Origin of the sequence: Nitrosomonas communis (genome assembly GCF_900114745.1) — a bacterium.
Lineage (GTDB): Bacteria > Pseudomonadota > Gammaproteobacteria > Burkholderiales > Nitrosomonadaceae > Nitrosomonas > Nitrosomonas communis_A.
In genome coordinates this window covers 1-57,671 of the sequence record NZ_FOUB01000013.1, presented here as the reverse complement: position 1 = coordinate 57,671, position 57,671 = coordinate 1, and the positions used below count along the sequence as shown (strand labels likewise).

The following is a 57,671-nucleotide window of genomic DNA, read 5'->3' as shown; positions in this document are numbered from 1 at the left end:
TGGCGTATGCCAGCACGATTTGCAATGCCACCTTGTACTTCTTCAACCAGTAAACCATTCTCTATACCCAATTGTTTTTTTTGTTTATCAGAGAGTTCACTCAGAGCCAATCCTAGAGGATTTGAAGTATCAGGGGCCTTACTTTGTTTGCGGCTGCGATCACTTTCATCTGATGGCATTTCCCCTATCAAAACAGTTAAATTCTTAGTGGCACCGTCCCGCCAGACTTGCACTGCTACTTTAGATTTAGGTTTAGTGTTTCCGACAAGACGCGGCAGATCACTGGAAACCGCAATATCTTTGCCGTCAAATTTCAAAATGACATCTCTAACTTCGATACCTCCTTTGTCTGCTGGACCATCTTTTTCTACAGAAACTACCAGTGCTCCACGTGCTTGAGATAAGCCAAAGGATTCAGCCAGCTCTTCAGTCATCTCCTGAATCATAACGCCTATTTTCCCGCGTGAGACTTTCCCATGTTCCTTAAGTTGAGTGGCTATCTCTGTTGCCACGTTAATGGGAATAGCGAAAGACAATCCCATAAAACCACCTGTTCGGCTATAAATCTGCGAGTTGATACCGACTACCTCGCCCTTCATATTAAAAAGGGGACCGCCAGAATTACCGGGATTGATCGCCACATCAGTTTGGAGAAAGGGGACATAACTTTCCTGCGCAAGCGAGCGGCCTTTCGCGCTTATTATCCCTGCAGTTACACTATTTTCGAAACCAAAAGGGGAGCCAATTGCAATAACCCACTCCCCTACCTTGAGTTTATCCGGATCACCCTGAGTTACCGCAGGCAAGTCTTTCGCATCGATCTTGATAAGTGCCACATCAGTTTTCCGATCTGTGCCAATAACCTGTGCATTAAATTCTCTTTTATCGGTTAGTCTGACAGTAATCTGATTGGCAGCTTCGACGACATGCGCATTTGTTAGAATATATCCATCCTTACTTATAATGAAACCAGACCCTAACGATTTGGATTCATACTTCTTAGGGCCTGAAAATGGGTGCATATACCTGCGAAAAAATTCGAAGAAAGGAGAATCTTCCGGAATATTAGGAATTTCAGGAAAAATCTGACTTCCTGCAATCTGTTGTGTTTGTACTGTACTAATATTTACTACCGCTTCTCCATACTGCTCAACCAGACCTGCGAAATCAGGTAGCTCCTTTGAATGTACAAAACTGATGGGGCAAATTATCAGGAAGCACAGTAAAATAATTTTTTGCATATTTTTTCTTGATAAAAGAAATGGGAAAAATACTGAAAACATAATGATCAATAGAGATGCAATTAAATCTTACAAATAACAAATAACAAATAACAAATAACAAATAACAAATAACAAATAACAAATAACAAATAACAAATAACAAACGAGACAGCTATTTGCTTGATCGAAATCAACAAAATCTTTCGATCAAGCAAATAGCCTGCGGGCATCTATAAAATTTCAATCCAGAAAACTTACCACATATACCTTATCTGGATTTTTCTTCCCTGCTTTCAACCTGATGTACGCCCGTTATAGGTGCTTGCATCTTTGTATGGGGTGAAAATTCTCTATGAATCAATGAGTAATCCCCCAGATGGTGAAGCGTAAATGGAAGCGTAAAGGCTGGGGAGGGTTGGAAAGCTACCGGATGATCAACTTGAACAACTGCATTATTATTCACTTTCTCGGTAACGAGCACTTCTTGCTGAACATCTGCTATTTGCATAACTAACCATCCACTTACTAAGGCAGCGCAGGAGGCAGCAGCTGAAAGTGTAATTAATTTGCGCTTGTGTGCTTGTGATACACGCGGCATAAACAAGGTCGGTTCGCTTACTAAGCGTTCACTTACTCGACTCGCCACATTGATGGGGAATGATACTGTTGGCTGTCGCAGTACTTCACCGATCACATGATAGGTTTCCCAATCATCCAATAAATCATTCTTTTTCTTTAACTCTGCAATTACTTCATCGGCATCCACCGAATCCAATTCACCGTCTATCAGCTCTGACATTTTATTTTTCATAAAACCACCCCTTCATTACCACCTCTTGTCTTTACTTGTTCCTAATAAAGGCCGCAGTTTTTCAGCTATGGCCTCACGTGCACGAAATATACGAGAGCGAACTGTTCCAATAGGACAATTCATAATACTCGCAATTTCTTCATAACTTAAACCTTCAATTTCCCTCAAAACAATTGCAGTCCTTAATTCCTCAGGTAATGAGTCTAATGATTGATTAACCGTTTGAGCGATTTGTTTAGTCATCAGTTCACTTTCTGGTGTACTGACTTCTCGTAATCTACCTGCTTCTTCAAAATTCTCTGCATCTTCATTATCAAATTCACTAACAGCCGTGGGCACTTTTCTTCCTTGGGATACAAGAAAGTTTTTGGCTGTATTGATACCAATACGATATAGCCAAGTATAAAAGGCACTTTCACCACGAAATGATGGTAAAGCACGATATGCCTTAATAAAAGTTTCTTGGGCGACATCTTCAACCTCAGCAGCATCACGAATAAACTGTGATAATAAACGTGCCAGCTTTCTCTGATATTTGATCACCAGTAAATCAAAAGCATGCTTATCGCCATGTTGCACGCGCTCAACCAATTGTTGATCGATTTCACGATCACCCATGCTGTTCTTTCCCCGAAATTAAAAATAGATAACAATTCACCACTCAATAAAGTATACATTGTTCGGGGATCTGCCGTGAACTATCCGAAGTCGGACTAAAGACAATAAAGTTTCTTGATTAGTTCACTACTTTTATTAATAAGCCTTTCAACGAAGCCAACGAAACTTTAGTTATTGAGTTATGATTAATAAAATAGCTTTAGTTCACAAATAAATTAAAATTAATCAATGCAACAATATTATTTTGATACGCTGATCATCGGCAGTGGCTTGGCTGGGCTTACACTCGCCCTCAATTTAGCACAAAGTCAGAAAGTAGCTATTGTCACTAAACGATCATTACAGGATAGCTCCAGTACTTGGGCACAAGGCGGGATTGCTGCGGTACTTTCAATGGAGGATTCTGCTGACGCTCACATTCGCGATACATTAATTGCTGGTGCCGGCTTATGTGATGAGGCAGTCACCCGCTATGTAGTTGAAAACGGACCACAAGTTATCAAATGGCTCATTTCTCAAGGAGTCAACTTTACACGTGATAGCAATAATGAAACCGGCTATCACCTCACACAAGAAGGTGGGCATAGTGTACGTCGAGTTATTCACATCAATGATGCCACCGGTAAAGCAGTACAATCTACACTTAGCAAAAAAATTCGCACCCACCCGAACATTGTCATACTCGAGCACCATATTGCAGTTGACCTGATCACAAGTTCTAAATTGGCTCCTCATTCTGATAAGCAGAATGCCCGCTGCTATGGCGCTTATGTATTAGATATCAAAACAGATAAAATTCACACCATTTCTGCCCACAACACGGTATTAGCAACAGGGGGAGCGGGTAAAGTCTATCTCTATACAACCAATCCCGATATCGCCACGGGTGATGGCATCGCCATGGGATGGCGTGCAGGTTGCAGGATAGCCAATATGGAATTCATCCAATTTCACCCTACCTGCCTTTATCACCCGCATGCTAAATCCTTCCTAATTAGTGAAGCCGTTAGAGGAGAAGGCGGATTATTAAAACTTCCTAATGGCGAACGCTTTATGCCCTGGCATGATGAACGTGCGGAACTGGCACCACGCGATATTGTGGCACGTGCTATTGATTTTGAAATGAAAAAAAGAGGTCTTGACTGCGTATATCTGGATATTTCTCATAAATCACCAGATTTTCTCAAGCAGCATTTTCCTACTATTTATGCTCGATGCCACGAATTAGGAATTAATATTACACGCCAACCCATTCCAGTCGTTCCTGCTGCACATTACACATGTGGCGGTATCGTTATTGACCGGAAAGGCAAAACTGATCTAGACAACTTATATGCCATAGGTGAGACTGCTCATACTGGATTACATGGTGCTAACCGGTTAGCTAGTAATTCTTTGCTAGAATGTTTAGTATTTGGCCAAGCTGCAGCCGAGGATATTCTCAGGCAATCACCCGTACCTTTCATCTCACTCCCAAAATGGGATGAAAGCCGGGTAACAGATGCAGATGAGGAAATCGTCATTTCACATAACTGGGACGAGTTACGCCGATTCATGTGGAGTTACGTGGGAATCGTACGAACCAATAAACGCCTGCGCCGTGCTCAAAACCGCATAAACCTGCTACGGGAAGAAATCAATGAATATTATACTAATTTTCGCGTAACAGGTGATTTGTTAGAATTGCGTAACTTAGTTACAACCGCTGATTTGATTGTGCAAAGCGCCATGCTTCGCCATGAAAGCCGTGGCTTGCACTACAGCCTTGATTATCCAGATCTATTACCGCAAGCCCAAAATACAATCTTGAGACGAAAAGAATTTGAATTGGCTTCAGAAAATTCAGTACCAATATAGGCAACAGGCACGACAAATCTATGATTTGTCGTTTACTTCTGATACTTTCATCAGAAAGTTTACCCTTGCCGGTATAATGAGCTGTAGTTTAAGGCTCATATCTTCATTATTATGAAAAACACAGCCAGACTCTAGCAGGCTGTTAAAAAACATATTCGAGGCAGTCGATAATAGGTAAAAAAACAGACGAAAGCAGCCGAGTTTATACCTACTGAAGAGCATTTTGAGTCTGTTTTTAACACCGTAGCGGCAACGTTGATAGTTTTATAGCAACCTGCTGGATGAGATAGTATAAAGGATAGAAGTATTGAGAAACACGATAGATTCTGTTGCGTCAGAAACGGATGATAAACCGGAGATTACCCCTCAAGCAGAGCTACGTCACAATCCCACATCCTTTCTTAAATTGATCCTACTTGGGTTTTCGATAGTAGGATTACCATTAATCGCTGCGCTAATCTATAGCGCCATACGTATTGATCAGCTTGCAGACCAGAGCCGCCAAACAATCTACCAGGCCACAGAAATTACTCATGGCAGCAGTATCTTGATTGATGAAATTATCGTGATGGAACGAAGTGTACAGCACGCGCATATCTTAGAAGATATATCCTTACTGGAAGGTTATTTCCAGGCGCATACCAATTTTGAAAAAACGGCGATAAAGCTTATTGAAGCTTCTCCCTATCTGGAACAACAGCTTTTATTGGAAAAATTACAATTATTAGAGACAACAATTTTTCGTGAGATACTGACTTCATATAATACTCCTCAGAATCTTCGAGATTTACTCAACCAATTTGCTAATCTGCTTATCCTTGCGCAGAATTTTTCTACAGAAAATTATCGGATAATTGGACAGAAAGTAAATGAAATGAGTGAGATGGCTTTACGTACTCGCACTTTGGTTGAGTGGGAATTACTCATTCTGATTCCATTTGTTATTTTGCTCGCACTTGCTTTCTCAGTATTCATAGCACGCCCTCTTCGTCAGCTTGACGAAGCAATTTATAATATGGGACAAGGCAAATTATCTAGCGCAGTAAAAATTACTGGTCCTGAAAATTTAAAATACTTGGGCTCTCGCCTAGACTGGATGCGTCGCCGCTTGCTTAAATTGGAAGAACAGAAAATTCAATTTCTACGACAAGTCTCCCATGAGCTTAAAACACCCCTCTCTGCTATTCGTGAGGGAGCTAACCTCCTTGCAGAAGGAGTAACTGGCGATCTTAATAAAAAACAGCAACAAATTGTTGATATCCTCCAAACCAGCAGTATCCAATTGCAGAAGCGTATCGAAGATTTATTAAGTTTTAGTGCCCTTCAGGCAGACAAAGTGGCACTTATTAAACAGCGCACAAATCTTGCTCATATCATCACCACTGTCTTAAAAGATCAGAATCTGTCTATTATGAGTAGAAAAATAAAAATCGATTTGACATGCCCAGATCTCATGCTCGAATGCGACAAACAAAAAATCGGTATTATTATTGATAATCTTTTATCAAATGCCATAAAATTCTCTCCACAAGGAAGTTGCATCAAGATCTCTGCGATACAAATGGATCAAACTATCCAACTCGATGTTATCGACAATGGTAGCGGGATTGATATCACCGATGAGGATAAAATTTTTGAACCTTTTTATCGGGGGCGTAGCAAACCTAGTAGCCATATCAGAGGAACCGGGCTTGGCTTGTCGATTGCCAGAGAATATGCACTTGCACACGGTGGGAATATTGAACTCGTTAAACATGGCGGTCAGGGAGCGCATTTCTGTCTAACCCTGCCTATTCAAGATCCTGAGGTTCAGCCATGAATGTTGCTTCAAAGTCGTTATTATTTTTTATATTTTTTGTTGTATTAGTTGGGTGCACAACAGCGACTACCTATCCATCACCCGACCCTGGCGACAAACCAGTTTCCCAACAAGATAAGTTGGATCAATACAACACGTTAGATGAATTGATGTTGTATTATGGTCAGCTGCAAAAAAAGAATGCTACTCAACTAGCCGCGGAATACAACTATGCCAAGAAACACTTTAATAAAAAAAATTCCGATGCGAAAAGTCGTCTAAAATACATTTTACTTATCAGTTTACCCAAAACGTCTTTTACAAATATTCAGGCTGCGCTCGATTTACTGAATAATTGGCCACAAGATATTACAATGTCGACTAACGTAGCTAATTTCAGGAAATTACTCATATCGCTACTCAGAGAACAGCAAATTGCAAGAACTGATGCGAGAAATTTTTCTCAAAAATTAAAAGCTTCAGATGAACAAGTACAAGTATTGGAAGAACACGTTCAAACATTGCAAAATAGAATAGACGCTATAAAGAACATGGAAAAACATCCAATCCGTAGAATAACTCCCTGAATAAAAATATATGGTACCGACTAAAAAAATCTTAATTGTCGATGACGACTCAGATCTTCTAGAATTACTCTCGATACGTTTGACGGCTGCAGGATTTGAAACAATTGTAGCTACCAGTGCAGAAGCAGCATTAAACTGCCTCGATATCACACGGCCCCATCTCGTCATTAGTGATATGCAAATGAGTGGGATGGATGGTATGGCTTTGTTTGAACATATTCATCAAGCTAACCCAACGCTACCGGTCATTATTCTGACAGCATATGGCACGATCCCGGATGCTGTCGCCGCAGTTCAGCGTGGTATTTTTGGTTACCTCACCAAACCATATGATCCAAAAACCTTGCTCGACCAAATAGATCAGGCTCTTAGACTTACATGCAATAGCGGAAATAACGAACCCTGTGAGGAATCACGAGTTGCATGGCGTAAAAGCATTATTACCCAAAATGCTGAAATGGAAGATATTCTGACCAAAGTAGAACGCGTTGCGGAAGGAAATGCGAGCGTGCTACTTCTTGGAGAAAGTGGTGTTGGTAAAGAATTATTTGCACGTGCTATTCATCAAGCATCCAAGCGTTGTTGCCAACCTTTTGTCACCATCAATTGCGCAGCCATCCCTGAGCAATTACTGGAATCAGAGCTATTTGGGCATGTCAAAGGAGCTTTTACAGGCGCTATCCGGGAGCATAAAGGTCTGTTTCAATTAGCCGAGGGTGGCACATTGTTCCTGGATGAAATTGGTGATATGCCGCTGCTACTGCAAGTAAAGTTACTGCATGCACTGCAAGAAAGGATAATCAGACCCGTCGGGTCTACGCAGCCAATCCCAATTGATGTCCGGATTATTTCTGCCACTCACCGTGATCTCAAAACTGAGATCACGGCAGGAAATTTTCGTGAGGATCTGTATTACCGGCTCTATGTGGTTGGTTTAACGATTCCTTCGTTAGCTCAACGCCGTGAAGATATCCCCTTGCTGGCTAATCATTTTCTTCGTACCTTTGCTGAAAAATACGAGAAAGAAATCAATGGTTTTTCGCCGGAAGCGACCAACCTTTTGCTCAGCGCTTCATGGCCGGGTAATGTTCGACAATTAATGAATATCATAGAACAAAGCGTCGTCCTGAGCGCGAACCCTCTCATTTCATATCAACTGGTCTATGATGCGATGCATCAGGAGGAAGCGCAGCTCGTATCATTTGAAGAAGCACGCAAAAAGTTTGAAAGAAATTATCTGGTACGTTTACTAAAAATTACTGCAGGCAACGTAACACAAGCAGCCCGATTAGCCAAACGCAATCGAACAGAATTTTATAAACTTCTTCAGAGACATCAACTTGATTTTACTCTTTATAAACAAAAAGAAAAAAGCAAAGAATTTTGTTAAATATTCTCCAAGAAGAAATATCACAATTAAATTAGCAAAGAAATCGCGCCATCACCCAATCATACAGTACAAAAAATGTGTATATAGTGGGCGGTAAATGTTAACAGTAATGTACCCTATCCAAATATCAATGCCACAAAAAATGCTTGGCGGGACCAATTGCTACCAGTGATATTATAATTTACACAAAGTACCCCGGCGATCTTCTACTATGACTACAAAAGAGCTGATCCTCAACGGAATGCCGCAAAATTACCCCGCTCCGATATTGATAGCTTCTTTATTTCACTAGTGCAGGAAACTTGGCAACAATCTCAATCTCGCCATTCCCTCGCTTGACTTTGAGTGGCAACCATGTGCCAGGTGCCTGACGTTTGATCACAGCAATGAGATCTCCCACTTCCATCACCGATAATCCAGCGATCTCAGTGATGATATCGTTTTCCAGCATATTAGCCTCCTCGGCAATACTGCCTTTTTCAACCTCCAGAACACGCGCCCCGCCATCCTGTGAAGCAATCTCATAGCGAATACCCAGCCGCTGGCGCAAAGGTGTGGTTTCCGCACCAACCGGGCTAACGCCAAAAACGGCATCAGCATAATCTGCAACCAATTGTTGACATGGTTTGTTTGTATCCCATGGTAATAATGAAGTAATTTTTGTTACACCCAGATCCCTCAATTGATGAGGAACACCGAAACCATGCATAATATGACCCGATCCCATAATAGCAACAACTAGCGGACTTTTCCCTTGATCCTGCGTGCTAAGTACCCCATGAATTTCTTGAGCCATTGCCCGGTCCCATAATTGCTGACCAATAACGAATCGTAAGAAATCAGGATCATAACGACTATTTCTTTCCTTTTTCCTATCCTTACGATCATGTGACTCGTATATGGGTAACAAAAAATCAAGATATCCGGAGCTGGGAGGTGCTGGACGCGTTACTCCTTCACGTTCATTCTCGGGAATACTGTCAAAGCCTTTCTCAGCTACCTGCTTTCTTAATTTGGTATCAATATTAAGTGCTCGCATCGGGATACGATTCATGCGTGCAAAATGAAATAATGGCAGATAAAGACTGGCATCTGTTCTCCATACCGTATCCCATTCTGAAGCTTTCAAGAAAGCAGCTTCAGATAGCTCACCCGCCACCCATTGATCGAGTACTTTCTGGACCCGACGTGGGAACATTTCGAAACCAATCACTATATCGGGACGAGCAGCATATAAAGCTGCCAGTATTTGTAATTGCCAACGATGGTGCTCCCGATTAACATGTGTTTCACCTAGTAAAATTACCGATTGATTTGCTGCGCGCTTAATAATATCGGATAAGACAGCCTTGCCCTTCCCTGGAATAACCCAATGTGCTATTGGCACACATTCTCGCGCAGGATCACTGCCAAGAGATTTAGGTTTATGAGCAGGAATAATTTGTGCTGGCAAATTTTCGGAATGTACTGCCCACACTAACAACATTATGCTTACTAATCCGCTTCGGATGCTAACTTTCCACTTAGTCATTTTATAGATTATCTTAAAAATATTAATGATCTAGAGAGTGACGTACTAATACCCTCGGAAGATTAAAGACAGCGCATGATTGGTTGCAAACACTTACTCTACCCATTTACGCGCATTTCTGAACATCCTCATCCAAGGAGAATCTTCTGGCCAGGCATCTACATGCCATGAATGCTGAACGGTACGAAAAACCCGTTCAGGATGCGGCATCAGAATGGTAAATCGACCATCGGTCGAAGTCATCCCAGCAATCCCTTGCGGTGAACCATTAGGATTAAATGGATACCGCTCAGTTGCCGTACCGTAGTGATCAACAAAGCGTAATGGAACATAGGATGATGCTGACTCCAATTGCTGACCATTGTTGAAGGCTGCATATCCTTCTCCATGTGCTACTTGAATAGGCAAACGACTCCCTACCATGCCATCAAAGAAAAGTGAAGGATTCTTTGGTATCTCAACCATGACAAAGCGCGCTTCAAATTGCTCAGATAGATTACGTTCGAAATGCGGCCAATGATCGGTGCCTGGAATAATTTCATGTAAATTGCTCATCATCTGGCAGCCATTGCATACCCCCAGTGCGAAAGTGTCGCTACGCTCAAAAAAAGATTCAAATTCATTGCGCGCACGTACGTTAAACAAAATAGATTTGGCCCACCCCTCACCAGCCCCAAGCACATCTCCATAAGAAAATCCGCCACAGGCAACAAACCCTTTATAGTCGCCTAATGAAACGCGCCCTGTAATGATATCGCTCATATGCACATCAACAGCCTCAAATCCGGCACGATCAAAGGCAGCCGCCATTTCCACATGACCATTTACCCCTTGCTCACGCAGAATGGCCATCTTGGGTCGAATACCCGCTTGGATAAAGGGAGCTGCAATATCCTCTTCGATATCAAAAGTCAGTTCCGCGCTCAAGCCAGGGTCAGAAATATCAAGGATACGATCAAATTCTTGTTGTGCGCATACGGGATTGTCACGCAATTTCTGCATCTGGTAAGTCGTTTCTGACCAGGCACGCTGCAAATTAATCCGTTTCTCCTGAAAAATGATTTTATTGTTAAGCAAGAAATGGATCTCATCCTGTTCATTGGGGCTCCCCAAGACGAAGCTCTCATTACTTAAGCCAGCTTCTGACAGCATTTGTAGCACTGTTTCAACATATTGTTTTTTGATCTGAATCACTCCCCCCAATTCTTCATTGAATAATGCCGCCATCGCGCGTTCCAAAGATCTGCCAGGCAGCATCTCCGGCTTAATTTCATCACCGGCATCTTTAGCCAATGAATCACAACACAACTGGTCCAGGCTGATCGTCATGCCCACATGGCCAGCAAAAGCCATCTCGCACAAAGTCACAAACAATCCACCATCTGAACGGTCATGATAAGCTAGAATTTGATCCGCACAAATCAGTTCCTGTATGATCGAAAACAAACGTTTAAGTTTTTCTATTTCGGCAACAGTGGATATATCTGGGACAACATTCCCCAATTGCCCATAAACTTGTGTCAATGCCGAACCACCCAAGCGGTTTCTCCTGCTTCCTAGATCAATTAGAATAAGCTCGGTTTTACCACAATCAGTACGTAACTGCGGGGTAAGCGTTTTGCGCACATCACGCACTCTTGCAAAAGCAGAAATAATCAATGAGAGAGGCGCAATCACCTCTTTTTGTTTACTACCTTTATTTCCATTTAATTCTTGCCAAGCGGTTTTCATGGACATGGAATCTTTGCCAACCGGAATACTAATCCCTAGCTGAGGACATAATTCCATCGCCACAGCATGAACCGCGTCATAGAGCGCAGCATCCTCACCTGTGTGCCCGGCAGCAGCCATCCAGTTAGCAGACAGTTTGATCTCGCTCAGATCGTTTATCGCAGCAGCAGCCATATTAGTAATGGCTTCTCCTACTGCCATGCGCGCAGAGGCCGCTGGATCAATCAATGCCAGAGGTGCGCGCTCACCGAGCGCAAATGCCTCCCCAAGATAAGTCTGATAACCCATGGCCGTTACTGCGACATCTGCTACCGGTATTTGCCAAGGCCCCACCATCTGATCACGCGCAGTCATTCCACCCACACTACGGTCACCAATAGTGATCAAAAATGTTTTATCTGCGACAGCGGGCAACCTTAAAACCCGATAAGCAGCTTCTTGCAAGTGTATCCCAGTCAGATCAAATGGAGGTAACACATGACTAATATGCGAGACGACACGCGTCATTTTGGGCGGTTTACCTAATAATACCGAAAGAGGCATATTTATCGGCAGGGTGCTAGATTTCTCATCATTAACAATAAGTTGTTCCCGAATAACCGCTTCGCCTACCACGGCATAAGGGCATCGTTCTCGTTCACAAATTCCCTGGAACAAAGTCAATGATCCTCGTCTAATAGCAAGCACATAGCGCTCCTGTGCTTCATTACACCAAATCTGCATCGGTGACATGCCGGATTCTTCCAAAGGAATCGCACGTAAATTAAAATGTCCTCCGCAGCCAGCTCCATGAACAAGTTCGGGCAAAGCATTGGATAAACCGCCAGCACCGACATCGTGAATCGAAAGAATAGGATTAGGTTGCCCACTGCGCTCCAGCTGCCAGCAACGATCGATTACTTCCTGCGCACGACGTTGCATTTCGGCATTACCGCGTTGAACTGAATCAAAATCCAAGTCTTCCGTATTAGTGCCCGTATCCATACTGGAAGCAGCCCCTCCTCCAAGCCCAATCAGCATGCCCGGTCCGCCCAGTTGAATCAGTAAGGCATCTTTTGAGAAATCTTGCTTTGCGGTATGTCGTTCTGAAATCTGTCCAATTCCTCCAGCCAGCATGATAGGCTTGTGATAGCCCCGCATCTCACCGGCAACTTGCGCTTCGAATGTGCGAAAATAGCCTGCAAGATTAGGTCTGCCAAATTCATTATTAAACGCAGCACCACCGATAGGCCCAGTCAACATGATTTCCAGGGCTGAGACAATACGTACAGGCTTGCCATAGCCACTTTGCCCATGCAATGTTTCCCAAGGCTGAATAAAATTTGGAATACGCAAATTGGAAACAGAGAAACCGGTTAATCCAGCTTTGGGTTTAGCGCCGCGCCCGGTTGCCCCCTCATCCCGAATTTCTCCTCCTACCCCTGTTGCGGCTCCCGGGAAAGGACAAATTGCCGTCGGATGATTATGGGTTTCCACTTTAATGAGCAGATGAGTAGGCTCCAGTGCATAGCCATAAGCGTGATTCTTTCCGGGACAGAAGCGATGGATGGTTGCCCCTTCGATAATGGCAGCATTATCCGCATAGGCCAAAATTGTGCCTTGTGGATGCTGTTGATGGGTATGACGTATCATTGAAAACAGTGATTGTTCTTTTTGTTCGCCATCAATAATCCAGTCTGCATTAAAAATTTTATGCCGGCAATGTTCTGAATTTGCTTGGGCAAACATCATTAACTCTACATCGGTAGGATTACGCCTGACATTAAGAAAATAATCCATGAGATAATCAATTTCATCAGGAGATAAGGCTAACCCCATTGTTTGATTAGCCTTAACCAGAGCTGTCCTATCTTCTTCTAAAATATTGATTTCTTTTAGCGGTACCGGTTCAACATCATGAAACAAAACCACTGCTTCAGACAAAGAATGAAAAACCGCTTCAGTCATGCGATCATGTATGATTGCCTCGATTGCACGCCTGTTCTCTTTAGAAAACGCCATTTCATGCTGGATATAAAATGCAACACCTCGCTCTATCCTTTCAATCACCTCGATTCCACAATGATGAACAATGTCCGTTGCCTTAGAGGACCAGGGGGAGATGGTGCCTGGGCGCGGTAAAACTAACACAAACTCACCTTCCGGTACAGGCGGTTGTTGCGCGGGATCAATGCCAAGTAACTTCTGCAGAATGTTTAGTTCATTTTGCTTCAAATCGCGTTTTATTTTACAAAAATACCAGTACTCAGCGTCAATAACCGAAATTTGAGGTACGATGGATTTGATCAGATCAGATAATTTTTGTAATCGAAAGTGAGATAGCGCCTTATGGCCTCGAAATTGCAGCATCAATCAAAATTATAATGAGTTAAATTAAGAATAATTATTTTACACGAGAAGACACACAATCAGATGAATAACCCGATTCCTCTCTATTCCACCGCTGACATTCGTGAAATCGAACAGCTTGCTGTCGCTCGACCTAATCCTCCAAATCTCATGGAAAAAGCTGGATTAGCGGCCGCTCATATCACCAAAGATAAACTGCTCAGTGACGATAAAAATAAAATCCTGGTACTAGCTGGACCGGGCAATAATGGAGGAGATGCCTTTGTCACAGCACGCTATTTGCGCACATGGGGTTTTCAGGTCACCACCATTTTCACTGGTGAACCCTCCAAATTATCGCACGATGCCAAGCAGGCTTTACAAAACTGGCTGAGTATGGGCGGAGAGCTTTATCACGACATCCCCTCTTCCGGTTCATGGCATGTCATCATCGACGGATTATTCGGCATTGGCCTAAACCCTGCAAAATCTCCATTAGATGAAAATTATCAGCTTCTGATCGAAGCCGTTAACAATATGAATTTACCAGTACTTGCGCTCGATATTCCGAGTGGTCTCAATGCAGATAACGGAACCGCACCGAGTACTGCCATCAAAGCAACGATTACGGCTACTTTCATTGGCCTGAAGCCAGGCCTTGTGACCCATGATGGCTGCGAATATGCCGGAGAAATCATTTTATGCGATCTGGATCTCGACGCAATCTCTATGAAAAGCCCGCAATCATGGTTAATGGATGAAACCCTGATAAAAACATTATTGCCTGCTCCTCGCCCGGCTAACAGCCATAAAGGCGCCTTTGGCAGCGTGGGGATCATAGGAGGAGCATCAGGCATGATCGGGGCGGCACTATTAGCAGGCTCAGGCGCACTTAAATTAGGGGCCGGGAGAGTATATCTTGGTTTGCTAGCCAATCAACCGTCAACTGTCGACCCAGCACAGCCAGAACTCATGCTGCGTCCAGTGGACGAGCTATTCGAGCTCGATCACCTCACTTGTCTGGTCGTGGGCCCGGGACTCGGAAAGGAAATTTCGGCCTGTCTATGCCTGGAAAAGATTTTGCAGACTTCTTCTTTACCCCTGGTTTTGGATGCAGACGCCCTTAATCTGATTGCACACCATTCTGAGCTCGCGAGCGTATTACGTACCCGCCATGCGCCATCCCTTCTCACGCCACATGCTGCTGAAGCAGCACGGCTGCTCGGTACCGATATCGCCACTGTTCAGAACCATCGTATGAAAGCAGCAGAGGATCTAGCCAGGAATTTCAATTGTTCAGTTGTGCTGAAAGGGGCAGGAAGCATCTGTGCATTTCCAAACGGTCATTGTTATTTAAATGCCAGCGGCAACCCCGGCTTAAGCAGCGCGGGAACAGGTGATGTGCTTTCCGGCATGACAGGCGCGCTACTCGCTCAGGGGCTAACTTCAGAGAACGCATTGCTACTGGCTGTTTATCTGCATGGTGCAGCAGCGGATGCCTTGCTTGAAACCCTGGCTGGTCCGATAGGGATGACAGCATCGGAAATTATTGATTCAGCTCGCCATCTCTTGAATCAATGGGTATATGGTCATCATGCTCGCTTCAGATATTCTCATGCGCATAGCATTTATTGATCATTTAATTTCCGTGCGAATTGAAAAAAACAAAATCTCATATTTTCACGTAAAAGGTATTACTGACGACGCCAGGTTGTCCCCTGCACACTATCTTCCAGAATAATGCCTGCTGCTGCCAGTTGTTTACGGATATTGTCAGCTTGAACAAAATCTCGGTTCTTCCGCGCTTCCAAACGCTGCTGGATCATTTGTTCAATCGCCTGCTGAGAAAATAAATTTTTTTCTGCTGAAGGTAAATTTTGGAGATAAGCTTGCGGATTCTGTTGCAACAAACCTAAGGCGCCACCTAATGCTTTGAGCAAGATTGCGAGCTGAGAATTACTCGTTCTATTGATCTCGCCGGCAAGATCAAACAGAACAGCGATAGCTTCGGCTGTATTGAAATCGTCGTTCATCGCTGCCTTGAATCGTTCAGCATACGGCTCATCCCAGTTTATTTCGGTTGATGGCAAGTTATACTCTTTCAAAGCGATATAAAGCCGATCAAGCGCATTCTTGGCATCATTTAGATGCTCATCTGAATAATTGAGGGGGCTACGATAATGCGCACGTAAAATGAAGAAACGTACAACTTCCGGTTGATAGCGCGCGAGAACTTCCCGTACTGTAAAAAAGTTACCCAATGATTTGGACATCTTTTCGTTATCAACACGTACAAAGCCATTATGCATCCAATAGTTAACATAAGGATGATCGTGCGCACCTTCGCTTTGCGCTATTTCATTCTCATGATGCGGAAATTGTAGATCCTGGCCACCACCATGAATATCAAAGTGTTCACCCAGATAATGCTCACTCATCGCTGAACATTCAATATGCCAGCCCGGCCGTCCTTTCCCCCAAGGAGAGTCCCAGCAAGGTTCGCCAGTTTTTGCAGCTTTCCATAGCACGAAGTCCAATGGATCTTTTTTATTGAGATCAATTTCTACACGTTCACCCGCACGTAGATCTTCGAGTGATTTGCCAGAAAGTTTTCCATAATGAGGGAATTGATGAACTGAATAAAATACATCTCCATTCCCTGCAACATACGCAAACCCCTTCTGAACGAGGATAAGTATCATGCGAATCATGTCCTCGATACATTGAGTAGCACGAGGTTCGTGCGTAGGTTGAGCCACGCCCAACCTCGCTGCATCTTCATACATGGCATCGATAAAACATTTGGTCAAGGTATCGATAGATTCACCATTTTCTTGCGCACGTTTTATGATTTTATCGTCAATATCAGTGATATTACGCACATAGGTTACCTTGAAACCAGTTACTTCTAGCCAGCGCACAACCGTATCAAAAACTACCAAAACACGAGCATGACCCAAATGACAGTAATCATAAACTGTCATCCCGCACACATACATTCTGACTTCACTAGGTTTAATAGGGATAAATTTCTCTTTTTTACGAGTTAGGGTATTATAAATTTTAAGCATCGCAGTGAATAAATAAGCGAATGAATGATTGTGGGGGGAGCGATCTTCTTGGTAAAATTCGTCAATTATAGAATTTTATCCTTAATATAAAAGATAAAGCTCCATCTTACCTCATAGCAAAACCGTGGAATTGTAACACAAGGAAAGGATTTCTTTTTGAACCGGCGCATGCACTCATTGAATAGGAATTACATCATGACCCGATTTCTCACTGTTATGTTACTGATAATCAGTACAACACTTTTTGCTGCTCCGCCAAAAATCAGAATAAATACCAATCTCGGCCCAATCACCGTGGAACTCTATCCTGAGAAAGCGCCTAAAACGGTAGAGAATTTTTTAAATTACGTCAATGAAGATTTTTATAATGGCACGGTATTTCATCGTGTTATCGCAAACTTTATGATCCAAGGAGGAGGATTCGATCAATCGCTCATCCAGAAACCAACAAAACAACCTATTGAGAATGAGGCTACTAACGGATTAAAAAATGAAGTTGGCACAATCGCTATGGCAAGAACCAATAATCCGCACTCAGCAACCGCCCAATTCTTTATCAATGTTGCGAATAATTCATTTCTCAATCATACTGCCCCAACCATACAAGGATATGGCTATACGGTATTCGGCAAAGTGACTGAAGGTATGGAAGTCGTCAATAAAATAGCAACGACACCGACAGGACCAAAGGGAATTTTTGTAAGCGATGTTCCGAGAAATACTATCGTTATCGAATCTATCGAACGTCTCGCAGATTCCCCTGATCATTAACTCACTTAGGAATAAACATGATAAAGTTACATACGAATTATGGTGTCATTGGAATAGAGCTTGATAGCGACAAAGCACCCATTACCGCTCAAAATTTCCTGCATTATGTTAATAGTGGACACTATGACAATACATTATTTCATCGCGTCATAGATGGGTTTATGATCCAGGGTGGTGGCTATGAGCCAGGTATGAAACAAAAAAAGACACTTGCTCCTATCAAGAATGAAGCTGCTAATGGTCTTAAAAATGATGCCTATACTATTGCCATGGCAAGGACATCCGATGTGGATTCAGCCACCTCTCAGTTTTTTATTAACGTTAACGATAATAATTTCCTTAACTATACTGCCCCTACCACTCAGGCTTTTGGCTATTGTGTCTTTGGTAAAGTAGTCGAAGGAAAGGATATCGTTGATAAAATCAAGAAAGTAAAAACAGGTAATAATGCTGGGCACCAGAATGTGCCATTGGAAGATGTCATCATTACAAAAGCTGAAATCTGCTAAGTTCAGATCAAGATAATAACCCTCGCGCGAGATCTGCTTTGATATCTTGCGGGGATTCGAGACCTACAGCAATACGCAATAACCCACCAGTAATTCCTGCTGCATCACGCGCTTCCTGGCTGATTCGGCCATGTGTAGTTGTAGCAGGATGGGTCAATGTGCTCTTGGTATCACCAAGATTAGCCGTGATCGAAATTAATCTCGTACTATCTATGACGCGCCATGCAGCTTCTTTTCCGCCTTCTACTTCAAAGGTGACAATACCTCCTCCAGCTGTTTGCTGAAGCTTGGCCAGTTCATACTGTGGATGAGATGACAATCCCGGATAAAAAACACGCGATACGTTCTTTTGCTTTTCTAACCAGTGCGCAATTTCAATGGCATGCGCACAATGTGTATCCATTCTGATTTTGAGAGTCTCCAGTCCTTTCAGAATAACCCATGCATTAAATGCACTCAATGTGGGTCCGGCTGTACGTAGAAAACTAAAAATACCGCCGTCCATCAGTAAATCATGTTTACCCAGCACCGCTCCACCGAGCACTCTGCCCTGACCGTCCAGGTACTTAGTTGCAGAATGGATCACTAGATCAGCACCCAACTCCAAAGGTTTCTGCAATATAGGCGTACAAAAACAATTATCTACCACCAGCCATGCATTCGCTTGCTTGGCAACTGCTGACAATGCCGAGATATCTGAGATCTCAGTCAATGGATTGGAAGGCGTTTCCAGAAATAACAGCTTTGTATTCACCTTGACTGCCGAGCGCCATTCATCAATATCAGTAGCAGACACAAAAGTCGTTTGAATGTTGAAGCGATTGAGAATATTGGAAAAGAGACTAACCGTTGCACCGAATAAACTACGCGAGGCAATAATATGGTCTCCGGCTGACAGTAATCCCATCACACAAGCAAGTATGGCTGACATACCGGAAGATGTCGCTACGCATGCTTCAGCTCCTTCCAATGCAGCAAGTCGCTCTTGCATGGCCGTGACAGTAGGATTTGTAAAACGCGAGTAAATATTTCCTGATTCTTCGCCTGAGAAACGTGCAGCTGCCTGAGCAGCACTTTCAAAAACAAAGCTGGAAGTAAGATACATCGCCTCAGAGTGCTCATTGAATTGGCTGCGATGAATACCTGTATGAAGCGCTAACGTTTCTGGCTCTAAATCATCCAACATCCCGGTTTTTCTCCAAATTTAATCTGCTTGCTTGTTATCCGGAAGCAATGATCCTAGTGATCATGCTCAGTCAGTTTTTCTATTAATCCGTCAATACCAGCCCCAGATCAAGCTGAGTACTATATTTATTAGATCGTGATACTTTTAAACCAGAATTACGCTGCGACTCAATGCGGGCTAAATATTCTTGGGTAACATCCTTGGTTATATAATTTCCATCAAAGCAAGAAGTCTCAAAATTCTTTACGAGCGAATCTACCGATGATATCGCATTTTTGAGAGACTCAAGATCTTGGTAGACAAGACCATCAGCCCCAATCTCGCGACAAATCTCATCATTATCACGGCCGGTTGCAATTAATTCTTGCCGGGTCGGCATATCAATCCCATAAACATTCGGGAAGCGAACGGGAGGTGCTGCTGATGCGAAATAGACCTTGTGTGCCCCCGCTTCTTGCGCCATTTGTACGATCTCTCGGCTGGTCGTTCCTCTGACGATTGAATCATCTACCAACAATACATTCTTACCACGAAACTCAATACTGATTGCATTGAGCTTCTGGCGTACTGACCTACGTCGATGTTGCTGACCCGGCATAATAAAGGTTCTACCGATATAACGATTTTTAACAAACCCTTCACGAAAATTGATACCAAGACAATTAGCGAGTTGCAGGGCACTTGGGCGGCTTGATTCTGGGATGGGAATTACGACATCAATATCAAGGTGCTGCATCGTTTCTTTTATTTTATCCGCGAGACTGCTCCCCATATTGAGCCGACTTTCGTATACGGAAATACCATCCATGATTGAATCCGGGCGTGCCAGATAAACATACTCAAATATACATGGATTAAGATCAGGGTTAACTGCGCACTGTTTACTATAGAAATTACTTTTATCATCAATAAAAATTGCTTCCCCTGGTGCAACATCACGAATCAGTTTGAAGCCTAGTGTATCGAGGGCCACACTTTCGGATGCCACCATATACTCTATCCCATGATCTGTTTCTACTTTACCAAAAACCAAGGGGCGAATACCATAGGGGTCACGAAAAGCCAGTAAGCCAGAGCCAGCAATCATTGCGATCACTGCGTAGGCACCTTGACAACGGCGATGTACACCAGAAACTGCAGCAAAAATGGTAGCAGGATCTAACTGATAGCTCGATGCACATTCCTGTAATTCATGCGCCAACACATTCAGTAGCACTTCTGAATCAGAATGCGTATTGACATGACGTCGATCAGATTGAAATAATTGCTTATCAAGCTCTGCTGCATTAGTCAAATTACCGTTATGCCCCAATACAATCCCAAAGGGTGAATTGACATAAAATGGCTGTGCTTCAGCTGTCGATTCTGCAGAACCAGCGGTTGGATAGCGTACATGAGCAATCCCCATATTACCTGGTAGAGCACGCATGTTACGCGTGCGGAAAACATCTCTGACCATACCCAATCCCTTATGCATATGGAAAGTGTTTTCCTGCGCTGTCACAATACCAGCCGCATCCTGCCCACGGTGCTGTAACATTAACAAACCATCATAAAGTATTTGATTGACTGGCGATTGAGCAACTACACCGAGAATTCCACACATATTTAACCTCGGAATAAGCCTGTTGAACTACAAAAAAAAGAAAATAAGCTCTTCATAATGAATCTGAAAGGCTCCAAATAGATGTATTTCTCTGATCAATAGATTGATTTATTTCATCCCAGCAATCCGTACCGATCATTTATTAAAACTTATATACTCTTTGAGATTTTGTGGCAACCACTGAATCGCTTGTGTCGCTATCATTTCCAGTGGCTCTCTCAATAAAGCTTGTTGCCAGAAAGATTGTTGGGGCAAAGCGGTAAAACCTGCAGCGATTACTATAAATAAGACAATTAACATTCCACGCACAAAACCAAACACCGCTCCCAGAATTCTATCGATCAAACCAAGACCCACACTACTGACCAATTTGGATAACAGCAGTGAAATCACCATCACTACTATTAAAATCACAAAAAAGGTCATCACAAACACAATCAACATACGCAAAGAGCCATCTTCAATGGTCTGAGGTAAGAGTGGTTCAAAATTTGCCGCATAATGGCTTGCCATGAAAAAAGCAATGATCCAGCCAAGTAATGACAGCACTTCACGCACCACACCACGGGTCATACTAAGAAGGACAGAAATGGAAACTATACCTAAAACTATATAATCAAAAATGGTCATTTACTATCACTTTACGATAAGATGAATAAGTTCAAATTATCTACTGGTTACCACACCACTCAATCCCATTTTCTTTAATTTTTCATATCCCTCTTCTGCTGCCTTCCGTGTTGGGAAAGGGCCGACACGCACACGAACCATTTCATTTCCACCTACTTTTATTGTTTCAATATAAGCGTCAACGCCACTAGCCGCAAGTTTCTGTTGCTGCTGCTTCGCCTTAGTCGGATCAGCAAATGCGCCCAGCTGTATTACAAATTTTCCCTCAACCTTGGGAGACTCTGATTTTGCTGTTTGCATAGGTTCTAATTTTGCTGTTTGTACAGGTTCGGGTTTTGCAGCTTGAATAGATTCTGGTTTTGCAGCTTGAGTCTTGGGATATTCTGGTCTTGCAGCTTGAATTGAGGATTTATTAGTTTGAGTTGCAGGTTTATTTAATCGAGGTTTGGAAGAAGGTATCGGAATACGTGAAGCACTGTATACCTCCGTCGATTCATCATCTGATAGTGGAAATTCTGGCACGCTAAATGGCAAGAGTTCTCCCGATTTCGTACTTGCATTGCTATCATGTTCGATTGGTTCACCAGGCGTCATCCACGGAAAGGATTCACTTGCCACATCTTCTGACGGAATTAGAATATCAACTTCTTGCTGCTCTTGTTTAGGCTCACTGTCAAGAATCATAGGTAAAAATACCACAGATAGAATCACCAATGTGACCGCCCCTACTAAACGTCTGCGCGCACGTTTCCTTAGCAATGCTTCTTCTTCACTAATATTCTTGACCATCTGAAGTTACCTTTTGATCATTTATAACTTAGCTCTTCTGTAATACCCCTAATACAGCACTCACTGTATAAAACGAGCCAAAGACACATATTCTATCATTCTCGGCCGCATGCTCACGAGCAAAAATGTAGGCTGCTGACGCATTTGGAAAAACATGAATCTTATCCTCATCTGTTATTCCTACTTTTTTTAGCGCTTGAATGATTTCATCAGCTGAGGCACCACGGGAAGTATGCGTACTAGCTACCAGCCAAGTACTCACACACATTTTCAAAGCCAGCACAACGGAAGCGATATCCTTGTCCTTTAACATGCCAATAACGCCATAAGTATACTGATGAAAACCTAAAGCGCCAAGATTATCCGCTAGTACTCGTGCAGCCGCAGGATTATGCGCCACATCTAAAATTGTCATCGGTTTTCCTGGTAAAACCTGAAATCTACCCGGCAAAGTTACTTCTAACAATCCTCGTCGTACGTCATTTGCAGTAACCGGTAGTTTATCTCTGAGCATATCCAATGCAGTTAAACAGACACTGGCATTTTTTAGTTGATAACTTCCACGTAAAGCCGGATAAGGTAAGGAAGAATAGCTACCTCTTGGTCCCTTGAAATTCCATTGAATAATGTCGGCTTTATAATCAAAATCCTCACCAATGCAAATCAATTTTGCACCGATAGTATTTATCTGTTTACGTACACCTTCCGGAAGATTTGTCTCACCACAGATAGCAATTTTATCCTTTCTAAAAATCCCCACCTTTTCAATTCCGATTTCTTCCCGTGTGCTGCCAAGATAATCCATATGATCTAAATCAATATTAGTCAATATGGCGCAATCTGCATCGAACACGTTGACAGCATCCAAACGTCCGCCTAATCCTACTTCTAGAATCGCGACATCCACTTTTAACTGAGCAAACAAATACATTGCTGCTAGTGTCCCAAACTCAAAATAAGTCAGAGAAATATTACAGCGAGATCTGGCTGACTCTATGACATCAAAAGCACAACAAAGCTCCTTATCTGAAATTGCTATTTGCTCAATACGAATGCGCTCATTATATTTCAGCAAATGCGGAGAGGTATAACATCCCACGCGATATCCAGCACAACTCAGAATTGACTCGAGCATGGTACAGGTTGAACCTTTCCCATTGGTACCTCCGACCGTTATGAGCGGAAATGTCGGAATAAGGCTTGCAGTATCTTTCACTTGTCTCACTCGATCCAATCCCATATCGATAGCTTTGGGATGGAGATGTTCAAGATACAACAGCCAATCAATTAACGAGGTAGGCTTTGCGGTTTTTTCCGCCATCGAGATATTTCAACAAATGAAAAATAGTTGAATAACAGTAAGATGAGGCTATCAATTAATTAGATCGCATATTAATATAATTACTTATCCAACTTCTCTCTAATCATGAGAGGCAGTTACAGCTAACTGAGATACAGGAGCTGGTATGCGCATTAATAACGTGCATAAATTGACCAGCTTATCGCGCATTTCTCTACGATCGACAATAAGATCTATTGCACCATGCTCCAGTAAAAACTCGGCTCGTTGGAAACCATCGGGAAGCGTCTGGCGCACTGTTTGTTCAATCACTCGTGGTCCTGCAAAACCAATCAATGCTCCCGGCTCAGCAATAACGATATCTCCAATAAAAGCAAAACTTGCTGAAACACCGCCCATAGTTGGGTCAGTCAAAACTGAAATAAAAGGCAATCTTTCCTTACTGAGTTGCGTAAGCGCTGCCGATGTCTTTGCCATCTGCATCAGCGAAAACAATCCTTCCTGCATGCGTGCCCCCCCGCTCGCTGTAAAACATATAAAAGGCAAATGTTGCTCGATACAAGCTTGTACAGCACGGACAAAGCGTTCACCAACGACCGAGCCCATGGAGCCTCCCATAAAACCAAACTCGAAAGCGGCCACAACCACTGGCACGGCTTTGATGCTTCCCCGCATGACGACAAGCGCATCATCTTCATTCGTACTCTCATTAGCTTGGGTCAATCGATCAACATAACGCTTGCTATCTTTAAATTTGAGGGGGTCCTGTGGCGCTATTTCTGCTCCAATTTCACTACGTCCCTCTGGGTCCAGCAACATATCAATTCGTTTTCTAGCAGAAATACGATTGTGATAACTGCACTTAGGGCAAACGTCTAGATTTTTAACCAGATCGGTGTAATATAATACCGCCTCACAAGAAGCGCACTTACTCCATAATCCTTCCGGCACTGCTTTTTTTTCACCATTTTCTTTACGCTTGATTTTGGGCGGGATAATACGTTGGAACCAACTCATAGCCTGCTAGCATGCAAAATTTGAGATGAATTTGTGCTGTTGACTTCATCAAGCGCTGTACGTAAGGATTTTACTAAGTTATTGACATTATCCAGCAAAGCAGAACGAGTGGAATTTTCAATTTCTTCGATAATACGACTCCCTACCACTACTGCATCAGCTAGCTCAGCAACTGCCCTTGCTGCCACGCTATCTCGTATCCCAAATCCAACTCCAATAGGAATAGAAATGAGTGAGCGCACTTCTGCCAGCTTATTGCTTACATCGACTAAATTAAGATGTGAGGCCCCTGTGACGCCTTTTAGTGACACATAATAAACATAACCTTTTGCGAGCTTTGCTACTTTTTCCACCCGTCTTTTAGGTGTCGTCGGTGACAATAAAAAAATGGGATCGATCTTTTGATCTTGTAGTTGCTGCACCCATTCTTCACATTCCTCAGGCGGATAATCAACAATCAAGACACCATCCACTCCGGCCTTCTTGGCTGCCATCGCAAAATTGCCATGCCCCATAGCCTCGATTGGATTAGCATAACCCATTAATATTACGGGAGTAACTGAATTCGTTTTTCTAAATTCGGTCACCATGGTCAATACATCTGTTAAACCCACGTGATAGTGCAGCGCTCTTTCAGAGGAACGCTGAATGGTCGGACCATCTGCCATCGGATCAGAAAATGGTATTCCTAATTCAATAATATCGGCCCCTGCTTGCACCAGCGCATGCATCAACATAACCGTCATTTTCGGTTCTGGATCACCCGCAGTAATAAATGGAATCAGTGCTTTTTTATTTTGCGCTTTAAGGTTAGAAAAAGTCGATGTGATACGGTTCATCTTTAAATAAATATAAGTCAGTCAACGCAAAACGAACATTGCTTTTGGATTCAGGCGCAATTATCATTGCGGATCTCGGATGTTTTTACTAAGCTAAGGAAGATTTTATTCACAATACTATCCCGGACTGTTGCGCAACAGTAATCATATCTTTATCCCCCCGCCCTGATAGATTGACTAACAGCAATTGATCTTTCCCAAGGGCAGGAGCAAGTTTAGCCGCATAAGCTAAGGCATGGCTTGATTCAAGTGCCGGGATAATTCCTTCAAATCGGCATAAGGCATGAAATGCTGATAGCGCTTCCTCATCCGTTACGGCTACATATTCGGCTCGACCACAGTCTTTGAGCCATGCATGTTCAGGACCTACACCAGGATAGTCCAGTCCCGCAGAAATAGAGTGAGTTTCGATGATCTGACCATTGTCATCCTGGATCAGGTAAGTCCGGTTACCATGCAAGACGCCTGGTCTGCCGGTCACTAAGGTGGCAGCGTGCTGGTGGGTATTAATTCCCTTACCTGCAGCTTCTACACCTATCATGCGCACATTGTTATCCTCTATATAAGGATAAAATAAGCCAATAGCATTTGATCCGCCTCCTACACAGGCAATCAATGCATCGGGTTGGCGCCCATATTCCTCTTCCATTTGCACTCTGGCTTCTCGTCCAATGACAGCTTGAAAATCTCGTACCATCATTGGATAGGGATGTGGGCCTGCAACCGTGCCAATAATGTAATAAGTATTTTCAACATTGGTCACCCAATCTCGCATCGCTTCATTTAATGCGTCCTTAAGCGTACGGGAACCAGACTCAACCGGTATAACTGTCGCACCCAGCAATTTCATTCGATAAACATTGGTTGCCTGACGTTTCACATCCTCCGAGCCCATATAAACGATGCACTCCATGCCATAACGCGCAGCAACTGTCGCACTTGCCACACCATGTTGACCCGCACCTGTTTCAGCAATTACTCGAGTTTTACCCATGCGTTTTGCTAACAATGCTTGTCCTACAGTATTGTTTATCTTATGGGCACCTGTGTGATTCAGATCTTCCCGCTTAAGCAAGATTTGGGCGCCACCAACATGAGTTGACCAGCGCTTGGCATGGTAAATCGGGCTAGGTCGTCCGACGTAATGCTTAAGTTCATGAGTGAATTCCGCCTGAAAATCGGCCTCATCTCGAAAATGCCGATACTGAGCAAGTAATTCATCCAGTGCCGCAATGAGTGTTTCTGCTACAAATGTACCACCATACGGACCAAAATGTCCGTGTTTATCAGGAAGATCATAAATCTTCACAATTCTTGACTCCTTGCATAAAAGCAGAAATTTTATTCACATCCTTAATGCCTTTTGTGGCCTCTACTCCACTGGATACATCGACGGCCCATGGCCGAACTTGCCTAATCGCATTCACTACATTATCAGAATTAAGGCCGCCTGAAAGCACGAGTGGCAGAGGAAAATCTGTTGGAATCAAACTCCAATCAAACACCTGACCAGTTCCACCTGGCATTCCTGCCGTATAAGCATCCAATAATAATCCTTTGGCATTCTGGTAAAGCTCTGCGTATTGTAACAAATCCATCTCTCTCCTGACACGCAAAGCTTTAATATAAGGCAATTTAAATTGATTACAGAACTCAGGCGTCTCTTCCCCATGAAACTGGAGTAAACTCAGTCCAGCTGTGATGGAAGTTTCCTCTACCCATTCTGGAGACGGATCAACATAAACACCTACTACATTCACGAAAGGCGGCAAACGCAATACAATCTCACGTGCCTGGGCAGGCGAAATAGAACGTGCGCTTTGGCGCCAGAAAACAAATCCAATAGCATCTGCCCCGTATTGCGCCGCCACGAGTGCATCTTCAACACGTGTTATACCACAAATCTTTACACGGACCGACACAAAATACTCACTCCCTTAATAATATATAAATATATCTATCTCTTATTCCATTTCCAAACCAACCATGGCGCGAAGGCGAGCTGCAGACAGTATAAATAATACGACAAGGAGAAACCGACAAAATCAGGTTTAATTTAGAAATGGCATGATTTATCTACATAAGTTGATTATCCTTGATATCTCAAGCAAATTCTATACTTTTATCAGAGACCTATTTGCATTTAGCATAATAGTTGCAAGGGGCGATTGATTGAAAGGAGGCAAATTCCATTTGGCATCATAGCTAATCCCCGCTAAGTATAACCCATAAGGAGAAAATGTTGGTGCAGCAAGGGTTCGATCACGATTTTGTAACAATAGCTGCATCCATCCAGGAGGATATTTACCATGACCAATATATACTAAGCTACTGACAATATTACGCACCATGTGATGTAAAAAGCCATTAGCACGGAATTCGAAAATAAAAAAATGATCATTTTGCGTAATTTCTAGCATGGTTAAGTTTCGTACCGGATCTTTCGCTTGACACTCGGCAGTACGAAAAGCACTAAAATCATGCTCACCCAATAACATGGCTGCCGCCTGTTGCATTTTCTCAAGCTCTAGCGGCTTATGAAACCACCCCACTTTCCTTTGGGATACCCCAGGCCGAATGGGATGGTTCAGCAAATAATAAAGATAACGCCGTTCGATAGCGCAATAACGTGCATGAAATGTCTCATCCACCTCTGCGGCCCACAATACTGCTATATCATCAGGTAAGAGTGCATTAACCCCTCGCACCCATGCACTCATAGGTCTCCAGATAGGTGTTTGAAAATGAATCACTTGATATAGTGCATGAACGCCCGCGTCTGTCCTACCCGCTGCAACGACCCCAACTCGACAATTTGCAATTCTGGATATTGCAGTCTCCAGCTCACTCTGAATTGAGATGCAAGCAGGCTGGCTTTGCCAACCATGATATCGCTCCCCGCTATATTCCAGAATTAAGGCTACTCTCACAAGAATATAACAATCACAATACCAATGTGTCTTTCAGGGATCACAACCACATTACTTTGAAGTTTTATCTTAGATTCCTCAGCTGAATGGGATGGAATGGGTAGTTTTGCGAGCGCAGGACAAGACGTAATAATGCGCAATGGTCATTCCATTTCACGGATCTGCAACCCAGCCATATGTTTGTAAAATCGCAAAATTCACACCGGAACGGAAAGATCCGGGAGATAAGAATGAAATTTACAAGAAAGGCTATAATATTCATAATATTACACCAACGCGAGCAATCAACTAAGCAATCTAGATTGAATGAATAACTATTTCAAATCTTCTAGCAATGATTTTGCCACAGCTTGCTGCTCCTGATTGCCGTCATGCACGACTTCCTCCAAAATCCTTCTGGCAACTTCTTTATCCTCCATTTCCAGATAAGCCTTAGCCAAATCAATTTTCACAGCAGCTTCATTCCATGATGTACTTTTATCTTTATCATGCGTTACTCCATTCTCAATCGCCTTTCCAAGCTCGTCCTTCATATCCAGCTTGATATCAGCCAAAGCCAGATTGAGTTTAGATAATTGAGTATTTCCTTGCACTGATAAAGATTCCCCTTTATCTAACGATGCCATTGAGTTGGAAGATTTTAGATTATCTGAATAAGAAGGGTCCTTTTTATCCGTTGGTTTCATTTCAAGATTCATAGCCAACTCATGGCTGGATATAGACTGCTTTTTTGTACCAAACATTTCTGCCTCATTCGCATTTTGGAGGCGGTCTATTGAGGTAAACGTAGAGTTATGGTTAATATTTTCCAAATCAAATTTAGTTTCAGAATCCTGTTTAGCAGAGATATCTTCTGATGGATCAAGTTCAATTTTGACATGATCATGATTTGAACCGGTATCCCGATCAATGACAAAGCCTTCACTTAAGTTTTTGCCAAAAAAGAACCCAGAAGCAGATTCAGATAAATTGCCTTTCAATTCTTCTGATTTTAAAAATTTAGGATTTTGAGGAAATTCAGAAGTCATTTCTTTTTTTCTAGCAGCCTGCATCTCATCCAATATCATTGTCTCCGTTGAAGCTGATTTTGCCTTGTGTGACGCTTTCACGTTGCTCTTTGTAGCTTCTTCGGGATAGTCAAAAACATCATCATCCATGTTATGACCTCTCCCCCTACTTCGGCGAAGCATAGATATACTCAGCCAACTTGTGAGCAAAACTATAAGCACTCCCCCTGCTAACTCCAAATCATCTGAAACAAAGCCCACAATTTGATCTAATAAAGTAGCCTCTATTGATTCAGAAGAATGAGGAACTAAAACTTGGTTAACAGTTTGTTTGGCAGATGGCTCAGATACGGCCGTTTCAGAGGGTTCCAAGCGATTTATATCATGTATTGGCGTTATATCTCTTGAATCATTATGCGTTGTTTCGGTTGCGGCTGGTTCAACCAGTGTCGGTGTTAACGCTGGCACTGCCTGGGTTTGAGCATCTGTCATGCCTGCGCCTTTAATCTCGAGCAAACGTTGCAATCTTTCAATATTCTGCTCCAATAAAGCAACTCGCTCATTGGCCTCTGTCAAAGCACGATCTTTGGCGATGGCATCTTCTTCCATCATTCGTAAATAATCTTGCCCAGCACTATTTTTTTCCCCATTAAGACTTTCAGTCTGATGACTTTCCAGTTGTTCACCCTTTGAAAGTATCAAAACTTCTTCAGGTAGTGTCTTTTTAACTACAGAGTTCTCTTCTGGAACAGTCGCAGATATCCTTCTCGCTGCGGATGTTTTTACTTCTGCCTTTGGCTTTGATGAGAAACCCATCGCTGCATCAGCCAGTTTTTGGCGGTTAACATGCCAGTTTGCAGCTTGAGATCCAATCTCACGACTTACTTCGACCTGACTAATAGTTAAAACTTCATTTTGATTAGGAATACGCAGAATTGCCCCGACTTTCAGCAAATTCATATTTTTCCCCAAAAAAGCATTCTGATTTGCCTGATAAAGTGCGACCAACATTTGATTAAGATCAACGCCTTCAGGTGTAACTTTCTTAGCAATTCTGGTCAACGTTTCTCCTCGCACAACAGGGCCATAAATCATCCTTCCCTGCTTATTTGAGGTCGATGAGGTTGCTCGGTGAGTTATTGGCTTCTGCCCAGTCTTAATTTGTGGCTGAATCACTTCAGCAGTTGTGAAGGCAGTTTTGGGCAAATCAGGCGTATGCTGGATTACTTGATTAACTGGTGTGGCTGTTTGCGTGTCGGCTGGATCAAGCAAAACAGTATACTCACGCAATAAACGCCCAGATGATCCGTTAAGCTCTATCAGTAAATTCACGAATGGTTCATCGACTAATTGCGGCGAAGTAATTTGAATATAAGGTTGGCCATTGACGCGTTTCTCTATGGAAACACTCAAGGAAGAATGATAAGGCGCATAAGTCACGCCTGCCTGATGAAAAACTTCAGGTGAGGCCAGACGCGCAGTTAAAGATGGTATCTCATCTTTTTCTATAGAAACGAGCTCTATCTCCGCTTTAAATGGTTGTCCTAGAAATGAACTATGAGTTAATTTCCCCAAACCAGCCGTATAAGCCAACCATGGAAATATAAATAAAAGTATTAACCAACATACCCTGAAATAAATATTATTCACAGAGATATCCTTTCATTTCTTGGAATAGGATACATGCTGCCACAACTTTATTTACAAAAATAAGGCCCATAGGATTATCTTTTGTATCCCAAGCCAACTCAACCATTTCAAATGATCAGAGCAGATTAAAGAAAGAATATACTTAATTTCTTGAGAAATAATTATTTAGTTCTGGATTAGTATCCGCAGCATTCTACGTAACGGCTCAGCTGCTCCCCACAACAATTGATCGCCTACAGTGAAGGCGGAAAGATACTCTTCACCCATATTAAGTTTACGCAACCGTCCAATATGAACATCTAGCTTACCGGTAACAGCAACTGGCGTGAGTTCCTTTGTTGTCCTTTCTCGCTCGTTAGGAATGACTCGCACCCAATCGTTTGACTGAGCAATGACGTCCTCGATTTCATCCAATGGAATGTTTTGCTTAAGTTTGATCGTCAATGCTTGACTATGACAGCGCATTGAGCCAACACGGACACAAATACCATCAACGGGCACAGGTTTATCAGTATGACCCAGGATTTTATTCGTTTCAGCCTGACCTTTCCATTCTTCACGACTCTGCCCATGAGCCACTTCCTTATCAATCCAGGGAATCAAGCTCCCTGCCAAAGGCACACCAAAATTCTCAACAGGAAATTCTTTGTCACGCAGTTTCTCTGCAACTTCACGATCGATATCCAAAATGCTTGAGGCTGGATCATTTAACAGATCCTCAGCCACACGGTGGGTTTCGCCCATTTGCAGAAGTAACTCCCGCATGTTTTGAGCGCCCGCACCCGAGGCAGCTTGATAAGTCATAGCGCTCATCCAATCGACCATATTTTTTTCTAACAATCCACCCACTGCCATCAGCATCAAGCTAACGGTACAGTTACCCCCGATATAATTCTTTATGCCGTCATGCAGGGCTTGCTTGATAACTGGCATATTGACAGGATCAAGAATGATTACAGCATCATCTTTCATTCTAAGAGTGGATGCTGCATCAATCCAATAACCTTTCCAACCCGATTCACGTAACTTACCAATAACCTCATTGGTATAATCGCCTCCTTGGCAGGAAATGATGATGTCCATTTTCTTGAGTTCTTTCACATTTCTTGCATCTTTAAGAGGGGGGGTATCTTTACCGATATCCGGTCCCTTCCCTCCTTTCTGAGAAGTCGTGAAAAATACCGGCTCTACCAATGAAAAATCATCTTCTTCGCGCATGCGCTGCATGAGAACAGAACCGACCATACCCCGCCAGCCTACAAAGCCCACTTGTTTCATTTAGTTTTCTATAACCTTTACGCTGAATAATCTTGAAATCTTAGAGGTAATTCTTGCTCACTAATTATGACCAATGAGACAAATTACAATCTATAAACCTAAATCCAAATTAAAAAGCAGATAAGCTTGAGATCGCTGTCATTGACTTATCCGCCTGCCTCCAACTTGTTCATAAATTTGCTAACACGGCATCACCTATCTCTCTCGTACCAACTTTTTTCATACCGGGCTCATAAATGTCACTAGTACGAAAGCCTTGTGCCAACACCTTTCTAACTGCATGTTCAATACGCAAGGCAATCTCTTCCTGAGCAAAAGAATAACGCAGCATCATGGCTATTGATAATATTGTTGCTAAAGGGTTAGCCATGTCTTTTCCTGCGATATCCGGTGCAGATCCATGAATCGGTTCATATAACCCCTTATTTTGATCATCGAGCGATGCAGAAGGGAGCATACCTATTGACCCGGTCAGCATAGAAGCTTCATCAGATAAAATATCGCCAAACATATTCCCTGTGACGATCACATCAAATTGCTTGGGATCACGCACCAGTTGCATTGCTGCATTATCTACCAGCATATGAGAAAGTTTTACATCTGGGTATTCCTTAGCCGTTTCAGTAACCACATCACGCCATAATTGAGTACACTCCAGCACATTCATTTTATCCACGGAGCATAACCTCCCCTTTCGTTTGCGTGCTGCTTGAAAAGCGACATGAGCAATTCGACTTATTTCCCCTTCAGTATAAATCATAGTATTAAAACCCACGCGCTGACCCTCTCGTCGCTCAATACCTCGTGGCTGACCAAAATAAATATCTCCTGTCAATTCACGTACAATCAAGATATCCAGATCGGAGACAATTTCTGGTTTCAAGGTCGAAACACTCGCTAGCTCGGGATATAGAATAGCAGGCCGCAGATTAGCAAATAAATTAAGCTCCTTACGAATAGCAAGCAGCCCTTGTTCTGGGCGCTTCTCGCGAGGCAGACCATCATATTTTGGACCCCCAACCGCTCCCAGCAGCACAGCATCTGCCTCTTTAACGAGCCTCCGGGTGATCTCCGGGAAAGGCTCACCAGCAGCATCCACTGCGCACCCACCCAATAAACCAGGCTCCAGCTCAAGTTTTAATCCATCACTTCTCAGCGCCAATAAAATTCTTTCAGCCTGCCCAGTAATTTCTGGACCAATCCCATCCCCTGCTAAAACTGCAATTTTCATATTATTCTTTCCTGACACGGAAAATTCATTTCAAGCGAACAACCAAGGCTGCTCCTTTCGTCGCTTTTCCTCAAACTGTTTAATTTTATCAGCATGCTGCAAAGTCAAACCGATTTCATCTAATCCATTGATTAAACAATGTTTTCTAAATGAATCGATATCAAAACCATAGGTTTCATTAGTCGGCGTTATGACTGTCTGGGCAGAAAGATTGACAGCTAGACAATAACCACTGATCGCTATTACTTCATTGATAAGCCTATTCACCACATTTGAATCGAGCACAATAGGTAATAATCCTATCTTGAAACAGTTATTATAAAAAATATCAGCGAAACTCGGCGCAATTATTACCTGAAAACCGTAATCCTGAAGTGCCCAAGGCGCATGCTCGCGACTTGAGCCACAACCAAAATTATCATGTGTAATCAATATTTCCGCTCCCTGATAACGAGGTTGATTAAGCACAAAATCAGGGTTTATTTTACGCTGCGATATATCCATCCCCGGTTCACCGTGATCAAGATAACGCCATTCATCAAATAAATACTGGCCAAAGCCAGAACGCTTGATCGACTTCAGGAATTGTTTAGGGATAATAGCATCCGTATCCACATTTGCCCGATCCAGCGGGACCACCAACCCTTTACAATATTCAAATTTTTTCATATTTATATATTTATTGAGCAGCTTTCTCGATTGCTTCTCCCCCACTCTGGATATCCTTACCAAGTCCCTGCATGGTATGACAACCAGCCAACTGCAGAGCAATCAACCATAATCCAATTGATACAGATATTATTTTCATTTGTATTTCCATAAACAAAAATAGAGTCTTAGGCTATTCATTCATTGTACGAAAATCCACAAAATGACCCGCTACTGCCATTGCCATGCTCATAAAGTATTTAAATTTTTTCGTACTTATATGGTTATTGAGTAGATCTCTCGATTGCTTCTCCTCCCCTCTGAACATCTTTGCCCACCCCCCGTATGGTATGACAGCCGGCCAACTGCAGAGCAATTAACAACAATCCAATCGATACAGATATCATTTTCATTTGTATTTTCCTTAATAAAAATAGAGTATTAGGTTATGTGTTCATCGTACGAACATCAACAAAATGACCCGCTACCGCCGCTGCTGCTGCCATGGCAGGGCTGACCAAATGTGTTCTGCCTCCCGGTCCCTGTCGTCCTTCAAAATTACGGTTCGATGTCGAAGCACAACGCTCGCCTGGCATAAGCCTGTCTTCATTCATCGCGAGGCACATTGAACAACCAGGTTCTCGCCACTCAAATCCTGCTTCCCGAAAAATTTTATCGATCCCCTCCTGCTCAGCTTGAGATTTTACCAATCCCGAGCCTGGAACCACGAGAGCTTGCTTAATATTAGGCGCAATGTGCCTGCCTTTCAATACTGAAGCAGCTTCTCGCAGATCTTCTATTCGTGCATTGGTGCATGAACCAATAAAAATCTTGTCAAGGAAAATCTCACTGATTGAGGTATTAGGTGAAAGCCCCATGTATTTCAGAGCATTCTCCATATCGTGGCGCTTGATGGGATCAACTATCAAAGTAGGGTCCGGTACTATGCCATCAATTGAAGTCACCATCTCTGGAGAGGTTCCCCAAGTTACTTGAGGTTTGATATGTTCTGCCTTAAGTTTTATTACCCGATAAAATACCGCTCCTTCATCGCTTTTTAAGGTACACCAATAGGAGACCGCTTGTTCCCATATCGCCCTTTTCGGTGCAAAAGGCCGCCCTTTAATGTATTCGATCGTGGTTTCATCCACTGCGATCATCCCTGCACGCGCACCTGCCTCAATTGCCATATTGCAAAGCGTCATACGGCCTTCCATAGAAAGTGCCTGTATAGCACTGCCTGCAAATTCAATCGCATATCCTGTACCGCCTGCTGTACCGATCTCACCAACAATCGCCAGTGCAATATCTTTGGCCGTCACCCCATGCCCTAGTTTGCCTTCGACCAGTATTTGCATGGACTTGGATTTTTTGGTCAACAAACACTGAGTTGCCAGTACATGCTCTACCTCGGATGTGCCGATACCAAAGGCAAGGCAGCCAAAGGCACCATGCGTACTGGTATGCGAGTCTCCACAAACTACCGTCATACCGGGTAACGTGGCGCCCTGCTCCGGCCCAATGACGTGCACGATCCCTTGTCGCTGATCATTCATTCGGAACTCAGTTATACCTAGCTCCTCGCAATTCTGATCCAAAGTATCCACTTGCAAGCGCGAGATGGGATCGCTGATACCCTCACTCCGATCGGTGGTAGGGACGTTATGATCTGCTACCGCCAGAATCGAATTCACTCGCCAGGGTTTGCGTCTAGCCAATTTCAATCCCTCAAATGCCTGAGGACTGGTTACTTCGTGTACCAGGTGGCGATCAATGTAAAGAATGACCATGCTGTCGGGCCTGTCTGATTCCGCATGCACTACATGGCTTTCCCAAAGTTTGTCGTATAACGTCTTCATCTTACAATATTCCAAAATAATAAGTTCATTATCACATAAAGCAGTATTAAGCAGTAGGTTGTCATTCAAGCATCAATAAATTTAGCTATCTGATGAAGAAGAGCGACTTCCTTCCGACTGCATGAATGGTACAATTTTCCTGTTCATCATTCGCTTAAAATAATGAAATAAAGGATTGTCCTATGTCTACCATCAAATCCATACTGCATGAAGCACGTGTCTTCCCTCCTTTACCGGAATTTGTTGAACAAGCTAATCTGGCTAGTATGGAAGCGTATCAAGCGTTGTGTACTGAAGCTAAGAAGGATTACCCCGGTTTCTGGAGTAAGCTGGCGCAAAAACATATTCTGTGGCATAAACCTTTTACAAGTGTCCTAAATGACTCAGACCCTCCTTTTTATAAATGGTTTGAGGATGGTGAACTAAATATTTCATATAATTGTCTCGATCGGCACCTTACCAGCCAACCGGACAAATTAGCCATTATTTTTGAGGCTGATGATGGCAAGGTAAGCCGTTGCACCTACCGTGAGCTCTACCAGCGCGTTTGTCAGTTTGCCAATGGCTTGAAAGCGCTTAATATCAAAAAAGGCGATCGCATTATCATTTACTTGCCAATGCGTATTGAAGCGGTCGTCGCTATGCAAGCTTGTGCGCGTATTGGTGCCATTCACTCGGTCGTTTTCGCTGGATTTTCTGCTAAAAGTCTACACGAACGCATCGTTGACGCGGGTGCAGTCACTGTCATAACTGCAGATGAGCAAACGCGTGGTGGTAAAAATTACCCACTAAAAGCCACTGTCGATGAGGCGCTTAGTATGAACGGGACAGACTCGGTTAAATCAGTGATCGTTTATAAGCATACGGGGATTGATACACCATGGCAGGCCGGTCGCGATATAGGGTGGAATGAGCTTACCGAGGACAAGCAAACTGACTGCGAGCCTGAATGGATCAATGCCGAGCACCCCTTATTTACCCTCTATACCTCTGGCTCCACAGGCAAACCTAAAGGCGTACAGCACTCGTCAGCAGGTTATCTACTGGGTGTGATGGCAAGCATGCAATGGATCTTTGATTATAAACCGACCGATATTTTCTGGTGTACCGCCGATGTTGGGTGGATTACCGGCCATAGTTATGTAACTTATGGACCATTGGCCATGGGGGCAACCCAAGTTATCTTCGAGGGTGTGCCTACTTATCCCGATGCTGGACGCTTTTGGAAAATTATTCAAGATCACAAAGTAACTACCTTCTATACCGCGCCAACTGCTATTCGCTCCTTGATTAAGCTGGGAGCAGATTTACCGGGTCAATATAATTTATCCTCACTGCGCCTGCTCGGTTCTGTGGGCGAACCCATTAACCCCGAAGCCTGGATGTGGTATTACAGCGTGGTCGGACAATCTCGCTGCCCAATCGTAGATACCTGGTGGCAGACTGAGACAGGCTGCCACATGATCGCACCGGTCCCTGGTGCGGTTCCCCTCAAACCTGGATCATGCACATTCCCTTTACCTGGAATCAGTGCTGCGGTAATCGATGAAGCAGGTCATGAGGTTGAACAGGAAAAAGGGGGATTCCTCGTTATCAAGCAACCATTTCCCTCACAGATCCGCACACTGTGGCGAGATCCTGAGCGTTTCAAGAAAACATACTTTCCTCAAGATATCGGTGGGGGTCATTTTTATCTGGCAGGTGACTCAGCACATCGTGATAACGATGGCTATTTCTGGATCATGGGACGTATCGACGATGTGTTGAATGTATCCGGTCATCGTCTGGGAACTATGGAAATTGAGTCAGCGCTTGTAGCTAATCCGCTGGTTGCTGAAGCAGCGGTCGTAGGAAAGCCACATGAAATTAAAGGAGAAATTATAGTTGCATTTATCGTTTTGAAAGAAAGATGTCCTCATGGCGAGCAAGCTTCTGAAATAGCTGACTCACTCAGAGAATGGGTTGGACACGAAATCGGGCCGATCGCCAAGCCCGAAGAAATTCGTTTTGGTGACAATCTGCCCAAAACACGCTCAGGCAAAATCATGCGGCGATTACTCCGCACGCTTGCCAGAGGAGAAGAAATTACTCAAGATACCTCTACACTCGAGAATCCTGCCATTCTTGAGCAACTTAAACAATCTATCCACTAAGTTAAATAAGCATTTTTTATTCAATCCGGCTCTAGACATATTCCTGCAAAAAATATGAATTTACCCAATATCATCGACTACGACTTTGGAATTACTGCCATCGATGCCCAATACCATCGACCTGGCCGAGCAGCTATTCACCTGATTGTCGAAAATGGTGTTGCTGCCTTGATTGACACGGGTACTCAATTTTCTGTACCAGGTGTCATGCAGGTGCTACAAAACAAGCAGCTTGCTCCTGAGAATGTCGCTTATGTGTTTCTTACACACATCCATCTTGATCATGCTGGTGGCGCAAGTGAATTCATGCGATTGCTACCCAATGCCAAGCTGGTTGTCCATCCACGCGGTGCAAAATATATGATCAATCCTGCTAAATTAATTGCAGGTGTAATGGCAGTTTATGGGAAAGCGGAGTTTAGACGTTTATATGGTGAAATTTTTCCTATTGATGAAAATCGTGTTCTCGAAGCCCCCGATGAAACTTGTATCGAGTTGAATGGTCGTCTTCTTTTGCTGCTCGACACACCTGGTCATGCCCGCCATCACTATTGTATTTTTGACAAAAGAAGTCACTCCTTTTTCACGGGAGATACCTTTGGCGTTTCTTATCGGGAGCTTGATGTAGAGGGACTGGAATTCGTTTTTCCAACTACGACTCCAGTACAATTCGATCCGGATGCTGCCCATGCCTCATTGGAGCGAATCATGAGCTATCAGCCACAATATGCCTTTCTTACACACTATAGTCGTATCGGTCATTTACCACATCATGCAATGCAAATGCATGATCTGATTGATGCATTTGTCAATATCGCCAATCAAGCAACGAACAAAACAGCGGAACGGCATGAGTTTATTGTGCAAGCATTGAAAGACTTATTATATCATCGACTCGCCATGCATGGCTGCACTTGGTCGCCTACAGAGATTTATGAATTATTACGTGTCGATATCGAACTAAATGCCATGGGACTGGAAATATGGCTAGATCAATCTGAGAAATCAAACAAATTATATATTCTAAAGTAATCAGGGTTTTTCAATATGATTCCGTGGATATCCCATGTTGATCTGTTTATCGTCAGACCTAAAATTTGACAGCCTATACAACAAACTTATTTACAGTGACAAACTACTAGCAAATAGCATGCTGATAACAAAAAAATAGAGCAGGTATTTCCTGTTATTAATATTTCAGGTTCTTATTGGGGAGTGATGGATGAATGAATTAAATGAGTTTATAGCTGACCTACTAAATAATTTTTCCTTAAGTACAGTTACAGATAGGAGCTGGTTCGAAATTGCTTTAATTCTGGCACCTTCGGTTATTTTGATCCTCACCTTATTCGGTTTCAGCTTCACTCTACAAAAAAGAAATTGGAAAATCGTTACCTATATTGCCTGCCTTTTACTCACTTTGCTTTTTTTACCTTACGAATTATTCCGCCAATCTACTGCCATATCCAAGGCCCAGGCAAATATTGGTGAGATGCAAGCCAGTCTAAAAGCACTCCTGAATGATTCAGATCTTAAGTACATTGAAAATTTAGCCGATAAAGAGGTAGCATCCAGTATGTTAGAAGAAATGATTAGCAATATCGATCGGAAAGAAAAAAAAGAAGTACTACTCATTTCATTATTGACTGCTGAAAATGAAAAGCAGTCATTGCGCTTTCTCGAAGAGAAATATAAATACTTTTCTGATGAAATCAAGTCAAGCATTAACAAAGCACAAAAAGAGATTATTAATACGAGAGAGCCAATCGATAAAATATCGGACGACATTCTGAAACGAATTGATAGCGATATCACTCACCTTCTTGAAAATAAAATGCAATCATTTAATCAAGCAATTGATCATTCACTAGAAACTTTCCAGCAAGGCATCAATTCTTTTGTTGAGAAAGAACTTAAAACATACGAGGAAACATGGGTTACCCTTACTCAAAAGGGTATTAGCAAACTAGGAAGTGAGCTAAAAAATTACACTAACGAAGCAAAGCAAGAAATTGCCACCCAAATGAAACATATAAATAATGAACCATTACAGAAACTCGATACAGCTCAAAAAAGCATCGATCAACTGGAAGATACGGTTGGAAATATTAATCTGGATAAAGTTGTTGCCCACCTCAAACAACTCTTAACTTCAATTGATTCACTTCAAAAACAAAATAAGGTACACCTCGAATTTAACGAATGTCTCAGAACTGTAGGATGGATTGATTTGGTAGGTAAGGAAGAAGAGTGCAAAAAGAAGCTGTATACGAACATGAATGAATTAATCAGTAAATTCCATTGATCTCATCAGGTTATATTTAAATCCTATCCTATTGAATAGATAGAAAATCAATGAGTTTTTATAAGCTCAACTATAATCCGGCTAATACTTAGCACGATTTAGCAAAAAATTCAATTCACAAGTAGATGGAAAAATATTTTATAAATCACATATTGGAGAACATCAAATATGACTAAACGCCTTACTTCGATGCTTCTTACCAGCCTAATTACTTATCTCATCCTTGGCTCAAGCATCACGTTAGCCAAAACAGGTTATGCTGTTCATTATAATGATAAATATCAAGGTAAGAAAACAGCTAATGGTGAAATTTTCAATCAGAGTAACCTTACTGCAGCGCATAGTGATTTTCCTTATGGGACACTTGTAAAAGTTACTAATCTTGAAAATAATCGCAGTATAGTCGTCAAAATAAATGATCGTTTGGCTCCTCACAACAGCAATGTTATCGATGTAACCAAACGTGCAGCTGCGGAGTTAGGTTTTATAAAAAAAGGACGAGCTCATGTTAGCCTTAAAAGAGTCAAATAAAACAAAACAATTGGACTGCCCGTAGGTGGTATCTGCCAATATAAAATTCAGCAATTAGCCAATCCGTTGAATCAACTTACATAAGTTGCTCTAACAATTGATTAAAATAACCGCGTAGTATTTGTTAATCCTCACCGAATAAAAAGCATTCAAGACACTGACTAAAAATTCAACAATATCATTATTCTATCCTACTAAGGCTTAAAGCTGCCTGCTAAATTAAACATAACTTTACCCGCTTCTCATCATCGTATTATTTATACTGTTTGCGACCACACCTTCGCCTCATTTCAGGTTTGGAAACGACATTACTGTTCTTTGACCTATTATTCGCTTATACAATAAAATTTCTTCCGGAATACCCCTTATCGATATAAAATTACCCCAGCTTCATCATAAGGAATATTAATGGAGAACAAAGAACGCACTACTTCTGAATTGCTCCAATTAATAGTAGTACAAAATAGAAGCGAGAAGATGAGTGTTGGTGAAATCAAAAATTCTCTTCGTGAGAGAGGGTTTGGCATCTTACTAGCTCTTGCGGTTTTACCCATTTGCCTTCCTATTCCTGTCCCACCTGGCTATACCACTTTCTTTTCTATTCCACTTTTTATTTTCTCAGCACAAATGATGTGGGGAGTAAAATCTCCTTGGTTGCCTGGATGGATCAATAAAAAAGAAATTAGCAAAAAAAGTCTGGAAAAATTAATTGAGAAAATAACCCCATGGTTACGTAAAATTGAAAGCTATCTGCACGTAAGACTTACTTATATCAGCGTACACGCCTGGGAACGAATTATTGGTATTTTTGCCTTTATATTTACTATTCCCATTGCCTTACCTATTCCTTTAACAAACGTTCTTCCTGGCTGGGGGATTCTCATCATGTCGCTAGGTTTACTTAATAAAGATGGATTAACTATCATTGTAGGTATGACAGTTGGCACGATCGGTATAGGAATAACACTTGTCATTCTTGCGCTTATATGGATGGGCGTGTCAGTACCCTCTTTTTATTAGCTGTAGACCAAACATACCTGACAAAGCTGGCTGAACATCATTATGCCCGTGGGCTCGGTCAAGGCAAGCAAAGTACTGCAAAAGCCAGACTTAGGAGAGCCCTTCGTTAATTTCTCTAATTGCTTGTATGATCAAATTAACAATAGAATAATCGAATAACTACGGCCGGGAAAGAGACAGGAAGTTGTAGCAATCGCATAATTATGGCAAGATGCCCTGTCGCAAATAATAATGACAAATGTAAAAATGACCTTATATCGCTATAAATTGCTGGTTTTAATGTTATTAGGGTATATGCTGATCGGTTGTGCTTCGGTCGAGAATAATAAACGAGACCCGCTGGAATCGATGAATCGGGCAGTATTTGCATTTAATGAAAAGTTTGATGACTTTGTATTGGAACCTGTAGCAAAAGGCTATCGAGCAGTTACTCCTGATCCTCTTGAGATGGTCATCGGCAATGTTTTTTCTAATTTCGGCGATGTGGTGATTACTGCCAATGCATTATTGCAATTGAAATTTGATGTGGCAGCAGCGAGCGCAACTCGAGTATTGATTAACACAACATTCGGCATGTTTGGCATCATTGATATCGCAAGCGACATCAGTGCAGTCAGTGATGTTAATCTCAGCAAGCGTAATGAGGATTTTGGTCAGACGCTCGGTCGTTATGGCATTGGTCCCGGGCCTTATTTTGTCATACCTTTCTTGGGTCCCAGTACAATACGCGATGCTGTAGGGATTGCAGTGGATAGTTCTATTTTTCACCCTATTTGGTCGATATACCCTGATTTTGATTTTCTAACCGTTCGTTTACCCGCTTCAGCAGGATGGTCTGTTGATACGCGTGCCCAGATGCTAGATACGGATAAAACTCTTGAAGAAGCTGCACTAGATAAATATGAATTTGTACGTGATGCCTATCTGCAACGACGAAGAAATCTGGTTTACGATGGTAATCCTCCTGAAGAAGAAGGGCTTGAAACTAACGGAAATAATGAAAGCATAGGTGATGAAAATGAGGATGAGGATGAGGATGGGGATAAGGAAAAGAAAAATAACGAAGTGATCAAATAGTCCGCAACAGTGAAGACGAAGTGGTATTAATAATGGAAAATTTTATGTCATAGAGTAGTTAATCCTCAGAGCGCCTTTTAGGGTAGCTTTTCTTCTCATTATTATGAGAGTGAAAAACGGGAGGATCTAAGAATTGGGATCCCCTCGTTCGCCTAAAACCTCAGCTTGTTGCTTTACGTAATGCTGCAATCCGTTCATCCAGTGGAGGATGTGACATAAATAGACGGCCAAATCGACTTCCTTGACCTGAGATCCCAAGTGCTTCCATTCTGTCCGGTAAATGGGAAGGTTCATACTGTTGTTTTAGACGTTCTAGTGCAGCAATCATTTTATTGTGCCCTACCAACCTCGCGCTGCCTGCATCCGCCCGAAATTCACGCTGCCTGCTAAACCACATCACGATAATGCTCGCAAGAATACCTAACAAAATTTCTGCAATGATGCTTGTGATCATGTAAGCAGGTCCGTGCTCCTCTTCAGTCCTAAAGACAGCGCGATCTACTGCATGACCGATAATTCGAGCTAAGAAAATTACAAAAGTGTTGACTACCCCCTGTATTAGCGTAAGCGTTACCATATCGCCATTGGCTACGTGACTTACCTCATGTGCAAGGACAGCTTCGATTTCGTCTTGTTGCATTTTTTGCAGTAGCCCTGTGCTGACTGCTACCAGGGCATTATTTCGATTCATTCCAGTAGCAAAAGCATTGGCATCGGGTGAATCATAGATAGCTACTTCTGGCATGCCAATACCAGTAGCTTTTGCTTGTCGACGTACAGTTTCAACTAGCCAATGCTCTGTAGTATTAGAAGGTATATCTATGACAACAGCACCTGTCATTTTTTTTGCACTCCATTTAGACATGGCAAGCGAAATAAGCGAGCCTCCAAAGCCTATAACCGCAGCAAACGTAAGTAATGAACTATAATTTAACCCACCACCTTGAGCTTCTAATATGCGGTCAACGCCCAATATCCTTAGCGTAATACTTAGCACTAATAAAATGGCTAGGTTGGTTGCAATGAATAAAAGAATACGTTTCATAAATAACTACCTGTCAAGATTGGTTAATAAATATTTGAATAACCTACCAGGCAATGGTTCAATGTCTGCCTGTGTAGATTAAATTGAAGTTATATTTTATAAGCATGAAAAAGAAATGGGAAGAAAGTAGCAAAATCAAAAACAGGCTCCAGTTAAGGTTGAGGTACAATTAAAAGAATATCTGATTATCCAATAAGAGGAACCTGAAAAAATAATGAGAAAATTTCAGTGCAAAGTGTGTGGTTTTATTTATGACGAGTCCGTAGGCGATCTAGAGCATGATATTCCAGCCGGAACCTGCTGGGAAGATATTCCTGAAAGCTGGGCTTGCCCCGAATGCGGTGTGGTCAAGACTGATTTTGAAATGGTAGAAATTATATGAATTACCAACCAGTTGTGATCATTGGCAGTGGTCTGGCAGGTTATGCTGTAGCTAGAGAGTTACGCAAACTGAATACAGAAATTCAGGTCATTATGTTATCCGCCGATCATGGGGGATTTTATTCCAAACCGATGTTATCCAATGCATTGGCAACAGGTAAAACACCTGCATCAATCTTGACTTCAGATGCTGCATTAATGTCCAGTCAGTTAAAAATAACGATACGGCCGTTTACTCGTGTCAACACCATTGATCAATCCGGTAATAGCATACTCCTTGAAAATGGAGAAAATCTATCTTATAGTCACCTTGTGCTGGCTTTAGGAGCTGATCCAATCCGCTTACTCTTGTCAGGGGGTGCAGTGGAAGAAGTGTTATCCGTAAATGATCTCGATGATTACCGTCGTTTCCGTGAAGCGCTGAAAGATAAAAAAGAAATCGCTATTTTGGGTGCGGGATTGATCGGCTGTGAATTTGCCAATGATCTAGCCATCTCAGGCTATCAGGTACATGTTATTGATATTAGCGCCCATCCTTTGGGTAGGCTACTTCCTGAGGAAGGAGGTAGGTATCTACAGGATAAACTAGCAGCTGTAGGGATTAGATTTCATTTAAAATCTAAGATACAGTATATTGAACGAATTGGAAGCCGCTATCGTTTAATCTTCGAGGAGGGGCAGATAATCGAAGCAGATCTTGTTTTATCAGCAGTAGGTCTGCGTCCACGAACTCAACTCGCTGAAAAAGCAGGCCTTTATGTTAATCATGGTGTGGTAACAAATCGATATTTACAAACAGAGAATACAAATATTTTTGCACTGGGTGATTGTGCTGAGGTAGAAGGTAAGGTATTACCATTCGTAATGCCTATTAGCCATGCAGCTCGTGCCTTGGCAGCAACAGTGATAGGTACACCCACGCCTGTTCATTATCCGCCAATGCCGGTATTCGTTAAAACACCGGCCTGTCCTATCGTGGTTTCTCCACCAGATCCAATTGTGATAGGTGAATGGCAGATTGATGCCAATCAGGATGGCGTTAAAGCTCTATTTCAGGATATGGCGGGCAATCTTCATGGCTTTGCTTTATTAGGTGCGGCAACAAAGGAAAAAAACGCAATTACTCCTCAGTTACCGCCTATACTAGCATAAGTCCAAAAATTATCATCGCTTTCTAAGGGAGATGGCTGCTTCCAGCTTTGAGGCGATAGGTGCATGTCCAGCAAATTCCTTGCCATTGTCAAATGTTACAGTGTGACCTTTGTCCTGGTGAGAAGGTAGCAGATGATTAACCCTTTCTGTTACCCCGTCAGCATGTTTGGCTGGTAGTTGGCCCGCCAAGATATGGCGCAATTTCCGCTTTGTCAGAGCGGCCAGTACCTCCTGATGGTGCTTATCGATCCCGCTATCACCTTCCCAATCACCTATACGCGCACGCTGCTTTGCATAGCGCATGCGTCGCGGTTTCCGACAGCGCATAGGTTGCCACCACCCCCCCTGCCAGTTTGTCTGCATAGAGGTACTGATAGCTAGTTTCATGGCTTATGGATAATTCACCTTCCAGTTCAAGCTGGGCTGATGCCTGTTCAGGACGTATAATTCCTTTACCAAATCAAAAATGACACGAAGGCGAGCCGTAGACAGTATAAATAATACGGCAAGGTGAAGCCGACAGAGTTAGTTTTGTTTTAGAAATGGAATAACGTATCGTATATCTTGCCTGCCCAACCCTCTGCCCACTTTATTCCGGTCTTTCCAGCCACGCGCCTGGCTTTGACTTTCTGCCTTTGGCGTTTATCTCGTAATTCCTGCGCCTACTTCGGACGCCTGCCGGCATTGCCCTCTATTGCGCCTGAGTCGCCTGAGTTCGCGCAAGGTCACAGACTTATTCACGCCACAGCTTCATTCGCTGTCTCTCCTTGCTTAAAACCTGCTTTCTGTCCCCCATGAACCAGATAGCGTTGCCCTCGGGTGAGTTGCTGACAGCGCTTCATCCGTACTCTTTTATTTGATCGTTCAAGAAGATCGGATACTATCGCAGCTTGCGGCTTATTAACCTTATAAAAAGCTTGCACTTCAAACTTGAATCCACCTTACTTTATGCACAGCCATCTTTATCATAGCCATCAGGCCGCCATACCGCTATGCCGTAACAATGCATCTATACTGGGTTCCCGGCCGCGAAAAGCAATAAAGGATTCCAGTGCAGGACGACTACCACCTACAGCCAAAACTTCATTCCTGAAACGCTCGCCAGTTTTGGCGTTAACTACGTGGCCGGTACCATTCTCTTCAAACAAGCTGAAAGCATCGGCAGACAAAACTTCTGCCCATTTATAACTATAGTAGCCCGCCGCATAGCCGCCCGCAAAAATATGCGAGAAGCTATTTGGGAAACGATTAAACGCAGGGGGAATAACCACGGCAACCTGGCTACGGATTTCATCGAGTAATTGCAACACGGTTTTATCCCCCTGGGGATCAAAATCATAGTGCAGATGCATATCAAACAGGGCAAATTCAATTTGGCGTAGTGTCTGCATACCGCTCTGGAAGTTCTTGGCAGCCAGCATTTTGTCGAATAGCGCTCTTGGCAAGGGCGCGCCACTGTCGATATGAGCCGTCATATGGCTTAGAACTTCCCATTCCCAGCAGAAATTTTCCATGAATTGACTAGGTAGCTCAACTGCGTCCCATTCCACACCATTGATTCCGGAGACACTGAGATCCTCAACCTGCGTCAACAAATGATGGAGACCATGGCCAAACTCATGGAATAACACGATTACCTCATCATGTGTAAATAATGAAGGGCGTACTTGCCCATTGATTGACACTGGAGGGGAGAAATTGCAGGTCAGATAAGCTACAGGGAGCTGGATAGCTGATTTTCCGGCTCTTGGTAGTTCAACATGCCGCCGAGTAATGGCATCATCCATCCATGCTCCACCTCGCTTACTCGCGCGCGCATACAGATCAACATAAAATTGGCCAATTAGTTCTCCCTTGGCATCATGGATATTGAAAAATTTAACATCGGGATGCCACAATTGAACATTGGATGAAGGCGGTACCTGAGTAATGCTGATACCATAAAGCGCCTCCACTAGTTTAAACATACCAGGTAATACTTTATTTTCAGGAAAATATTGTTTGACTTCCTGATCAGAAAAGGCATAGCGCTCTATACGCAATTTTTCACTGACATAAGCTAGATCCCATGATTCGAGTTTTTCCAGCCCCAGCTTATCTGCAGCAAATTGCCTCAACTCAGCCATATCGCGTTCTGCATAGGGTCGAGCCTTAGCCGCAAGTTCATTTAGAAAATCCAATACTTGCTTGGGCGATTTAGCCATTTTAGGTGCCAGAGAAACTTCTGCGTAGCAATCAAACCCCAACATTTTGGCTTCTTCCTGCCGAAGCTGAAGAATCTTATTGATCAGCAGCATATTGTCCCAGTTGGATGTACCATGCGCAAGACTGTCAATCTCACTCGCTCGAGTCACATAGGCACGGTACATATTCTCACGCAGCACGCGATTATCCGCATATTGCATAATGGGTAAATAGGAAGGGGCGTGCAAGGTAAATTTCCAGCCAGGTTTGGAAATACTCGAATCTTTCTCCGCAGCCTCTCTGGCAGCATGCAGCGCGTCATCAGGAACACCTGAGAGCTCACTTTCATTTTCTATGAGTAGAAAAAAGTCATTGGTAGCATCGAGCAAGTTATCGCTAAATTTTGCAGAAAGTGCTGATAATTCTTCCTGAATTTGCATAAAGCGCGCTTTCTTCTCCCGTGGCAGCTCAGCGCCACCTAGACGAAAATCACGTAACTCATTCTCAATGATCTTTTTCCGGTCGCGACTGAGGTTGACAAACTCCTCACTGCCCCGTAACTGCTTAAATTTTTCAAACAATGCCTGATCTTGCGATAACTCAGCATAATATTGAGTAATACGCGGCAAGTTAGCATTGTATACTTCACGTAATTCTGCACTATTCATCACAGCGTTCAAGTGCGAAACTTGCCCCCATGCACGTGACAATCGTTCATTGGCATCAACCACGGGTTGTACAAAATCTCGCCAAGTAGGTGAAGTTGTCATAGCACGAGCTTTGGCGACTACTTCTCGGCAATCATGCAACGATTCTTCCACTGCAGGAGTGATGTGCTCCACTTTAATGTCTGCAAAACGAGGTAGTCCAGAAAAATCAAGTAAAGGATTCATGATAATAGTTGTCTAAGATGATTATTTTTGGATACAAATAAAAAAATATGTTTCATGGTATCTTCTGTCTGATGAGAAAATACTAAAAGATAATGTAGAAAATGTTGTAGGTACTCCTCTATCCTAAATCCTAAATCCTAAGGAAGACCCGAATAAGCAAGCGAGGCGAATAGATACAAGGCACTACAGAGCACAGAAACGAATAGACGAGCTTGCGCATTTTGCTAAATCGAACATAGTAAGTTTGAGCAAAATTTCGTTTCTACACAACTACATTTTAAATAGATAAACAAGAAAAGCGGGTACTGTGCAACGAAGCAATGTGCCACAATAGTCCCTTATTCAGGCTTTCCATAAGGTACTACCAGATGCTGCACTTTGTATCTCATTTGCTGATTTTCACCCGATTCTCTGAAAATTAACTCTCATACACAATATTGCCATCGGTTAGCGTAAATTTTACCTGTCCAGGTAATTCTCTACCCAAGAATGGAGTGTTCTTACCCTGACTTTTAATCGTGGCAGCCGACACATGCCAATATTCTTCCGGATCGAAAATACATATATCAGCTGGTGCATCGAGGGTTAGATGCCCCGCATCAATACCCAATATCCTGGCAGGTGCCAACGTAACCGTATTTAATGCTTCAATCAGCGGGATATTCATACTTGTTGCCCACTTAAATGTCAGCGATAGTAACAATTCCAGACCCATTGCGCCAACTTCAGCTTGCCCAAATGGTAATAGCTTGGCATCTTCATCTACCGGTGCATGATCCGAGCAAATAGCATCAATAGTACCATCCATTAACCCTCTAGAGAGCGCGTCTCGATCATGCAGGCTTCGCAAGGGGGGAACAAGATGGCAATTAGTGTCAAAGAAATCGATATCCATTTCAGAAAGATGCACATGATTGATCGAAACATCACAAGTAATAGGCAATCCTTGCTGCTTGGCAGCCCGTACCAGGGACACCCCTTCTGCACTGGAAATTCGGCAGAGATGGACTTTCACAGCAGCTTCGCGTGCCAGATAAATGATATTCGACAAAGCAATCGTTTCTGCACACACCGGAATAGGAGGCAAACCGAGGCGTGTTGCGATTTCACCATCATGTGCTACACCATTTCTTGCCAGGTTGGCTTCCTGCGGACGTAGCCAGACACTAAAACCAAAAGTCGATGCATATTGCATGGCCTGCATCAACACATGCAGATTGACCAGAGGAGCATCGGCATGACTGAAAGCAACACAACCTGCATCTCGCAATTCAGCCATCTCCGTTAAACGCTCACCTTTAAGTTTTTGAGTAAGCGCTCCCACTGGATAGACATGAACCTGATCCAGACCTTTAGTTCGATGTTTTAGCATTTCAACCAGCCCGGGTTCATCAAGTGGTGGATCAGTATCGGGTGGGCATGCCAGGCTGGTAACTCCTCCGGCTGCAGCCGCTTTCAATTCTGATTCCAAAGTAGCTTTGTACTCAAGCCCAGGCTCACGTAAACGTGCCGACAAATCGACTAAACCTGGACACACAATCAATCCAGTAGCATCGATCACTCGGCAATCTTGAAAACCCACAGGAATGTTGTTTACTGAAACAATTTTGCCCGCAGCAATGCAAAGATCTCCGATAATATCAATACCATTCTTCGGATCAATCAAGCGCCCATTCTTGATATGGATTTTCATATTAATAACAATATGTTATGCGCAAACAACCCAAACTCGAGATTCAATCCAAAGAACTCATCAATTTCCAGCAAGAATCGACATCACTGCCATTCGTACCGCAATACCGAATGTCACTTGGGGTAGAATCACCGACTGTTTCCCATCAGCTACCGCCGAATCAATCTCGACTCCGCGATTCATTGGCCCAGGGTGCATGACTATTGCATCCTGTTTAGCCAGTGTTAATTTCTCCTGAGTAAGCCCATAATATTTAAAATATTCTTCAGTGCTGGGCAAGCTTGCTCCTAACATGCGCTCATTTTGCAGGCGCAACATGATTATTACATCGATATCTTTCATTCCCTGAGTTATATCGTGATAAATATGCACACCCAAACGCTCAACCCTGCTCGGCAATAAAGTCTTAGGTGCAATAACACGCACTTCAGGAACACCTAACGTAGTCAGCGCATGAATTTGTGAGCGCGCCACCCTCGAGTGCAAAATGTCTCCAACAATCGCTACCCGAAGGTTATGAAAATCTTTTTTGTAACGGCGAATAGTAAACATATCCAGCAATGCTTGCGTAGGATGGGCATGACGCCCATCACCGGCATTGATGACATGGATATCTGGTCGGACATGACTTGCCATCATATGCGCCGCACCACTTTGTGAATGACGGACGACAAACATGTCCGCATGCATGGCAGAAAGATTATTAACGGTATCCAGTAACGTCTCCCCTTTAGATTGTGCAGAAACCGCGATATTAAGATTGATCACATCTGCTGACAGTCGTTTGGCAGCAATCTCAAAAGTGGTCCGAGTACGCGTACTGGATTCAAAAAAAAGATTGAATACTGATTTCCCTCGCAGGAGGGGAATTTTCTTGACTTCCCGCTCAGTAACCCCCGCAAAAGATTCTGCTGTGTCCAAAATATGCAGCAAAATGGATACAGGCAATCCTTCGGTAGTAAGCAGATGCTGTAATTCACCGTGCTTGTTTAACTGAGGGTTTCTGTTCATTTTTCTGGGAAACGGATATCGCGTAAGCTGAGACTCAGTTTCCCATCAGTATCCTGTTTTAATTCAAGCATTTTGTCTGCTGGCAAGGATAATACCACTCCAGTATATTGGGCTGCAATAGGAAGCTCTCTGCCTCCTCGGTCAATGAGTGTCGCCAAATGAATGCTTGCAGGTCGCCCATAATCAAAAATTTCGTTCACAGCAGCTCGGATTGTCCTTCCCGTATAAAGCACATCATCGACCAAAATAATGTGACTGCCTTCAATTTCGAAAGGCAAATCCGATGGTCTAACTTGGGGGTGCAAACCGATCTTGCTGTAGTCATCACGATAAAAAGATATGTCGAGGACACCGAGTGGGATACTGCACCCTAATGCCTGATGCAATCGTTTTGCCACCCATGCTCCCCCTGTATGAATACCGATCATGGCAATACGCTCATCGACAACAGGACGTAGCTGCTCCGTCAAATCAGCTAGTAATTTTTCTGCATCAGGTAGTTGCATAGTTACCATCAAAAAATGATTGCAGAATATGCTGCGCTGCAATCTGATCCAGCATGGGTTTTTGTTTTTTTCCTTTAATACCCAATTCACCTAATGCAGATCTGGCAGTAATCGTCGTATAGCGCTCATCTACTAAAACCGATTTAATTCTGTAACGCCCTTCCAAACGACGTGCAAACCGGCGGCTTAATTGAGTAAGTTCATGTTCTGTTCCATCAGCATGTATTGGCAATCCAACTACCAGTAAGACGGGCTGCCATGTTTCAATCAACTTGGCAATAGCCTCAAAACGTTGCCTGGTCATTTCACCATGAATGGTCGTAAGTGGATGTGCTAACCGCATCTCCTTTTCTCCGACAGCGACTCCAATGCGTTTCTTTCCAAAATCAAAAGCCAGCACTGTACCCTTTGAAAATCTTCCAATCTCTGATACATTTTCAACCCCATGCACTGAGCTATTAATCGTTAAAGTCGCTTGAATGCAGTTATCCGAGTTAGGCATGCCCTACTTCATTTGATAAATTAGAAAAATTGATCCCCAACGATTCCGCTGCTGCCGGCAATCTTTCTTCGAAAGACATCTCAAAAATTATATTAGAAGAAGCTGGAACAGTCAGCCAGGCATTTTGAGCCAACTCTTGTTCAATCTGCCCAGGCGCCCATCCAGAATAACCTAATGTAACCAGCATTTGTTCAGGACCTTCGCAATTTGCTATGGCTTCTAAAATATCAACAGAAGATGTCAATCCAACTGTTTGGTTGACAGCTAACGTAGATTTCCACTTTCCTATAGGCTGGTGTAACACAAATCCGCTGTCGATCTGGACGGGCCCGCCAAACAATACAAATCGCTCTGTTGGGAACGAATCTGTAAAAGGAATGCCAAGTTGCTCAAATAATTTCTCCACAGTAAGCTCTGTCGGACGATTAATCACGAGCCCAAGTGCGCCGTGTTCATTGTGTTCACAAATATAAGTAAGGGTTTTTGCAAAAAACGGATCGTTCAAATTGGGCATAGCGATCAGAAAATGATCTGTCAGGTTGATATTCTTCATAATAAAGACCTCTTTGCTACCTATGCAAATTCGCAACTTACACGATATGATCAATCTGAAACATAAAATGGTTGTTAATTCTTTCTTCTTCCCAATCCTGCTCATCAAACCCAGTATGCTGTTTGTGTCATAACTTTTGAGCTCATTTTCATGAGCAGCTTTACTGGCAATGGCAATTCCCTGCCACCATGAGATAATGCCATCGTTGCATGATTGGCTTCATCAATTTTCATTTGTGCAACAATAGCGCGACTTTTCAAATCCTGTCGAGGTAATCGCTGCAAATGCTCTGCAAGATGGGTTTCCACCTGATGCTCTGTTTCAGCTAGAAAACCGAGATTCCATTTATCGCCAAGCAGCCCTGCAGCTAAACCAATAGCAAAAGAGCTGCCATACCATATCGGATTGAGCAAACTTTTACGACCGCCTAATTCAGCAATACGACGTTCTGTCCATGCCAAATGTTCAGTTTCCTCACGTGCAGCCTGCGTCAATGCGTTTTGTACTTTTTGATTTCTTGCAGTCAGCGCTTGCCCTTGATAAAGGGCCTGAGCACATATTTCCCCTACATGGTTAACGCGCATCAATGCACATGATTCATTTTTCTCTTCGTCAGTTAATTTATTTTCTGACAGATTTTTTCCCGGCACCGTACGTAATGTTTGAGCTGGCACTGTGAGTGTACGCAATGCATTATCAAAACCAATAATGAATTTGTCTATATTCAGCATGGCATCAACTCCAATTATTTTATAAGCAGATCAAATTATCTATTTTATTATTGTATACCTATTTGCCGGGCTAGCAACGTAACTGGGTGCAATACTTCTACTTTTTCCTCTTGATTGCTTAATCCACTCGCGAGATGTAACAAACAACCGATATTTGATGTCACCAGATAGCTTATTTCTGCTGATTGAGCTAATGCTTTCATTTTATCGCTCAGTAATAATTCTGCGATTTCTGGCTGATCAAGAAAATAAGTACCCGCCGCGCCACAACAGAAGTTATTGCCGTCAAGCTCCAGGACTTCAATATCAGGAATACGCGCCAGAAGCTGATAAGGGTAGACAGAGGCATGTAATACATTTCGCATACTGCATGGATCATGCACAACGACTTTTTTTGACAAAGCTCTGATTTTAACTTCGCCCCAATCCTGCTCAGCTAGGAATTGATTAATATCAATTATTGGAGCAGAAAAATTTTTCACCTGATTCTGAGAGCATGATTCTACCAGATGCGAACCACACCCAGATGCTGTACTGATAATTGCTTTTATGTTTAACCCAGCAAATGCTTTTCTATTCTGCTCAATTAAATACGCTGCCTCGGTGATTCGACCGCTGTGCTGATACAACGCTCCACAGCAAGTTTGCGCACGCGGAACATATACTGTGTAGCCTAGGTGGTTAAGCACACAAATTGCTGCAATATTCGTTTCGACATCGACTAATCGCGCTACACATCCTAGAAATAAAGCCACTTCACCACGCTTCCTTCCAATTGCTGGATAAATTTTTTGCCACCTATGGAACGGAAAGCGAATCAATGGCAATTTTGATAATAGCAGACCGAGTTTAGTCCCTTTTACCTTACTGGATTGCTGCAACTTCTCCTGTAAGCCAATTTCCTGGAAAAGATGGGTGAGTGGGCGTAAAAGATCAATACGCTTTGTCTTATCAATAAACATTCTCTCTAACAAGCTTTTGAACCCATTCTTTTTTCTTACTACCATTTCTTCTGGTAAGTCCGAGAGTGAAACTGTCATCATGTCGCGTGCCTCATCGATCAACCGCCCATAAGCTACATGACTGGGGCAAGCTGCCTCACAAGCACGACAAGTCAAACATCGGTCTATGTGCTCAGCAAAACGTGCATTCATCGGAATACGCTGACTCGCCACCCCGCTTATCATCGCAATACGTCCTCGCGGAGAATCAGCTTCCGACAACGTTAAGTGGTAGGTTGGGCAATGTGGCAAACAAAGTCCACAAGAAACACACCGATTTGTTTCTGCCAGTAAGCTAGATCGAGAAGATTTAATTAGAGAATCATTCTTAGTATGCACTCTTAATTCCTCTAAATAATTGTGTTATTACTTTTTTCTACAAAGAAAAAAATGAAAATAAACAGAAATACACCTATTAAAGAATCATGTTAATCCAATAAGTTTTTAATTTTTTATTTTTATAGCTTGCTAAGTTACAGAAAATTACCATAAAATTGCTTGTTTTTAAGTCCGATTTGTTAATATACGATCAATATATGGTTATTATACGACTGGCGCGCGGCGGCGCCAAAAAAAGGCCTTTTTTCAATATGATAGTTACAGATTCTCGTTGCAGACGCGATGGCAGATTCATTGAACGCATTGGTTTTTATAACCCCCGAGCAACTGGGAGCGAGGAAATGTTACGGATCCAAATGGATCGACTCACGCATTGGCAATCTCAAGGAGCTCAATTATCCAGCACAGTTACAAGACTGGTAAAACAATTTGGCGCCCAACAAAAAGCCACACAAGAAAGCTAATATTCATCAATGTTCAGTTGAATCCATGGTAACCATGGGCCATATCACAGGCCCTTTTGGTATTTTAGGCTGGGTTAAGGTCGTTCACTATTCTGAAAATATCGAGAATTTGCTTGCCTATCCTGTGTGGTGGTTAAGCAAAGGTGGCGATACTTGGTCAGCCATGAATGTGGCATCATACAATATCCATGATGACAAATTGATCGTTGCATTTGAAGGATATCTGGATCGAACACAAGCAGCTCAATTAAAGGGCATGCAGATAGCAGTACCTCGTGACCAATTACCCCATCTTGCTGAAGATGGCAAAGAAGGTTACTACTGGTCAGATCTGGTTGGAACACGTGTGTTTAATTTACAGAATGAAGAATTTGGGAACGTTACTGGTTTATTAAGAACGGGAGCCAACGATGTATTACAGGTCCAATCTGCGAGCGGAGGTCAAAAAGAGAGATTGATCCCTTTCATTGAGCAGGTTATTGTCGATGTGAATTTAAAAGATCGCAAAATAACCATTGATTGGGGGTTGGATTACTGACAGAGGGCAAAATCTTGTCATTTGAAATTGACGTTATTACGCTATTTCCTGACATGCTGGATGCCATTACCAAATATGGCATAACAAGTAGAGCAAGCAAGAATGAAATTTTTCGATTGCATACCTGGAATCCACGTAACTTTGCAAAAGATAATTATCGCACAGTAGATGATAGCCCGTACGGTGGAGGGCCAGGCATGGTAATGCTGGCACAACCTCTGGATGAGGCTATAACTCATGCCAGAGCAAGGCAGCTAGCAGAAGGAATAAACGAAACAAAAGTAATTTATCTTTCTCCGCAAGGCGAACTTCTTAATCAGGAGAAAATTTTACAATTATCTAAATTGCGGGGAATGATATTACTTTGTGGCCGATACGAAGGGATTGATGAGCGCATAATCATGCGCCAGGTAGACAAAGAAATTTCAATTGGAAATTACGTTATTTCAGGAGGTGAACTGGCGGCAATGGTTTTGATTGATAGCATAGTGCGACAACTTCCTGGAGCACTGGGTAGCGCTGATTCAGCCAGCGAGGACTCATTTGCCAACAATTTACTAGAATATCCGCAATATACACGGCCGGAAATATATCGAGGAGATGCTGTACCCCCTATTTTGCTTTCAGGAGATCATGCCAAAATAAATCGCTGGCGATTGCAACAATCCCTTGGTAAAACATGGTTAAAGCGACCTGATTTATTGGAGCTCAAATACAAACAGGGCATTTCCAAGGAAGAAGAAGAATTATTGGAAGAATTTAAGCGAACTAAAAATTTTAGAATAAACTAATCCCATAAAAATACTAGGAGATAAGAATGAATTTAATCGAACAATTAGAGCGAGAAGAAATAGCACGTCTTGGCAAAATTATCCCGGATTTTTCTCCTGGTGATACAGTTATAGTCAATGTCAATGTGGTAGAAGGTGACCGCAAACGCGTTCAAGCATATGAAGGCGTTGTCATCGCCAAACGTAATCGTGGCCTTAATTCATCTTTCATTGTACGTAAAATCTCCAGTGGTGAAGGTGTCGAACGCACTTTCCAGACCTATTCTCCTATTATTTCGAATATTGAAGTTAAACGTCGCGGGGATGTGCGTCGGGCAAAGCTTTATTATTTAAGAAACCGTTCTGGTAAATCCGCGAGAATTCGCGAAAAACTTCCTGCTCGTATTACAACCAGCAACGTGACAGAAGCATAAAGTCTACTTCGGAAGTATTGGTTATTAATAAGGCGGTAAGGCAAAGCTTTGACCGCCTTTTCTCTTTAGCAGAAAATAAAATTTTTTCTCTATTACTCTAGGGTCTGTTGACATTTCACATAGGTAGCCACAGATATCCACACGCTATGGCTACCATACTCTCGTAATTTCGCTTCAGTTTGTCGTATCGCGT

The 57,671-nt window shown here is 42.8% G+C and carries 52 protein-coding genes and 1 pseudogene (1 of these 53 running past the window's edge); 19 read left to right on the top strand and 34 right to left on the bottom strand.

Annotation, left to right across the window (positions count from 1 at the left end; translation table 11 throughout):
- From BM122_RS07180 to rpoE, 3 genes are all read right to left on the bottom strand, one after another.
- Positions 1-1,241: the 5' portion of a DegQ family serine endoprotease gene (locus BM122_RS07180; protein ID WP_074904754.1), read on the bottom strand. Its footprint begins 154 nt before the window's first position; the window shows 1,241 of its 1,395 coding nt (coding positions 1-1,241); the start codon lies at positions 1,239-1,241; its stop codon lies beyond the left edge, outside the window.
- A gap of 250 nt (positions 1,242-1,491) precedes the next feature.
- Positions 1,492-2,022 (bottom strand): sigma-E factor negative regulatory protein, encoded by a 531-nt coding sequence (locus tag BM122_RS07175; RefSeq protein ID WP_074904752.1) that lies wholly within the window; start codon positions 2,020-2,022, stop codon positions 1,492-1,494.
- Between the two features lie 27 nt (positions 2,023-2,049).
- A complete protein-coding gene (gene rpoE, locus BM122_RS07170) occupies positions 2,050-2,652 on the bottom strand; it encodes an RNA polymerase sigma factor RpoE (RefSeq protein WP_074904750.1) in 603 nt (200 codons plus the stop codon).
- 228 nt (positions 2,653-2,880) lie between these two features.
- Between rpoE and nadB the strand changes: the two genes are divergently transcribed.
- From nadB to BM122_RS07150, 4 genes are all read left to right on the top strand, one after another.
- A complete protein-coding gene (nadB, locus tag BM122_RS07165) occupies positions 2,881-4,509 on the top strand; it encodes an L-aspartate oxidase (protein ID WP_074904749.1) in 1,629 nt (542 codons plus the stop codon).
- Between the two features lie 547 nt (positions 4,510-5,056).
- On the top strand, positions 5,057-6,328 hold the full coding sequence (locus BM122_RS07160) for a HAMP domain-containing sensor histidine kinase (RefSeq protein ID WP_256211938.1): 1,272 nt from the start codon (positions 5,057-5,059) through the stop codon (positions 6,326-6,328).
- Complete coding sequence (locus BM122_RS07155) at positions 6,325-6,894, top strand: hypothetical protein (protein ID WP_074904747.1); 570 nt, start codon at positions 6,325-6,327, stop codon at positions 6,892-6,894. The genes BM122_RS07160 and BM122_RS07155 overlap by 4 nt, the downstream gene beginning before the upstream one ends.
- A gap of 10 nt (positions 6,895-6,904) precedes the next feature.
- Entirely contained in the window at positions 6,905-8,284 is a 1,380-nt protein-coding gene (locus BM122_RS07150; RefSeq protein ID WP_074904745.1) for a sigma 54-interacting transcriptional regulator, read from the top strand.
- Between the two features lie 280 nt (positions 8,285-8,564).
- Here BM122_RS07150 and BM122_RS07145 read toward each other — a convergent pair whose 3' ends face one another.
- Complete coding sequence (locus tag BM122_RS07145; RefSeq protein WP_074904743.1) at positions 8,565-9,815, bottom strand: ChaN family lipoprotein; 1,251 nt, start codon at positions 9,813-9,815, stop codon at positions 8,565-8,567.
- A gap of 93 nt (positions 9,816-9,908) precedes the next feature.
- Positions 9,909-13,895 (bottom strand): phosphoribosylformylglycinamidine synthase, encoded by a 3,987-nt coding sequence (purL, locus tag BM122_RS07140; RefSeq protein WP_074904741.1) that lies wholly within the window; start codon positions 13,893-13,895, stop codon positions 9,909-9,911.
- 63 nt (positions 13,896-13,958) lie between these two features.
- Here purL and BM122_RS07135 point away from each other — a divergent pair, with 63 nt between their 5' ends.
- Positions 13,959-15,509 carry a bifunctional ADP-dependent NAD(P)H-hydrate dehydratase/NAD(P)H-hydrate epimerase gene (locus BM122_RS07135; RefSeq protein ID WP_074904739.1) on the top strand — a complete coding sequence of 517 codons (1,551 nt, stop codon included), beginning with the start codon at positions 13,959-13,961 and terminating at the stop codon, positions 15,507-15,509.
- 59 nt (positions 15,510-15,568) lie between these two features.
- Here BM122_RS07135 and cysS read toward each other — a convergent pair whose 3' ends face one another.
- Positions 15,569-16,945 (bottom strand): cysteine--tRNA ligase, encoded by a 1,377-nt coding sequence (cysS, locus tag BM122_RS07130; protein WP_074904737.1) that lies wholly within the window; start codon positions 16,943-16,945, stop codon positions 15,569-15,571.
- Between the two features lie 195 nt (positions 16,946-17,140).
- Here cysS and BM122_RS07125 point away from each other — a divergent pair, with 195 nt between their 5' ends.
- Both BM122_RS07125 and BM122_RS07120 read left to right on the top strand, forming a co-directional pair.
- Entirely contained in the window at positions 17,141-17,716 is a 576-nt protein-coding gene (locus tag BM122_RS07125; protein ID WP_074904735.1) for a peptidylprolyl isomerase, read from the top strand.
- A gap of 17 nt (positions 17,717-17,733) precedes the next feature.
- Positions 17,734-18,225 carry a peptidylprolyl isomerase gene (locus BM122_RS07120; protein ID WP_074904733.1) on the top strand — a complete coding sequence of 164 codons (492 nt, stop codon included), beginning with the start codon at positions 17,734-17,736 and terminating at the stop codon, positions 18,223-18,225.
- Positions 18,226-18,232: 7 nt separating this feature from the next.
- Here the strand turns inward: BM122_RS07120 and BM122_RS07115 are convergent, their stop codons facing one another.
- The 17 genes from BM122_RS07115 to leuC all read right to left on the bottom strand — a co-directional run bounded on the left by BM122_RS07115 (position 18,233) and on the right by leuC (position 36,195).
- Entirely contained in the window at positions 18,233-19,411 is a 1,179-nt protein-coding gene (locus BM122_RS07115) for an O-succinylhomoserine sulfhydrylase (protein ID WP_074904731.1), read from the bottom strand.
- Between the two features lie 82 nt (positions 19,412-19,493).
- Positions 19,494-21,017 carry an amidophosphoribosyltransferase gene (purF, locus tag BM122_RS07110; protein WP_074904729.1) on the bottom strand — a complete coding sequence of 508 codons (1,524 nt, stop codon included), beginning with the start codon at positions 21,015-21,017 and terminating at the stop codon, positions 19,494-19,496.
- 135 nt (positions 21,018-21,152) lie between these two features.
- A complete protein-coding gene (locus BM122_RS07105) occupies positions 21,153-21,647 on the bottom strand; it encodes a CvpA family protein (RefSeq protein WP_074904727.1) in 495 nt (164 codons plus the stop codon).
- A gap of 36 nt (positions 21,648-21,683) precedes the next feature.
- Positions 21,684-22,436 (bottom strand): SPOR domain-containing protein, encoded by a 753-nt coding sequence (locus BM122_RS07100; RefSeq protein WP_074904724.1) that lies wholly within the window; start codon positions 22,434-22,436, stop codon positions 21,684-21,686.
- A gap of 28 nt (positions 22,437-22,464) precedes the next feature.
- The gene (folC, locus tag BM122_RS07095) at positions 22,465-23,757 is read right to left on the bottom strand and encodes a bifunctional tetrahydrofolate synthase/dihydrofolate synthase (RefSeq protein ID WP_074904721.1); all 1,293 of its coding nucleotides are present in this window, start codon (positions 23,755-23,757) and stop codon (positions 22,465-22,467) included.
- Between the two features lie 99 nt (positions 23,758-23,856).
- Complete coding sequence (gene accD / locus BM122_RS07090) at positions 23,857-24,753, bottom strand: acetyl-CoA carboxylase, carboxyltransferase subunit beta (RefSeq protein ID WP_074904719.1); 897 nt, start codon at positions 24,751-24,753, stop codon at positions 23,857-23,859.
- A complete protein-coding gene (gene trpA / locus BM122_RS07085; RefSeq protein WP_074904717.1) occupies positions 24,750-25,592 on the bottom strand; it encodes a tryptophan synthase subunit alpha in 843 nt (280 codons plus the stop codon). The genes accD and trpA overlap by 4 nt, the downstream gene beginning before the upstream one ends.
- 109 nt (positions 25,593-25,701) lie before the next feature.
- Entirely contained in the window at positions 25,702-26,901 is a 1,200-nt protein-coding gene (gene trpB / locus BM122_RS07080; protein WP_218152022.1) for a tryptophan synthase subunit beta, read from the bottom strand.
- Entirely contained in the window at positions 26,888-27,514 is a 627-nt protein-coding gene (locus BM122_RS07075) for a phosphoribosylanthranilate isomerase (protein ID WP_074904715.1), read from the bottom strand. The genes trpB and BM122_RS07075 overlap by 14 nt, the downstream gene beginning before the upstream one ends.
- A gap of 192 nt (positions 27,515-27,706) precedes the next feature.
- On the bottom strand, positions 27,707-28,522 hold the full coding sequence (gene truA, locus BM122_RS07070) for a tRNA pseudouridine(38-40) synthase TruA (protein ID WP_074904713.1): 816 nt from the start codon (positions 28,520-28,522) through the stop codon (positions 27,707-27,709).
- A 314-nt stretch (positions 28,523-28,836) separates the two neighbouring features.
- Positions 28,837-31,179 (bottom strand): motility hub landmark protein FimV, encoded by a 2,343-nt coding sequence (locus tag BM122_RS07065; RefSeq protein WP_074904711.1) that lies wholly within the window; start codon positions 31,177-31,179, stop codon positions 28,837-28,839.
- A 165-nt stretch (positions 31,180-31,344) separates the two neighbouring features.
- The gene (asd, locus tag BM122_RS07060) at positions 31,345-32,457 is read right to left on the bottom strand and encodes an aspartate-semialdehyde dehydrogenase (RefSeq protein ID WP_074904709.1); all 1,113 of its coding nucleotides are present in this window, start codon (positions 32,455-32,457) and stop codon (positions 31,345-31,347) included.
- 169 nt (positions 32,458-32,626) lie between these two features.
- Entirely contained in the window at positions 32,627-33,688 is a 1,062-nt protein-coding gene (leuB, locus tag BM122_RS07055; protein WP_074904706.1) for a 3-isopropylmalate dehydrogenase, read from the bottom strand.
- A 30-nt stretch (positions 33,689-33,718) separates the two neighbouring features.
- Positions 33,719-34,357, bottom strand: coding sequence for a 3-isopropylmalate dehydratase small subunit (gene leuD, locus BM122_RS07050; protein ID WP_074904704.1), 639 nt, complete (start codon positions 34,355-34,357; stop codon positions 33,719-33,721).
- 10 nt (positions 34,358-34,367) lie between these two features.
- Positions 34,368-34,496: an entericidin A/B family lipoprotein gene (locus BM122_RS07045; protein WP_143083346.1), complete on the bottom strand. Its 129-nt coding sequence runs from the start codon at positions 34,494-34,496 to the stop codon at positions 34,368-34,370.
- A 124-nt stretch (positions 34,497-34,620) separates the two neighbouring features.
- Positions 34,621-34,749 carry an entericidin A/B family lipoprotein gene (locus BM122_RS07040; protein ID WP_143083345.1) on the bottom strand — a complete coding sequence of 43 codons (129 nt, stop codon included), beginning with the start codon at positions 34,747-34,749 and terminating at the stop codon, positions 34,621-34,623.
- Positions 34,750-34,782: 33 nt separating this feature from the next.
- Positions 34,783-36,195: a 3-isopropylmalate dehydratase large subunit gene (gene leuC, locus BM122_RS07035; protein WP_074904702.1), complete on the bottom strand. Its 1,413-nt coding sequence runs from the start codon at positions 36,193-36,195 to the stop codon at positions 34,783-34,785.
- A gap of 182 nt (positions 36,196-36,377) precedes the next feature.
- Between leuC and acs the strand changes: the two genes are divergently transcribed.
- From acs to BM122_RS07005, 6 genes are all read left to right on the top strand, one after another.
- On the top strand, positions 36,378-38,348 hold the full coding sequence (gene acs / locus BM122_RS07030) for an acetate--CoA ligase (RefSeq protein WP_074904700.1): 1,971 nt from the start codon (positions 36,378-36,380) through the stop codon (positions 38,346-38,348).
- A 54-nt stretch (positions 38,349-38,402) separates the two neighbouring features.
- On the top strand, positions 38,403-39,380 hold the full coding sequence (locus tag BM122_RS07025) for an MBL fold metallo-hydrolase (RefSeq protein WP_074904698.1): 978 nt from the start codon (positions 38,403-38,405) through the stop codon (positions 39,378-39,380).
- 190 nt (positions 39,381-39,570) lie between these two features.
- Positions 39,571-40,653 (top strand): hypothetical protein, encoded by a 1,083-nt coding sequence (locus BM122_RS07020; RefSeq protein ID WP_074904696.1) that lies wholly within the window; start codon positions 39,571-39,573, stop codon positions 40,651-40,653.
- A gap of 168 nt (positions 40,654-40,821) precedes the next feature.
- On the top strand, positions 40,822-41,184 hold the full coding sequence (locus BM122_RS07015) for a septal ring lytic transglycosylase RlpA family protein (protein ID WP_074904693.1): 363 nt from the start codon (positions 40,822-40,824) through the stop codon (positions 41,182-41,184).
- 408 nt (positions 41,185-41,592) lie between these two features.
- Entirely contained in the window at positions 41,593-42,204 is a 612-nt protein-coding gene (locus BM122_RS07010; RefSeq protein WP_074904692.1) for an exopolysaccharide biosynthesis protein, read from the top strand.
- A 231-nt stretch (positions 42,205-42,435) separates the two neighbouring features.
- Positions 42,436-43,281 (top strand): MlaA family lipoprotein, encoded by an 846-nt coding sequence (locus tag BM122_RS07005; RefSeq protein WP_074904691.1) that lies wholly within the window; start codon positions 42,436-42,438, stop codon positions 43,279-43,281.
- 160 nt (positions 43,282-43,441) lie between these two features.
- Here the strand turns inward: BM122_RS07005 and htpX are convergent, their stop codons facing one another.
- A complete protein-coding gene (htpX, locus tag BM122_RS07000) occupies positions 43,442-44,326 on the bottom strand; it encodes a protease HtpX (RefSeq protein WP_074904689.1) in 885 nt (294 codons plus the stop codon).
- Between the two features lie 214 nt (positions 44,327-44,540).
- On the opposite strand from htpX, the gene BM122_RS06995 reads away from it, so the two are divergent.
- Together BM122_RS06995 and BM122_RS06990 are read left to right on the top strand one after the other, a co-directional pair.
- Complete coding sequence (locus BM122_RS06995; protein WP_074904686.1) at positions 44,541-44,708, top strand: rubredoxin; 168 nt, start codon at positions 44,541-44,543, stop codon at positions 44,706-44,708.
- The gene (locus BM122_RS06990) at positions 44,705-45,859 is read left to right on the top strand and encodes an NAD(P)/FAD-dependent oxidoreductase (protein ID WP_074904684.1); all 1,155 of its coding nucleotides are present in this window, start codon (positions 44,705-44,707) and stop codon (positions 45,857-45,859) included. Before BM122_RS06995 ends, BM122_RS06990 begins: the two co-directional genes overlap by 4 nt.
- Before the next feature lie 12 nt (positions 45,860-45,871).
- Here the strand turns inward: BM122_RS06990 and BM122_RS06985 are convergent, their stop codons facing one another.
- From BM122_RS06985 to BM122_RS06940, 9 genes are all read right to left on the bottom strand, one after another.
- The gene (locus BM122_RS06985) at positions 45,872-46,246 is read right to left on the bottom strand and encodes a hypothetical protein (protein ID WP_074904681.1); all 375 of its coding nucleotides are present in this window, start codon (positions 46,244-46,246) and stop codon (positions 45,872-45,874) included.
- A gap of 587 nt (positions 46,247-46,833) precedes the next feature.
- Entirely contained in the window at positions 46,834-48,936 is a 2,103-nt protein-coding gene (locus tag BM122_RS06975) for a M3 family metallopeptidase (RefSeq protein WP_074904677.1), read from the bottom strand.
- A 418-nt stretch (positions 48,937-49,354) separates the two neighbouring features.
- Positions 49,355-50,629 carry a dihydroorotase gene (locus BM122_RS06970; protein ID WP_074904675.1) on the bottom strand — a complete coding sequence of 425 codons (1,275 nt, stop codon included), beginning with the start codon at positions 50,627-50,629 and terminating at the stop codon, positions 49,355-49,357.
- 60 nt (positions 50,630-50,689) lie between these two features.
- Positions 50,690-51,640, bottom strand: coding sequence for an aspartate carbamoyltransferase catalytic subunit (locus BM122_RS06965; protein ID WP_074904673.1), 951 nt, complete (start codon positions 51,638-51,640; stop codon positions 50,690-50,692).
- On the bottom strand, positions 51,637-52,146 hold the full coding sequence (gene pyrR / locus BM122_RS06960) for a bifunctional pyr operon transcriptional regulator/uracil phosphoribosyltransferase PyrR (protein WP_074904671.1): 510 nt from the start codon (positions 52,144-52,146) through the stop codon (positions 51,637-51,639). Before pyrR ends, BM122_RS06965 begins: the two co-directional genes overlap by 4 nt.
- Positions 52,133-52,648, bottom strand: coding sequence for a Holliday junction resolvase RuvX (gene ruvX, locus BM122_RS06955; RefSeq protein ID WP_083398371.1), 516 nt, complete (start codon positions 52,646-52,648; stop codon positions 52,133-52,135). The genes pyrR and ruvX overlap by 14 nt, the downstream gene beginning before the upstream one ends.
- Positions 52,641-53,201, bottom strand: coding sequence for a YqgE/AlgH family protein (locus BM122_RS06950; RefSeq protein ID WP_074904669.1), 561 nt, complete (start codon positions 53,199-53,201; stop codon positions 52,641-52,643). Before BM122_RS06950 ends, ruvX begins: the two co-directional genes overlap by 8 nt.
- Before the next feature lie 104 nt (positions 53,202-53,305).
- A complete protein-coding gene (coq7, locus tag BM122_RS06945; protein ID WP_074904667.1) occupies positions 53,306-53,932 on the bottom strand; it encodes a 2-polyprenyl-3-methyl-6-methoxy-1,4-benzoquinone monooxygenase in 627 nt (208 codons plus the stop codon).
- Positions 53,933-53,979: 47 nt separating this feature from the next.
- Positions 53,980-55,272: a (Fe-S)-binding protein gene (locus tag BM122_RS06940; RefSeq protein WP_074904666.1), complete on the bottom strand. Its 1,293-nt coding sequence runs from the start codon at positions 55,270-55,272 to the stop codon at positions 53,980-53,982.
- A 197-nt stretch (positions 55,273-55,469) separates the two neighbouring features.
- Here BM122_RS06940 and rpsP point away from each other — a divergent pair, with 197 nt between their 5' ends.
- Genes rpsP through rplS form a run of 4 tightly spaced genes read left to right on the top strand, consistent with a single transcriptional unit; the run spans position 55,470 to position 57,478 of the window.
- A complete protein-coding gene (gene rpsP, locus BM122_RS06935) occupies positions 55,470-55,736 on the top strand; it encodes a 30S ribosomal protein S16 (protein ID WP_074904664.1) in 267 nt (88 codons plus the stop codon).
- Complete coding sequence (gene rimM, locus BM122_RS06930; protein WP_371264900.1) at positions 55,702-56,274, top strand: ribosome maturation factor RimM; 573 nt, start codon at positions 55,702-55,704, stop codon at positions 56,272-56,274. The genes rpsP and rimM overlap by 35 nt, the downstream gene beginning before the upstream one ends.
- A 14-nt stretch (positions 56,275-56,288) precedes the next feature.
- A complete protein-coding gene (gene trmD, locus BM122_RS06925) occupies positions 56,289-57,065 on the top strand; it encodes a tRNA (guanosine(37)-N1)-methyltransferase TrmD (RefSeq protein ID WP_074904781.1) in 777 nt (258 codons plus the stop codon).
- 26 nt (positions 57,066-57,091) lie between these two features.
- Positions 57,092-57,478: a 50S ribosomal protein L19 gene (gene rplS, locus BM122_RS06920; protein WP_074904660.1), complete on the top strand. Its 387-nt coding sequence runs from the start codon at positions 57,092-57,094 to the stop codon at positions 57,476-57,478.
- A gap of 115 nt (positions 57,479-57,593) precedes the next feature.
- Here the strand turns inward: rplS and BM122_RS22295 are convergent.
- A pseudogene (locus BM122_RS22295) lies at positions 57,594-57,671 on the bottom strand (IS5/IS1182 family transposase); the annotation flags it as partial.

What these genes read in the sequence shown, in the direction of transcription:
- BM122_RS07115 (WP_074904731.1), bottom strand. Translation starts at nt 19,411, where the DNA reads ATGTTGGATGATTTAGAGCCAGAAACGTTAGCGCTTCATACAGGTATT.
- rplS (WP_074904660.1), top strand. Translation starts at nt 57,092, where the DNA reads ATGAATTTAATCGAACAATTAGAGCGAGAAGAAATAGCACGTCTTGGC.
- BM122_RS06985 (WP_074904681.1), bottom strand. Translation starts at nt 46,246, where the DNA reads ATGAAACTAGCTATCAGTACCTCTATGCAGACAAACTGGCAGGGGGGG.
- BM122_RS06975 (WP_074904677.1), bottom strand. Translation starts at nt 48,936, where the DNA reads ATGAATCCTTTACTTGATTTTTCTGGACTACCTCGTTTTGCAGACATT.
- BM122_RS06970 (WP_074904675.1), bottom strand. Translation starts at nt 50,629, where the DNA reads ATGAAAATCCATATCAAGAATGGGCGCTTGATTGATCCGAAGAATGGT.
- rpsP (WP_074904664.1), top strand. Translation starts at nt 55,470, where the DNA reads ATGGTTATTATACGACTGGCGCGCGGCGGCGCCAAAAAAAGGCCTTTT.
- leuB (WP_074904706.1), bottom strand. Translation starts at nt 33,688, where the DNA reads ATGAAAATTGCAGTTTTAGCAGGGGATGGGATTGGTCCAGAAATTACT.
- BM122_RS07135 (WP_074904739.1), top strand. Translation starts at nt 13,959, where the DNA reads ATGAATAACCCGATTCCTCTCTATTCCACCGCTGACATTCGTGAAATC.
- pyrR (WP_074904671.1), bottom strand. Translation starts at nt 52,146, where the DNA reads ATGCAACTACCTGATGCAGAAAAATTACTAGCTGATTTGACGGAGCAG.
- BM122_RS07005 (WP_074904691.1), top strand. Translation starts at nt 42,436, where the DNA reads ATGACAAATGTAAAAATGACCTTATATCGCTATAAATTGCTGGTTTTA.
- BM122_RS07010 (WP_074904692.1), top strand. Translation starts at nt 41,593, where the DNA reads ATGGAGAACAAAGAACGCACTACTTCTGAATTGCTCCAATTAATAGTA.
- BM122_RS07105 (WP_074904727.1), bottom strand. Translation starts at nt 21,647, where the DNA reads ATGACCATTTTTGATTATATAGTTTTAGGTATAGTTTCCATTTCTGTC.
- cysS (WP_074904737.1), bottom strand. Translation starts at nt 16,945, where the DNA reads ATGCTTAAAATTTATAATACCCTAACTCGTAAAAAAGAGAAATTTATC.
- BM122_RS07040 (WP_143083345.1), bottom strand. Translation starts at nt 34,749, where the DNA reads ATGAAAATGATATCTGTATCGATTGGATTGTTGTTAATTGCTCTGCAG.
- BM122_RS07175 (WP_074904752.1), bottom strand. Translation starts at nt 2,022, where the DNA reads ATGTCAGAGCTGATAGACGGTGAATTGGATTCGGTGGATGCCGATGAA.
- folC (WP_074904721.1), bottom strand. Translation starts at nt 23,757, where the DNA reads ATGGCGGAAAAAACCGCAAAGCCTACCTCGTTAATTGATTGGCTGTTG.
- accD (WP_074904719.1), bottom strand. Translation starts at nt 24,753, where the DNA reads ATGAGTTGGTTCCAACGTATTATCCCGCCCAAAATCAAGCGTAAAGAA.
- BM122_RS06950 (WP_074904669.1), bottom strand. Translation starts at nt 53,201, where the DNA reads ATGAAGAATATCAACCTGACAGATCATTTTCTGATCGCTATGCCCAAT.
- nadB (WP_074904749.1), top strand. Translation starts at nt 2,881, where the DNA reads ATGCAACAATATTATTTTGATACGCTGATCATCGGCAGTGGCTTGGCT.
- BM122_RS07120 (WP_074904733.1), top strand. Translation starts at nt 17,734, where the DNA reads ATGATAAAGTTACATACGAATTATGGTGTCATTGGAATAGAGCTTGAT.
- BM122_RS07025 (WP_074904698.1), top strand. Translation starts at nt 38,403, where the DNA reads ATGAATTTACCCAATATCATCGACTACGACTTTGGAATTACTGCCATC.
- trpA (WP_074904717.1), bottom strand. Translation starts at nt 25,592, where the DNA reads ATGAACCGTATCACATCGACTTTTTCTAACCTTAAAGCGCAAAATAAA.
- BM122_RS06990 (WP_074904684.1), top strand. Translation starts at nt 44,705, where the DNA reads ATGAATTACCAACCAGTTGTGATCATTGGCAGTGGTCTGGCAGGTTAT.
- BM122_RS07045 (WP_143083346.1), bottom strand. Translation starts at nt 34,496, where the DNA reads ATGAAAATAATATCTGTATCAATTGGATTATGGTTGATTGCTCTGCAG.
- BM122_RS06995 (WP_074904686.1), top strand. Translation starts at nt 44,541, where the DNA reads ATGAGAAAATTTCAGTGCAAAGTGTGTGGTTTTATTTATGACGAGTCC.
- asd (WP_074904709.1), bottom strand. Translation starts at nt 32,457, where the DNA reads ATGAAACAAGTGGGCTTTGTAGGCTGGCGGGGTATGGTCGGTTCTGTT.
- BM122_RS06965 (WP_074904673.1), bottom strand. Translation starts at nt 51,640, where the DNA reads ATGAACAGAAACCCTCAGTTAAACAAGCACGGTGAATTACAGCATCTG.
- BM122_RS07150 (WP_074904745.1), top strand. Translation starts at nt 6,905, where the DNA reads ATGGTACCGACTAAAAAAATCTTAATTGTCGATGACGACTCAGATCTT.
- BM122_RS07155 (WP_074904747.1), top strand. Translation starts at nt 6,325, where the DNA reads ATGAATGTTGCTTCAAAGTCGTTATTATTTTTTATATTTTTTGTTGTA.
- purF (WP_074904729.1), bottom strand. Translation starts at nt 21,017, where the DNA reads ATGTGTGGAATTCTCGGTGTAGTTGCTCAATCGCCAGTCAATCAAATA.
- leuC (WP_074904702.1), bottom strand. Translation starts at nt 36,195, where the DNA reads ATGAAGACGTTATACGACAAACTTTGGGAAAGCCATGTAGTGCATGCG.
- purL (WP_074904741.1), bottom strand. Translation starts at nt 13,895, where the DNA reads ATGCTGCAATTTCGAGGCCATAAGGCGCTATCTCACTTTCGATTACAA.
- ruvX (WP_083398371.1), bottom strand. Translation starts at nt 52,648, where the DNA reads ATGCCTAACTCGGATAACTGCATTCAAGCGACTTTAACGATTAATAGC.
- BM122_RS07145 (WP_074904743.1), bottom strand. Translation starts at nt 9,815, where the DNA reads ATGACTAAGTGGAAAGTTAGCATCCGAAGCGGATTAGTAAGCATAATG.
- acs (WP_074904700.1), top strand. Translation starts at nt 36,378, where the DNA reads ATGTCTACCATCAAATCCATACTGCATGAAGCACGTGTCTTCCCTCCT.
- BM122_RS07100 (WP_074904724.1), bottom strand. Translation starts at nt 22,436, where the DNA reads ATGGTCAAGAATATTAGTGAAGAAGAAGCATTGCTAAGGAAACGTGCG.
- BM122_RS07020 (WP_074904696.1), top strand. Translation starts at nt 39,571, where the DNA reads ATGAATGAATTAAATGAGTTTATAGCTGACCTACTAAATAATTTTTCC.
- rpoE (WP_074904750.1), bottom strand. Translation starts at nt 2,652, where the DNA reads ATGGGTGATCGTGAAATCGATCAACAATTGGTTGAGCGCGTGCAACAT.
- BM122_RS07125 (WP_074904735.1), top strand. Translation starts at nt 17,141, where the DNA reads ATGACCCGATTTCTCACTGTTATGTTACTGATAATCAGTACAACACTT.
- BM122_RS07015 (WP_074904693.1), top strand. Translation starts at nt 40,822, where the DNA reads ATGACTAAACGCCTTACTTCGATGCTTCTTACCAGCCTAATTACTTAT.
- htpX (WP_074904689.1), bottom strand. Translation starts at nt 44,326, where the DNA reads ATGAAACGTATTCTTTTATTCATTGCAACCAACCTAGCCATTTTATTA.
- coq7 (WP_074904667.1), bottom strand. Translation starts at nt 53,932, where the DNA reads ATGCTGAATATAGACAAATTCATTATTGGTTTTGATAATGCATTGCGT.
- leuD (WP_074904704.1), bottom strand. Translation starts at nt 34,357, where the DNA reads ATGAAAAAATTTGAATATTGTAAAGGGTTGGTGGTCCCGCTGGATCGG.